The sequence below is a fragment of the Brevundimonas intermedia genome, assembly GCF_027922165.1.
In the GTDB taxonomy this organism is placed as follows: Bacteria; Pseudomonadota; Alphaproteobacteria; order Caulobacterales; family Caulobacteraceae; genus Brevundimonas; species Brevundimonas intermedia.
Genome location: NZ_BSFD01000011.1, coordinates 685,025 through 741,184, shown reverse-complemented (window position 1 = coordinate 741,184; position 56,160 = coordinate 685,025). Strand labels below are relative to the sequence as shown.

Sequence of the window (56,160 nt, the reverse complement as noted above, 5' to 3'; positions counted from 1 at the left end):
GCTGAGCATTCCCGACGAGATGCTGGAGGCCGCCCGCATAGACGGCGCCAGCGAGGGCCAGATCTTCCGCCGCATCGTCCTGCCGACGCTGCAGCCGATCATCGTCACCCTGGGTCTGTTCGTCTTCCTGGGCAGCTGGAACGACTTCCTGTGGCCGCTGATCGTCCTGACGGACCAGTCGAACTACACCCTGCCGGTCGCCCTGGCGGCCCTGTCGCGCGAACATGTGCAGGATGTGGAACTGATGATGGCGGGCGCCGTCGTCACGGTCGCGCCTGTCTTGATCCTCTTCCTGGCCCTGCAACGCTACTACATCCGCGGCATGCTCGCGGGCAGCGTGAAGGGGTAAATTTCTCGTCTCTCAACGCCGTCATCCTCGCCCTTGTGGCGAGGATCCAGACTCCCGGTGCGGCCGCCCTATGCACCCCGTCGAACACCGGGAGTCTGGATCCTCGGGACAAGCCCGAGGATGACGCGGAGAGGGAAAGCTGGAGTAATCCGAATGCGTATCTCGACCTCCGCCCTGACCTCCGCCCTCGCACTTAGCGCCGCCCTCATGGCCGCCCCCGCCGTCGCGCAGGACACGCGCGTTCTCGACGCCATGGACGACGCCTCGCGGTGGCAGGCCAGCGCCTCGACCGACGTTCACGCCGTCGTCTCCGCCATCGCTGGGCATGATGGGCAGGCGGTCCGGCTCGACTACGATTTCGACGGCAAGGCGGGCTATGCGGTGCTCAGCCGTCCGCTGCCGTTCGACCTACCCGACAATTACGAGATCAGCTTCTGGGTGCGCGGCGCCGGGCCGGCCAACACCTTTGAGGTCAAGCTGACCGACGCCTCGGCCGACAATGTCTGGTGGAAGCAGACGGCACGCTACGACTTCCCCGACGGCTGGACGAAGTTCGTGATCAAGCGCCGCCAGGTGTCCAAGGCCTGGGGCCCCAGCCCGGAGACGGTGTTGCGCCGCGCCGAACGGGTCGAGTTTGTCGTGGTGGCGGCCGAGGGCGGCAAGGGGGCGGTCGAGATCGACCAACTGAGCCTTCGCGTCCTGCCGGTCGATCCCGCCGTGCCGCCGCAGCCGGTCGCTGCAGACGAACGGGCGGAGACGACCGCCGCCAACGCCGTCGATCTGGACCCGAAGACGGCCTGGACCTCCCCGGTGGGCGAACCGTCGGCCCTGACCCTGGACCTGGGATACGAGCGCGAGTTCGGCGGTCTGACCCTGCGCTGGGGCGAGCGGGGGGCGGCGGCGGACTATCGGATTTCGGCCTCGACCGTCGGGCGCGACTGGCGGGACCTGGCGACAGTTCAGGGCGGGAACGGCGGCGTCGACTGGCTGCGCACGCCCGAGGCGACGGCGCGCTGGCTGCGGCTTGAGCCGTTGCAGCCCGTTCCGGCGCCCGACGTGGTCGGATCCTCTGGCGCGGGCCAGCGGCTCGGCGCCGCGCCGGCGACGACCTATGCGCTGAACGAGATCGAGGTCGAACCCCTGGCCTTCGGCGAGGACGCCACGGCCTTCGTCGAGGCGGTGGCCAAGGAGAACCGGCGCGGCCTCTATCCACGCGGCTTCTTCGGGGAACAGCCCTACTGGACCCTGGTCGGCGTCGACGGGGGCGGGGAGAGCGGTCTGATCGGCGAGGACGGCGCCATCGAACTGCGCCGGGCGGGCCCGAGTATCGAACCCTTCGTGGTCGACAACGGGCGGCTGGTCACCTGGGCTGACGTCGATATCGAACAGGGGCTGAGGGACGACGACCTGCCCATACCGTCCGTGACCTGGACCGCCGACGACTGGACGTTGAAGATCACCGGCTTCGCCGACGGCGCGCCGGACCAGGCGCGTCTGTGGGGCCGCTATGACCTGACCAACACCTCCAACCGGCCGCGTCGCCTGACCCTGGCCCTGACGGCGCGGCCGTTCCAGGTGAACGGACCGGTGCAGTTCCTGGCCATTCCGGGCGGGGTGGCGCCGGTCGATCGGATCGCCTGGGACGGCGCGAGCCTGACGCTGAACGACGACATCCGGGTCCAGCCCCTGACCGCGCCGGACGCCGTGGCGGCCTCGAGCTTCGACGCAGGGGCTGATCCTCAATCATTGATTTTGCCGACGGCGCGACGCCCCGTGGACGAGCCGGTCGCCGTCTCCGACGCCACGGACCTGCCGGCCGGCGCCCTGCTGTATGAGGTGACGCTTCAGCCCGGCGAGACACGCACCTTCGGCTTCCTGTCGCCGCTGGCGGGCGATCCGCCGCAGCCTCAGGCGGGGCAGGGCGTCGCCGCTCTGGATCAGGCGGAGCAGGCGCTGGCGGCGGAGTGGCGCGAGAAGCTGGACCGGGTGGACCTGATCTTGCCGCCCGCCGCCCAGCGGATCGAGGACGCGCTGAAGTCGTCCCTGGCCCATATGCTGATGTCGCGTCAGGGGCCCATCCTGCAACCCGGCACCCGCAGCTACAACCGCTCCTGGATCCGCGACGGCGCCATGATGGCCGAGGGGCTGAACCGGCTGGGCATGGCCGAGCATTCCGCCGACTATCTGCGCTGGTACGCCCCCTATGTGTTCGACAACGGCAAGGTCCCCTGCTGCGTCGATGCGCGGGGCGCCGATCCGGTGCCCGAGAACGACAGCCACGGCGAGTTCGTCTTCCTGGCCGCCGAGACCTATCGCTACACCGGCGACGAGGCCCTGCTGCGCCAGGTCTGGCCCCAGGTCCAGAAGGCCGTCGCCTATATGGACGAACTGCGCGCCTCCACCCGCACCGCCGCCTTCCAGACTCCCGACCAGAGCCACCTGTACGGGCTGTTGCCGCCGACGATCAGCCACGAGGGCTATTCGGACAAGGCGGCCTATTCCTACTGGGACGATTTCTGGGGCCTGCTGGGCTACAAGGACGCGGTCTTCATCGCCCAGACCCTGGGCGATGCCGAGGCCGCCGCCCGCTATGCTGCGGCGCGGGATCAGTTCTCCGCCGACATCCGCGCCTCCATCGTCGCGACGGCCCAGCATCACGACATCGACTGGATCGCAGGCGCCGCCGACCGGGGCGATTTCGACGCCACCTCGACCACCATCGCCCTGTCGCCGTCGGGCGAGCAGGATAATCTTCCGCCCGAACTGATGGCGCGAACCTTCGACCGCTATTGGGAAAACGTCCAGAACCGGCTGACCAATCACACGGCGTGGAAGGACTATACCCCCTACGAATGGCGGCTGGTCGGCGCCTATGTGCGGCTGGGTCAGAAGGACCGGGCCTTGGCGGTGCTGGACTTCCTGATGGCCGACCGCCGGCCTGAGGCCTGGAACGGCTGGGCCGAGGTGGTGGGGCGCGACAAGCGCGAGCCCCGCTTCATCGGCGACATGCCGCACGCCTGGATCAGTTCCGACTATATCCGCTCGGCCCTGGACCTGTTCGCCTACGAACGCGACCGGGACCACGCCCTGGTGCTGGCGGCGGGCGTGCCTGAGGCCTGGCTGGACACCAAAGAGGGCGTGGGGGTGCGGGACCTGCGCACGGCCTATGGGGCGCTGACCTACGCCTATCGCAAACAGGGTTCGGCCTATGTGCTGACCTTGGGCCAGGGGGCGACGCCGCCGGGCGGGTTTGTGCTGCAATGGCCGGCGGGCGCGGGGCGGCCTGAGCGGATCCGCATCGACGGGCGAGCCGCACAATGGTCCGGCGACGAGCTCGCGATACCCGTGGGGGCAAGGCGGATCACCCTCAACTGATCCCTTCTCCCCTTGCGGGAGAAGGTGGCCCGCAGGGCCGGATAAGGGGTTGCTCCGTCTTCAATGGAAAAGGGCCGGTCATGCACTGACCGACCCCTCATCCGACCTCGCTTCGCTCGGCCACCTTCTCCCGCAAGGGGAGAAGGAAGTCAGTCTTCCGCCTTCGCCTTGGCGCTCTTCTTCGCCGGCGCCTTCTTGGCCGTCGGCTTCTTCGCAGCCGCAGCCTTCTTGGGCGCAGCCGCCTTCTTGGCCGCTGGGGCCTTCTTCTTCGGCGCCGCGCCGGCCTTGGCGGCCAGCAGGGGCAGGGCGTCTTCCAGGGTCAGGTCTTCGGGCGCCGTGCCCTTGGGCAGGGTGGCGTTGATCTTGCCCGACTTGACGTAGGGCCCGAAGCGTCCGGCCATGACGTGGATCGGCTCACCCGTCTCCGGGTGGGCGCCCAGGTCCTTCAGCGGGGCCGTGGCGGCGCCGCGACCCGGACGGCCGGCGCGCTTCTCGGCCAGCAGGGCGACGGCGCGGTTCAGGCCGACCTCGAACACCTCGTCGATGTCCGAGACGTTCGCATAGGTGCCAGCGTGCAGGACGAAGGGTCCGTAACGGCCCAGGCCCGCCGTGATCATCTTGCCGTCCTCGGGGTGAACCCCGACCTCGCGCGGCAGGGCCAGCAGGCGCAGAGCCTGGTCCAGCGTCAGCGAGGCGGGGGACCAGCCCTTGGGCAGGGACGAGCGTTTGGGCTTTTCACCCTCGGGCGGCGTGATTTCGACATAGGGGCCGAAACGACCGATCTTCAACTGCACCGGCTGGCCGGTCTCGGGATCCATGCCCAGTTCGCGGTCGCCGCTTTCCGCCGAACCGTCTTCAGCCGACGGGCTGGCGACGGGCCGGGTATATTTGCAGTCGGGATAGCGGGCGCAGCCGATGAAGGCGCCGAACCGGCTGGTCTTCAGGCTGAGCTGGCCCTGGTGGCATAGCGGGCATTCGCGCGGGTCGGACCCGTCTTCCTTGGCCGGGAAGATATGGGCGCCCAGGGACTCGTTCAGGGCGTCGAGAATGGCCGTGGTGCGCAGTTCGCCGGCGGCCTGGGTCGCGGCGTGGAAGTCTGCCCAGAACTCGCGCAGCAGCACCTTCCAGTCCAGTTGACCGGCCGACACCTCGTCCAGACGGGTCTCCAGCGCGGCGGTGAAATCGTATTCGACCCACTTGGCGAAGAACTGTTCCAGGAAGGCCGTGACCAGCCGTCCTTTGTCCTCGGGATAGAAGCGGTTCTTGTCCACCCGCACATATTCGCGGTCGCGCAGGGTCGACAGGGTCGAGGCGTAGGTCGACGGCCGGCCGATGCCCAGTTCTTCCAGCTTCTTGACCAGGGTGGCTTCCGAATAGCGCGGGGGCGGTTCGGTGAAATGCTGGTCGGTGCGGATGGCGTCGACCTTGGCCTTGGCGCCTTCCTTCAGCGCAGGCAGGCGGCTGGTGTCGTCGCCCTCGTCCTCTTCCGCGCCCTTCTGCTTCTCGTCGCGGCCTTCCTCATAGACGGCCAGGAAGCCGTCGAAGGTCACCACCTGGCCGGTGGCGCGTAAGGCTGTCAGGCCGTCCGGGGTTTCGATATCGACCGTGGTGCGGTCCATGCGGGCCGCCTCCATCTGCGAGGCGACCATCCGCTTCCAGATCAGCTCGTACAGACGCTGAAGATCGGATTCGAGGCGCAGGCTGTCGGGATGGCGGGCGATGTTGGTCGGCCGGATCGCTTCGTGCGCTTCCTGAGCATTCTTGGCCTTGGTCTTGTAATAGCGCGGTTCCTGCGGAACGAAGGCCGGGCCGAATTCCTTGGCGATGACCTCGCGCGCCTGGGCGATGCCCTCGGGCGTGGTCTGGACGCCGTCGGTCCGCATATAGGTGATCAGACCGCCGGTCTCGTCCACGCCCTCATACAGTTTCTGCGCTGCCTGCATGGTGCGCTGGGCGCTGAAGCCCAGCTTGCGCGAGGCTTCCTGTTGCAGGGTCGAGGTGGTGAAGGGCGGGGCCGGGTTGCGGCGCACCGGCTTCTTCTCGACCGAGTTGATGGTGAAGTCGCCGGCGTCGATGGCCGCACGCGCAGCGGCGGCGGTCGCCTCGTCCTTGATGTCCAGACGCTGGACCCGCTTGCCGGCGTGCTTGACCAGCCGGGCGGTGAAGGGCGGGCTGTCGGCGTTCAGGTCGGCCTCGATGGACCAGTATTCCTGCGCCTTGAACTTCTCGATCTCCATCTCGCGATCGACGACGATGCGAAGCGCGACGGATTGAACCCGGCCGGCCGAGCGCGCGCCCGGCAGCTTGCGCCACAGGACGGGCGACAGGGTGAAACCGACCAGATAGTCGAGGGCGCGGCGGGCCAGATAGGCCTCGACCAACTCCATGTCGATCTGACGCGGATTGGCCATGGCTTCCAGCACGGCGGATTTGGTGATGGCGTTGAAGGTCACGCGTTCGACGTGCGTGTCCTTCAGCGCCTTCTTCTTGTTCAGCACTTCCAGCACGTGCCAGCTGATGGCTTCCCCTTCGCGGTCAGGGTCGGTCGCCAGGATGACGCGGTCGGCGCGCTTGGCGGCCTCGGCGATTTCGGACAGCCGCTTGGCGCCCTTGGCGTCGGCCTCCCAGTGCATGGAGAAGTCGTCGTCGGGCAGGACCGACCCATCCTTGGATGGCAGGTCGCGGACGTGGCCGTAAGACGCCAGAACCTCATAGCCGGAGCCGAGGTATTTATTGATGGTCTTGGCCTTTGCGGGGCTCTCGACGATAACGAGGTTCATGCGTGTTCGGTCTCGGGAAGGGGCGCGAACGTGGTTGGAGCGGAGCCATGTGTCAATGCACCGGCCGCCGGACGCCCGTAAACTTGCGGAATATCGGGTGACTATCACGGATCGAAGACGAATCCGGAAGAGACTTCACTATATGGACGCGAGACCGCCCGGCAGCAGCTCGGCGCGCCCCGCGAGGCTCAGCTCCAGCAGGGCGGCGGCCACCTGGCCCATGGGGGCGTTCAGGGCGCGAGCGATCTCGTCGCGCGGCGTCGGGGTGGGGGAGAGCAGGGCGGCGACCCGGTCCAGGAAGGCGTCGTCCACCTCGCCATAGTCCATGGGATCCGACGGCGGCGCGCGCAGGGTGCGCAAGGTGTGGAAGGCGCGCTCGATATCCTCGATCCCCTCGCACAGGATGGCGCCCTGGCGCAGCAACTCGTTGGGGCCCTTGGCGCGCGGGTCCAGCGGCGAGCCGGGCACGGCGAAGACGTCGCGCCCCTGTTCGGCCGCCAGGCGGGCGGTGATCAGCGAGCCGGACTTGATCTCGGCCTCGACCACCACGACGCCGCGCGACAGGCCGGAGATGATGCGGTTGCGCCGGGGGAAGTCGCGCGCCTGGGCGCGGGCGCCGACGGGGCTTTCGGACACCACGCAGCCCTGGTCGACCAGGCGGGCGTAGAGGTCGGCGTGCTCGGGCGGATAGATGTCGTCCACCCCGCCGCCCAGAACGGCGACGGTCCCGCTCGCCAGGGCGCCTTCATGGGCGGCGGCGTCGATGCCGCGCGCCATGCCCGAGACGACGACATGGCCGGCCTGACCCAGTTGCAGCGCCAGGCCGCGCGCGATCCTCTGGCCGCCGGCCGACGCGATGCGTGCGCCGACGATGGCGACACAGGGCGCGTTCAGCAGCTCGACCCGACCCCGGGCCCACAGGACCGGCGGCGGCGGGTCGAGCGCGGCTAGCATCTCGGGATAGTCGGCGTCGCCCAGCACCAGCAGCCGAGCGCCGATCCGCTCGCCGTCGGCCAGTTCGCGCTCAATGCGTGCGACGGGCGGGGGAATGGAGGCCGCGCCGGACTTGCGGACCAGATCGGGCAGGACCTCCAGCACGCGCACGGCCGAGCTGTAGCGGCTCAGCAGCTGGGAAAAGGCGACGGGACCGATGCGGTCGGTGCGGGCGAGCCGCAGCCGGGCGAACCGCTCGTCCGCCGCCAGCCTCACGCCTTCTTGGCCCCGATACGCGGTTCCTCGCCCTTCAGCAGCCGGGCGATGTTCTGGTGGTGGCGGACCCAGATCAGCACGGCGGCAAAGACGGTCAGGCACAGGATCGGCATGCCCACCGGCAGGCCGACGGCGGCGAGCGGCAGCAGGGCCAGCAGCGGCGCGGTCGCCGAGGAGATCAGGGCGGCCAGCGACGAATAGCGGAAGGCGAAGGCGCTGATCAGCCAGACGGCGCCGGCCATCAGGCCCAGGGGCCAGGCGGCGGCCAGCAGCAGACCATAGAAGGTGGCCACGCCCTTGCCGCCTTTGAACTTCAGCCAGACGGGAAACAGGTGGCCCAGGAAGGCCGCGCCGCCGGCGATGGCGCCCGCGACCTCGCTGTCGAACAGGGCGCGCGCGATCAACAGGGCGACCGCCCCCTTGCCGGCGTCCAGCAGCAGGGTGGCCAGGGCCAGGTCCTTGCGCCCGGTGCGCAGCACATTGGTCGCGCCGATATTGCCGGACCCGATATTGCGTACGTCGCCGGCGCCGGCGGCGCGGGTGATCACCACGCCGAACGGAATCGAGCCGAGCAGATAGCCGCCCAGCGCGACCAGCGCCAAGGTCCCGATCGCGGGGCCCACCAGATCCTGCACGTTGATTCTCTCCCCGCGAAATGCTGCGGCAAAATGCGTCGGCAAGCGTTGCGGAGCAAGGGCGATCCGACCTCTTGACCCGATGATTGACGCGGGGTCAGGTCCGCCCGCCCTGCCGGAGAGTCTGATGACCCGAATCCCCACCGCCGCCGCCCTGATTTTGCTGATTTCCACCTCGGCCTGCGTCGGCGCGGCGCCGTCTCGCCCGACGCCGACGGGCGGACCGGCCCTGGCCGCCTATTTCGACTGTGTCCGCGACGGCGGCGTGGCCATTTCGGCGCACCGGGCGGTATCGGCCATGGACCAGCCCGAGAATTCCGTCGCCGCCATCCTGGCGACAGGCCGCGCCATTCCGGGCGCCATCCTCGAACTGGACGCGGTCCTGACCAAGGACGGCCATCTGGTCCTGATGCACGACGAGACCATGGACCGGACCACGACCGGCCAGGGCCGCGTCGCCGACCTGACCCTGGCCCAGGTCAAGGCCGCCCGCTTGAAGGCCTCGAACGGCGCCTTGACCGACGCCGCGCCACCGACCTTGGCCGAGGCTCTGGACGCCGCCGGACGCGTCGGCGCCATCGCCAGCCTGGACCTGAAACCGGCCGACGGCGGAACCACGGTCGATCTGGCGCGCGCCGTGATCGACCAGGTGCGCCGCTCGGGCGCCGCCAACCGGGTCATTCTGATCACCTATAATGACGCCGACGCCCGCGCCGTGGCGGCCCTGGCGCCGGAGATGATGATCTCGGCCGGTCTGGACGGCGTCGAAGATCTGGACGGGCTGAACGCGTCGCAGATCCTGGCCTGGACCGGCACCCGCGAGGAAAGGCCCGCCCTGTGGTCGGCCCTGCGTCAGGCGGGGATCGAGGTCCAGTTCGTCACCCTGGGCGCCGAGGGCCGCCGCCGCGACGACCGCTACGCCGCCGACAGCGACGTCTCGGAATATCGCGACCTGTATCGCCAGGGCGTCACCGTGATCGCCACCGACACGCCTCTGGCGGTCCAGTCGGTGCTGGGCGCCGAGGTCGCCAAGGCCGCGACCTGCCGCCGCCCGCGCTGACGCGACGATTTGCGCTCGATCAAGGAGCGGACGAACCGGCTAGGGCAGGAGGAGGATCAGGAGTTCAGCATGCACGATGATCTGATGTTCGACGTGGCCGTGGTCGGGGCCGGACCCGCAGGCCTGGCCTTTACCCGGTCGCTGGCCGGGGCCGGGCTGACGGTCGTCTTGATCGAGGGACAGGACGAGGCCGCCCTGCGAGATCCCGCCTTCGACGGCCGCGAAATCGCCCTGACCCACAACTCGATCCGCCTGTTGAAGTCCCTCGACGCCTGGGACCGGATTCCGGCGCAAGACATCTCGGATCTGCGCGAGGCGCGGGTGCTGGACGGCGGCTCGCCCTTCGCCCTGACCTTCGACGCCGGCGGCGCCGACCGGCTGGGCGTGCTGATCCCCAACCACCTGATCCGCCGCGCCCTGTTCGAGGTCGTGGAAGGCCAGCCGGGCGTGACCCTGATGGCCGGGCGGCGAGTGGCGACCTGCGTCGTCCAGGGCGCCGCCCCGCGCGGCCGGGTCGTGCTGGACGACGGCGCGACGATCCGGGCGAAGCTGATCGTGGCGGCCGACTCGCGCTTCTCCGGCGTGCGCGACCAACTGGGCGTCGGCGTCGAGATGAACCGGCTGGGTCGCTCGATGATGGTCTGCCGGATGCGCCACGACCAGGCGCACGGCCATGTCGCCACCGAATGGTTCGACCATCGTCAGACCGTCGCCCTTCTGCCGGTCGCGGACTCGCAGGAACGGGTCTCCTCGGTTGTGATCACCTTGGCCGCCCCCGCCATCGCCGACCTGATGCGCCTGTCGCCCCAGGCCTTTGCGGTCGAGATGGAACGGCGGCTGAAGGGACGGCTGACCGGCCTCGAACTGATCGGAACCCGCCACGCCTATCCCCTGGCCACGACCTGGAGCCGCCGGTTCGCGGGCGAGGGCTTCGCCCTCATCGGCGACGCCGCCGTCGGCATGCACCCGGTCACGGCCCACGGCTTCAACCTGGGTCTGCGCGGACAGGAGACCCTGGCCAAGGTGTTGAAGTCGGCGCGGGGCGGGGACATCGGGTCGGAACGGGTTCTGGCCCGCTATGAACGCGACCACCGTCTGGCCAGCTGGCCGCTCTACCAGGGCACCAACGCCCTTGTCCGCCTGTTCACCGAGGAAACGCCCCCGGCCCGTCTGGCGCGCGGCGCCGCCCTGCGCGCCGGCCAGGCGACGGCGCCGTTCAAACGGGTGGTGAAGCGGATGCTGACGGCGTGACCTGAGCTTTCGTCATCCTCCGGCGCGCAGCGACCGGGGGAGCCAGCGGCGCGCGCGAGCGCGAACCTGTCGCGGACGAAGGACTTCGACATGGTGCGGCGGACGCATCGCCTTCGGCGCCGCTGGGTCCCCCGGTCTGCGCCGCGAAGGGGCGGCTTGCCGGAGGATGACGAAAGCAAGGTCAGAAAACCTTCCGGCCGCCCACCCAGGTCCCGATCACCTTGCCCTGCAGCCGTCGCCCGTCGAACGGCGAGTTCTTCGACTTCGACCGCAGCTTGTCCGCATCGACGATGATCGGCGCGCCGGGATCGAACAGCACCAGATCGGCCGGCGCGCCTTCCGCCAGCACCCCGGCGTCGAGGCCCAGCAGCGCCGCCGGACCCTGGGTCAGGGGCCGCAACACGTCCAGCAGGTCCAGCCCGTCCTCGTGGTGCAGGGTCAGGGCGGCGGGCAGCAGGGTCTCCAGGCCGACGGCGCCGGGCGCGGCCTCGGCGAACGGGCGGCGCTTGTCCTCGGCGGGGGCCGGGGCGTGGGCCGAGGTGATGACGTCGATCAGACCCTCGCGCACGGCCTCTATCAGCGCTTGGCGATCCGCCTCGGACCGCAGCGGCGGGTCCAGCCGGTAGAAGGTGCGATAGTCGCCGATGTCCACCTCATTGAAGCACAGGTGGTTGATCGAGACGCTGACCGCGACCTCAAGCCCCTTGGCGCGGGCCCGCGCCAGGGTCTCCAGCGCGCCTTCGGTCGAGATCTGATCCACCAGGAACCGGGCGCCCGTCTGTTCGACCAGGGCCAGGTCCCGCTCCAGCCCGATGCGCTCGGCGATGGCCGGGCTGCCGGACAGGCCCAGGCGGGTGGCCAGTTCGCCCGAGGCGGCGACCGAACCTTCGGTCAGCCAGGGGTCGGACGGGCGACAGGCGATCAAGGCGTTGAAGGCGGCGGCGTAGCTCATCACCCGCTGCAGGGTGCGGCTGTTGACGATGACCTTGTCGCCGTCGGTGAAATACAGGGCGCCGGCTTCGTCCATCAGGCCGATCTCGGCCATCCGCTGGCCGTCCAGGGCCTTGGTCGCCGCGCCGGCCGCCCGGACATTGACCAGGTTCAGGGCCGCGCCGCGCCGCTGGATGAAGTCGATCATCGCCGGGTCGTCGACGGCGGGGTCGGTGTCGGGCTGGACCACGATGGTGGTCACGCCCCCGGCCGCGGCGGCCAGGCTGGCGGACTTCAGCGTCTCCTTGGGCTCGGCGCCCGGTTCGCCGGTCTTGACCCGGATGTCGATCAGGCCGGGCGCCAGGCACAGGCCGTCCGCGTCGATGACCTGATCGGCGTCGATGGGCGATGCGCCGTGAGCGACGCGCACGATGCGGCCATTCTCGATCAGCACGCCGCCGGGACCGTCATAGTCGGTGGCGGGATCCAGCAGGCGGGCGTTGACGATTGCGATCGTACTCATTCCCGTCACCCTCGGGCTTGTCCCGAGGGCCCACGGCGGAGGCGGCTCGGCTGTTGGATGGCGGAGACTGAGCGGCGGGCGCTCGTGTGGCGGACAGGTGGGCCCTCGGGACAAACCCGAGGGTGACGGATGTTTTTGCGGTCCATCACTTGTCCCCCCAACGGGCGGAGAGGGAGGCCAGCACGGCCATACGGGCGGCGACGCCCATCTCGACCTGATCCTGGATCAAGGAGACGTCAAGGTCGTCGGCCACGTCGGAATCGATCTCGACGCCCCGGTTCATCGGCCCGGGGTGCATGACCCGGGCCCCCGGCTTGGCCCAGGCCAGCTTCTCGCGGTCCAGACCCCAGAAGCGGAAATACTCGCGGGTCGAGGGCACCAGGGCGCCGGCCATCCGCTCCAGCTGAAGCCGCAGCATCATCACCACGTCGCAGCCCGCCAGCCCTTCGCGCATGTCGTGGAAGACCTCGCAGCCCCAGCGGTCGGCGTCGCCGGGCACCAGGGTCGGCGGCCCGATCAGCCGCACCCGCGCCCCCATCATCTGCAACAGGGCGACGTTCGAGCGCGCCACCCGGCTGTGGGTGATGTCGCCGCAGATGGCGACCGTCAGGCTGGTCACATCCCCGAAGGCGCGGCGCATCGACAGCAGATCCAGCAGGGCCTGGGTCGGGTGTTCGTGGCGACCGTCACCGGCGTTGACGACGGCGCACCCGACCTTCTGGCTCAGCAGCTCCGCCGCGCCCGAGGCCGAGTGGCGGATGACCAGAATGTCCGGCTTCATCGCATTCAGCGTCACCGCCGTATCGATCAGGGTCTCGCCCTTCTTCACCGAGGACGAGCCGACCGGCATGGTCACGACATCGGCGCCCAGCCGCTTGGCGGCGATCTCGAACGAGGAACTGGTGCGGGTCGAGTTCTCGAAGAACAGGTTCACGACCGTGCGCCCGTGCAGCAGGTCCAGGGCCTTGGACGACTGGCGATTGAAATCCACGAAGGCGTCGCCGAGATCCAGCAACTGCTGGGTGACGAAGGGATTCAGGTCCGAGGCGGCCAGGAAGTGGGCCTTGGGGAACGGAACCAGCCGCTCGCGAATGGTCTGGTCGGTGACGTCTTGGGGCTGGGTCATCGAGACGCGCCTATAGGCGGGAGTCGGCGCAAACGCCAGTGTCGGGCGCGGGTCAGGTGAAGTGGAACAGCATCAGAAGGATCGGAATGACCACGGCGCTGCCGACGGTGGTCAGGGCGATGACCCCCGCGATCAGGGGCGCATCCCCGCCCATCTGGCGCGCCAATATATAGGAGGCGGCCGATCCCGGCGCCGCTCCGCAGATCAGGGCGATCCCCTGGGCCAGGCTGTCGCCGCCCAACGCCCAGGCGATGACCCACATCAGGGGCGGCATGACCCCCAGCTTGACCAGGGTCACCGCGGCGATGGTGGTGCGGCTTCGCTTAACCTCGGCAAACGAAAGCCCCGCCCCGGCGACGATCAGGCCCAGCGGCAGGGCGGCGGCGCCCAGCAGATCCAGCGCGTCCGACAGGCCGGGGATCAGGGGCACGCCCAACAGGTTCAGCGCCAGGCCGATCAGACAGGCCAGCAGGATCGGATTGGCGAGCATCGACTTCGCCAGCCCCAGAGCCGACGGTTCGCGCCGCAACGACCCCCATTTGGCCAGCACCGCCACGCAGGCGATATTGGTGACGGGAATGATGAAGGCGATGGCGACGGCGGCGAGCGCGGTGCCTTCGGAGCCATAGACCGACTGGATCACCGGCACGAAGACGAAGCTGTTCCAGCGGATCACCCCCTGAAAGACGCTGGTGTAGGCCGGGCCGTCCAGGGTGATCAGGGGCTTGGCCGCCAGGGTCGCCGCCGCCACGATCAGGGTCGCCCCCACCGCCGCCGCGCCCGCCACGGTCGCCCCGCCGCCGGCCAGGTCCGCGTGCCAGATCGCGGGGATCAGGAAGCTGGGATAGAAGATGTTGATCGACAGCTTCTCGATCGGCCGCCACGCCTCGTCGGGCAGGAAGCCGGATTTTCGCAGCCCATAGCCCAGGGCGATCATCAGAAAGACCGGCAGGACGCCGGCGATCAGGGCCGTCAAACCCAAGTCGCCTGATCCCGCACCCGATCCAGCGCCCCCTGCAGGATCCAGGCAGCGGCGGTGCGGTCCACCACCTCGGCCCGGCGCTTGCGGTTCAGGTCCAGGTCCTCGATCAAGAACCGCTCGACCGCGCTGGTGGACAGCCGCTCGTCCCAGAAGGCGACATTGATCGGCCGCAGCCGCTCCAGATTGCGGGCGAAGGCGCGGCACGACTGGGCGCGCGGCCCCTCGGTCCCGTCCATATTGGCGGGCAGGCCGATCACCAGGGCCGAGACCTTGCGATGCGCCATCAGCTTGAACAGCTGCTCGGCCTCCAGCGTGAACTTGGATTTGCGGATCAGCTGGAGCGGAGAGGCGATCAGGCGGGTGGAGTCCGACACCGCCACCCCAATGGTCTTCTCGCCCAGATCCAGCCCCATCCACGGCGTGTCGGGCGGGCAGGCGGCGGGCAGGTCGAGGAGATCGAGAACGGGCACGGCCTGCGGTTAGGGCTGGCGGGCGGGGAAGTCAAAGGCGATGAGTTGAGGAAGCGACGTCAGTCGGGCCCCAGGATTGGCAGTCGCCACGCGCAAGATGCGTACGACGATCATCACCACTCGCCGTGTTGGAACTGCGTACTTGGGCCCTCAAAATTATTCGTCGCCCACTCCACACTACGTCTGCGCAAGGGTTTGGAGCCTTTTTCGCGCCCCCAACCCATCGGTCTCCCAGGCGGGGTTATAGTGTCGGGTCGTAAACGCGGGAGGCGACCATGAGGGGGATTTGGCACGTTTGGCACGTTTGGCGCCTTGTCACCCTGTTTTTGCGCCAGCGGCCTAGTGCCACCAGGAACACCGTCTCGTTCTTGTGAATCCCCGCCTGTGCCGCTAATCCCGCCCCCTAGACCCCTTTATCGACGTGCATTGGAGGGCCGCATGGCCATCGACGCTGCGACGGTGCGCAAGGTTGCGCATCTCGCCCGCATCAAGACCCCCGAGGATCGGCTGGAGCCGCTGGCCCAGGAGCTGAACGGCATCCTGCAGTGGATCGAACAGCTGAACGAGGTCGATGTCGACGGCGTCGAGCCCATGACCTCGAACGTCGCCCAGCCCCTGCGCCTGCGCGAAGACGTGGTCACCGACGGCGGCAAGATCGACGCCGTCCTGTCCAACGCCCCGAAGTCGGCCGACGGCTTCTTCGTCGTGCCCAAGGTGGTCGAATAGTCATGAGCGACCTGACCAAACTGACCCTGAAGGGCGCCGTCGACGGCCTGAAGGCCAAGGACTTCACCTCGGCCGAAATCACCCAGGCCTTCCTGACCAAGATCGAGGCCGCCAATCCGACCCTGAACGCCTATGTCGAGGTGACGGCGGACAAGGCCATGGACATGGCCCGCGCCTCCGACGCCCGCATCGCGACCGGCGAGGGCGGGGTGCTGGAAGGCGCGCCGCTGGGCATCAAGGATCTGTTCTGCACCGAGGGCGTCCAGACCACGGCCGGCTCCAACATGCTGCGCGGCTTCGTGCCGCCGTATGAATCGACCGTCACCGCCAATCTGTGGCGCGACGGGGCGGTCATGCTGGGCAAGCTGAACATGGACGAATTCGCCATGGGCTCGTCGAACGAGACCTCGGCCTTCGGTCCGGTCAAGAACCCGTGGAAGTCGACCGGCTCCAACGCCGATCTGACGCCGGGCGGCTCGTCGGGCGGTTCCGCCTCGGCCGTCGCCGCCGACCTGTGCCTGGCCGCAACCGCGTCCGATACCGGCGGCTCGATCCGCCAGCCCGCCGCCTTCACCGGCACGGTCGGGATCAAGCCTACCTATGGCCGCGCCAGCCGCTTCGGCATGGTGGCCTTCGCCAGTTCGCTGGACCAGGCCGGCCCGATCACCAAGACGGTCGAGGATGCGGCCCTGCTGCTGCAATCCATGTGCTCGTTCGACGCCAAGGACTCCACCAGTCTGGACATCCCGACGCCCGACTGGACCCAGTCGGTCGGCAAGTCGGTCAAGGGGCTGCGCATCGGCGTGCCGCGCGAATATGTCGTGGACGGCATGCCTGCCGAGATCCAGTCCCTGTGGGACCAGGGCGTGGCCTGGCTGAAGGACGCCGGCTGCGAGATCGTCGAGATCAGCCTGCCGCACACCAAATACGCCCTGCCGACCTATTATATCGTGGCGCCGGCCGAGGCCTCGTCCAACCTGGCCCGTTATGACGGCATGCGGTTCGGCCATCGGGCGGATCAGTTCAGCTCGCTGGACGACCTCTACGCCACCTCGCGCGCCGAGGGCTTCGGCAAGGAGGTCCAGCGTCGCCTGACCATCGGCGCCTATGTGCTGTCGGCCGGCTTCTACGACGCCTATTACGTCCGCGCCCTGAAGGTCCGTCGCCGCATCGCCGAGGACTTCGACAATGTCTGGGGCCAGGTGGACGCCATCCTGACCCCCTCGACCCCGTCGGCCGCCTTTGCTCTGGGGGACAAGCAGATCGACCCCCTGACCATGTATCTGAACGACGTCTTCACGGTCACGACCAACTTGGCCGGCCTGCCGGGCATCTCGGTCCCCGCCGGCGTCGATTCCGGCGGCCTCCCGCTCGGCCTCCAGGTCATCGGCAAGGCCCTGGACGAAGCCACCGTCTTCCAGGTCGGGGCCGCCTTGGAACGGGCGGCGGGCTTCACGGCCAAGCCCGGCCAGTGGTGGTGAATTGAAAAAATGGGCCGGCGAGATCGCCGGCCCTTCTTCTTCATCAAGCCGCCGGAAGCGCCTTCAGATCCGCGTCGATGGCCGCGATCTTCTCGTCGGTGATGGCGCCCTGGGAGTAGGGCGCGACCTGCCGAAGGGTCATGGCTTTGAACTGGCCATAGGCGGGATGCTTGTCCATGCCGGGCAGGTGCTTCTCCAGCACCGCCTTGGTCGCCGGATCGTTCACCAGGGCCTCGATCGGGCTCTCGATGGTGGGACGGGCGTGGTGCTCGTCATGGGCAGGGGCTTGGGCCGGAGCCGGCGCGGTCTGGGCCGAGGCGGCGCCGACCAGAAGCAGGGAGGCCGCAGCAGCGGCGAACAGGGTCTTGGACATGGGATTCTCCATTGAGGCGACCGATGTTGAGCGCGATTTCGCGACACCCTCAAGACAGCCTCTTTCTCGCCGCCGCCGAGGGCGCTAGGACGACCTCATGACCGACACTGTTCCGAACTCGAAAACGATCAAGGGCCGCACCGGCGATTGGGAAATCGTCATGGGGCTGGAGATCCACGCCCAGGTGGCCTCTAAGGCCAAGCTCTTCTCCGGCGCCGCCGTCGGCTTCGGCGCGGGGCCGAATGAACAGGTCTCGCTGGTGGACGCCGGCTTCCCCGGCATGCTGCCGACCCTGAACAAGCATTGCGTCGAACAGGCGGTGAAGACGGGCCTGGGCCTGCGCGCGCAGATCAACAAGCGCAGCCAGTTCGACCGCAAGAACTACTTCTATCCCGATCTGCCGACCGGCTATCAGATCAGCCAGCTCTATTATCCGATCGTCGGCGAAGGCGTGGTCGAGGTGGAGGCCGAGGACGGCAGCTTCTTCAACGTCGGCATCGAGCGACTGCACCTGGAGCAGGATGCGGGCAAGCTGATCCACGACCTGTCGCCGACCGAAAGCTACGTCGACCTGAACCGGGCCGGCACGGCGCTGATGGAGATCGTCTCACGTCCCGACCTGCGCACGCCGGACGAGGCGGTGGCGTATGTGAAGAAGATCCGGACCATCCTGATCTATCTGGGCACCTGCGACGGGGACATGGAGAAGGGCAATCTGCGGGCCGACGTGAACGTGTCGGTGTGCCGGGCCGGGAACTACGACAAGTTCAAGCAGACGGGCGACTTCGGCTATCTGGGGACGCGTTGCGAGATCAAGAACGTCAATAGCTTCCGCTTCATTTCTCAGGCGATTCAGTATGAGGCGCGCCGCCAGATCGAGATACTGGAGGACGGCGGTTCGATCACCCAGGAGACGCGTCTGTACGATCCGACGGCCGGCGAGACGCGCTCGATGCGGTCCAAGGAAGAGGCGCAGGACTATCGCTACTTCCCCGATCCCGACCTGCTGCCCCTGGATCTGGAAGAGGCCTGGATCGCCGAAATCAAGGCGTCGCTGCCCGAACTGCCGGACGACAAGCGCAAGCGCCTGATGGCCGACTATGGCCTGTCGCAATACGACGCCATCGTGCTGATCTCAGAACAGGCCAAGGCCGATTATTTCGAAGCCGCCGCCAAGGGCCGTGACGCCAAGCTGGTCGCCAACTGGGTGACGAACGAGGTCTCCGCGCGTCTGGCGGCCGACGGCAAGGACTTCAGCGAGAACCCGCTGCCGGCCGCCCATGTGGCCCAGCTGGTCGAACTGATCGAGACCAACGTCATCTCGTCCAAGATCGCCAAGGAGGTGTTCGACCACGTCTGGAACGGCGAGGGCTCTCCGGCCGAGGTGGTCGAGAAGCACGGCCTGAAACAGGTCACCGACACCGGCGCGATCGAGAAGGCGGTGGACGAGATCATAGCCGCCAATCCGGACAAGGCGGCTGCGGTCGCCGAGAAGCCGCAGGCCCTGGGCTGGTTCGTCGGTCAGGTGATGAAGGCCACGGGCGGCAAGGCCAATCCCGCGGCGGTCAACGACATCCTGAAGGCCAAGCTGGGACTGTAAGCCACTGAAAAGAATGAAGGCCCGGAGATCGCTCTCCGGGCCTTCTTGCTCGAGACTACCAGCGCCAGGCGTCCCGGATGACGTCGATGATGTAGCCGTCGTACTCGTCGATCAGATAGATCGTATTGTCGACCAGCACCCAGCGCGTGCCCTCGGGCGGATAGCCCAGGCCATAGGTGCGCCAGTCGTCCAGCCGGTAGCGCCAGAAGACGTCCGGAAGATACTCGCCGACCGACCAGTAGCGACCCCAGTAGGAGCGTGGGACGCTGTAATAGCCCCAGCCCGGCGCGAAATAGAAGCCGACGCGCACACCGCTGTAGCCATGGAAGCGCCGGTCGTTGCGCCACCAATCTGACCGGTGATTGCGATAGAAGTCGCGCCGCCACTGCTCACTGTTGAACCGACGCCGGAAGTCCTCATGCCGGTCGCGGTCCCGATTCCAGCCCGAGCCGGGACGATCTGGGCGACCCGGGCGGTTCCAGTTGTCGTTCGGTCGATCCGGGCGGTTCCAGCCGCCGCCGGGCCGATCAGGGCGTCCCGAGTCGCCACCTGGTCTGTCGGGCCTGCCGCCATTGCCTGGCCGATCGGGTCGGTCGGGGCGGCCGGCATTGTCGCCCGGGCGATCTGGTCGGCCGCCGTTCGAGGGACGGTCTGGCCTATCCGGACGGCCGGCGCCGTTTCCGGGCCTGTCAGGCCGGTTCCAACCGCCTTCAGGGCGGTCCGGACGGGAAGGACGGTCGCCTCCCGTGGGACGATCAGGCCTTCCTTCCCCGTTGGACGGTCGATCTGGGCGGCCGCCCGTGCTGGGCCGATCTGGCCGTGAGGGGCGGTCTTCCGTCCTTGGCCGCTCGGGTCGGGGGGCGCTGTTCTGCGGACGCTCGGGCGGTGAGGTTTCCGGTCTGGACGCGTTCGGCCGGTTTGGAGCCGGGCGTTCTCCGCGCGAGATCTGCGGGCGTTGGGGGCGGTCGGCGTCGCGTTGTTCGCGACGGGGCTGATCGTCCTGAGCCAGAGCTTGGATTGGGGCGGCGAGCGGCCCCGCTACGGCGGCGACGGCGGTGAAAGCCATCAGGAGGCGTTTCATGGTCTTTTTGTTCCTGCACGCCGGTTCTCCGGCGGCTTAAGAGGATAATCGCGCCGCGTCGATGAACCCGGACTGAAAAAGGTTTCGTATCGAAACCCGCCTTTGGAAAGCCCCGCGAGCGGATGTCGCGGGGCTTTCCGGTTCAGCGACCCAGCGTCCTCAATAGACGTTGGACAGGACGCTCGCGATCAGGCCGGTGGCGACCGCGATCAGCACGATGTCGCTGCCGGCGTGGACATAGCGGTAGCCGCGCGGAGCCGGCCGCAGATTGTAGAAGTAGGGATCACGGACATAATAGCTGCGGTACTGGGCCGGCAGATACCCGCCCGTTCTCCAGCGATAACCGGAGTAGCGCGGTTCGACCCGGTAGTAACCGTAGCTGGGCGCGTACCAGTAGCCTGAGCGCGGTCCGTTATAGCCGCGGAAGTCGGACCGGCCGCGCCACCAGTCGCGATTGTTCCGGTCCCAACGGTCGTTGCGATAGTCGCGGCGGTCGTCCCGGCGCTCGTCACGATAGTCGCGGCGGTCGTCACGGCGGTCCTGACGATAGTCTTGGCGATTGTTGTAGTCGCCCTGACGCCAGTCGCGACGGTCGTCGCGACGTTCGTCACGATAGTCACGCCGGTCGTCGCGGCGGTCTTCACGGTATTCCCGGCGGTCGCGGTTCTGCGCCTCGGCCAGCATGGGGACGGCCGTGGTGGACAGGGCGATGGCGACGACGGCGGCCTTGGTGAGGCGGTTCATCTGCTTGCTCCATTCTGGGCCGCCGACGGAAACGACGAACTGGCCCGTTAATGGCGCTGAAAGTCGGATTGCGCGCCTGAACGCCTCCTGAACGACCGTGTCAGGATTGAAACCTGCGTTGCGGCAGCGCGTGCACAGGCCCAAATGTCACCTGCATCTCCCGGAGGCCTATGAAATGACCGCACCGATCCAGCTCTGGTACTGGCCGACGCCGAACGGATGGAAGGTCTCCATCGCCCTTGAGGAGATGGGGCTGCCCTATGAGGTTAAGCCTGTGAACATCGGCGTCGGGGAGCAGTTCGAGCCGGCCTTTCAGGCCATCAGTCCCAATGGCCGCATGCCGGCCATCGTGGATCCTGACGGACCCGACGGCGAGCCGATCTCGATCTTCGAGTCCGGCGCGATCCTTCAGTATCTGGGGAACAAGTCGGGGAGTTTCTATCCGACAGAAGTGCGCGCGCGCGTCGAGGTCGATCAGTGGCTGTTCTGGCAGGTCGGCGGGTTGGGGCCTATGGCGGGTCAGACGCACCACTTCCGCCAGTATGCGCCGGCCATGATCCGCGACCAGCGTCAGATCGCCTACGGCGTGCGACGCTACACGAACGAGACCCATCGTCTGTATGGAGTCCTGGATCGCCGCCTGCGGGACCGTGAGTATCTGGCCGGCGACTACTCCATCGCCGACATGGCGGCCTGGCCCTGGATATTGCCGGCGCTACAAGGGCAGAGCCTGGCCGAGTTCCCGAATGTTGCGGCCTGGATTGACCGAGTCGGGGCGCGGCCGGCGGTCAAGATCGGGCGGGCTCTGCTGGAAGACCGACGTGGAAATGCGGGCGGGTCGGGCAAGGAAGCCGAGGCGGCGCGGGCGGTTTTGTTCGGCCAGAGGGCGCCCAAGCCGTAAACAAGAGATTTCCAACAGATTTCAGACTTCTGAATCGCTCGAGGAGTATTCATTTCTGCTTTACTGAAAAGTTTGGCCACAGCTTTCGCCGTTAACTTTAACTTCAAACCGGCGGTATTTGATGCGGTATCAGAGACGGGCCCAGAACGGCGTCCGTTCAGGAGATACGGTGATGAACGCGCAAGAAATGGCGCAAGACCCGCAGGCCGCTTCGGAAACAGAAGGCCTGCCTCTGCCGACGACCGACATGTCGGGCGACGACCTGTTCAAGCTGGGCATGATGTATTCGGCCGGATCGGGCGGTTGCCCGATGGACCGGGTCTCGGCCCACATGATCTTCAACCTTGCGGCCATGAAGGGTTCGATTGAAGCGCGCGTCTATCGCCGCGAGATGAGCCTGGAAATGGAACGCGAAGAGATCGCCGAGGCGCAGAAGGCGGCGCGCCGGTACATCGACATGGGCGTGGTGCGGCTGGCCGCCTGATCCCTAGAAGGTGGCGTAGCCGTTGCCGTTCGATCCGTTGATCGAATAGCTGAAGCCGATGGGCATGGCGGCGCGCACCTGGGTGAAGAAGGCGGCGAGTTCACCGAGCGTCGAACGCGGCACGAAGAGGATGTCGCCACGACGCAAGGCCACGACCTCGCCGCGACGCGGGCGCAGATCGACCACCCGCATCATGCGCGAGCCTCCGGGACCGCGCCGGATCAGGGCGACGCGATCCGGCTTGCCCGAAGGCAGGAAGCCGCCCGCCTGGACGACGGCCTGATAGGCGTCCAGGTCGCCGGTCATCTCGATCACGCCCGGGGTTCGCACTTCGCCGTCGATCCAGACGCGAATCGGGCCGGCCTGTCTCAAGGTCACTTCCACGACCGGGCGCACCAGTTGCGAGGCGTAGGCCGAGGACGCCTCGCGCTCCAGCTCCGGCAGGGTTCTGTCCGCAGCCATGATCTGACCGATCAGGGGCAGGGCTACGCGCCCATCAGGACCGACCTTTAACGTGCGGGTCAGTTCCGCGGCGGTGGGCATGGCCACCTCGATCTCATCGCCAGGGTAGAGCAGGTATTCCGGCTCCTCGTCGGTCCAGTCCGCGAACGGGATGGCGGGGAACGCGTCACGAGACGGCGTCTGAACCCTCTGCGTCGCGGAGCCGGGGCGTGGCATGCGGGCGGCGTTACCTGCACCGCAAGCGGCCAGGGTCGCGGCGGCCGATCCGAGGGCCAGCAGGAACAGTCGGCGATCTGGCGTCATGGAATCGGTTTGGTCCGGCGAGAACAGGTTGATTGCAGCCTCGCGCCTTATGGGTAACCGATGGTTAACGCCGCTGGGTGAAGGGTGAATCCCAACGAGAGTTTCCTGGATTCGCCCGCCCATGCGTTCGACGGCCTATGTCACGACCCGACCGCGTTACGGCGTGCTGGATGTCGTCGGCCTTCTGTTCCGCGAACTGGTGCTGATGATCGTCGTCTTCCTGGTCATCTTCGCCCTGGGGGCGGCGGCGGTGTTGACGCTGAAGAAGACCTATACGGCCCAGGGCGCGGTGTTTGCGGGCGTGGGCCAGGAGTATGTCTATCAGCCGCGTGTCGGCACGGCGGAGCGGGGGCAGGCGCCGCAGGGGGACGAGGTCGCGAACTCCGAGGCGGCGATACTCAGTTCGGGACAGGTGCGTCAGCGCGTGGTGGAGGCGCTGGGGCCGGCGGCCATCCTGGGCAAGACGCCGACGGGATCCAAGGCCCAGGCCGAGGCGGCGGCGCGCAAGCTGGTCGGCGGAAGCCTGGGCGTCGGCACGGCGCCGGGCAGCGCGGTCATCCGCCTGAGCTATGAGGCCGACGATCCCGAGCGGGCGGCGCGGGTGCTGAACACGGTGATCGAGCAATACCTCGCCTATCGCCGCGAGGTGTTCCAGGACAAGACCCCGGCTATCGCCACCCAGAGGCTGGCGTTCGAGGGCGATCTGAGCGCGGCGGATCAGGCCTATGAGCAGTTCCTGACCAGCAACGACATCGGCGACTTCACCGCCGCCAAGACGACCCTGGCCGCAGTCTACCAGACGGTCTTCACCGACCGGATGTCGACCCAGAGCCAGCTGAACCAGACCAGCCAGAGGCTGAACACCCTGGTGGCGCAGCAGGCGGCGACGCCGGCGGAGGTGGCCCTTCAGCAGGACCTGAACATCTCGGCCCAGGACCAGGTGCTGCAGCTGCGGACCGAGCGGGAACAGCTGCTGTCCCGTTACCAGCCCGACGCCCAGCCGGTGAGGGACATCGAGGCGCGGATCGCCCAGTTGCAGGCCTATGTGGGCACGGGCACCGCGGTCGGGCCCAAGGAGGTTCGCACCGGGCCGAACCCGGTCTGGACCGAGCTGGAGACCAACCGGATCAACACCCAGGCCGACAGGGACGCCCTGGCCGCGCGTCTGGGCGCGCTGGACCGCCAGCTGGCCGACATCCGGTCGCGGCAGGCGCGGCTGACGGCGCTGGAGTCCGAGAACGCGACCTTGGCGGGCAACCGCGAGGTCCTGACCGCCAACATCCGCGAGTTCCAGCAGCGCGAGAGCCAGAGTCGGGCGGACAACGCCCTGGTCGCCGCCGGCGCCGACAATGTCACCGTGATCGAGCGGGCGCAGCCGCCGGCGACCGGCAAGAGCCTCAAGGTTCCGGCCCTGGCCGCCGTCCTCCTGTTCGCCGCCTTCACGGCCCTGTGCCTGGGCTTGCTGCGGATCTTTACGCGGCGGGGCTTCTCGACGCCGGATTCGGTGCGGCGGACCCTGGACATGCCGGTCCTGGCGGTGGCGCCGGCCAAGGCGCACTAGGCGCGTGGCCGTGATAGGCTGCGGCCTGATGGAGCGCGCATAGCGATTCGATGGTCGATCTGACGTCCGAAATGGCCGGTCTGTGGGCGGCGCTGGGGCCTGCTCCGGCGCATCGCGCCCGCGTGATCCAGTTCGCCGCCGCCACGACGGGCGAAGGGGTCTCGACTGTGGCGCGAGAGTTTGCGCGGCTGGCCGCCGTTCGGGCGCGCAAGCCGGTATGGCTGGTGGACGGAGACCTGGCCCAGCAGGGCCAGCTGGACGCCATCGCCGCCGAACCGGACCGGTTCGGCCAACTGGGCAAGCCGGCCCAGGCCTCGCCCGACGGGTCCAGCTTTTTCGCCGTCACCCCGGCGCCGACGGGGCGGGACGGCAAGCCGGTTCCACCTGCGCGCCTGTTGACCGCACGCCCTTGCCTAGGCGGGCGTCTGTGGACGACCCGGTTCCACATGGAGTCGCTGCGCTCGGGCCACCGCGTCGAGGCGGTGGGCGAGCCGCGCTATTGGGACGCCTTGAGGCCGCACGCCGACACCATCGTCATCGACAGCCCGGCGGCGGACCGCAACGACATGGCGATCATCCTGGCGCCCTTCGTCGACATGACGGTGCTGGTGGTGGCGGCCGGCGGGGCGACCGCGAGCGGACCGGTGATCCTGCGCGACGAGATCGAGGCGGTCGGCGGCCGCATCGCCGGGGTGGTCATGAACCGTTCGACCTACAAGCCGCCCAAGTTCCTGAGCCGGCTGGCGGGCTGAGGCCCGAGCGAAATAGACTCAATCGACTCGAAAAAAAATGAGTCTATTTTCGTCTATTCTGCGGCGCGAGGGCTCGGCCCTTCAGCTCTTCTGGATCGCGATGTCAAAGACCAGCGCCAGATCATAACTCCGATCCGCAGGGCGTTGGTTTGATCGCCCTTTTAATATTCAACCGCTTGATAATACGACGGTTCGTCTTCGGAATTGTGCGCGCGGGCCCATCGTCCCGGCTCAGGTGGTGCTCCGCCTCATCATCGCCGCGCCATAGAGTTTCGGCTCGAACCCTTTGGTCCAGAAGATCTTGCCCAATCCCCGCGCGGTGCGGTCCAGGGTTTCGGCGCGGGCGGGGCGGCGAAGCAGGGTCAGGGCGAGGGAGGCGAGGGCCCAGACGGCGGCCTGGGCGGCGCCGATCAGCATCCAGCGGGCGACGCCGGGCCAGTCGCGGCGGGCGGCGGCCATCTGGCTGGGGCTCTGGCCATAGGCGAAGGCGCGCAGCAGGGCGTAGTTCAGGGTGGCGCGGTCGGGGGGCGCGAACTCGTCCACCCAGGCGTCTGCGGCCCAGCCGAACCGGCCGCCGCGCGCTTGCAGGGCGGTGAACAGGCGGTCGTCCTCGCCCCCGGTCTGGTCCATGGCGGCATCGAAGGGGGCGGGGCCGGGCAGGGCGGTGGCGCGGACCATCAGGCTGTTGCCGCAGCCGTGGATCTGGTCGGTCAGGCCGGTCTGGGTCGGGCCGTCGCGGCCGAAGAACCGCTCCAGATAGGGGGTGGTCCAGCCGGTTCCGTCGGGCACACGACCGCGGATGGGGCCGAACAGGACGTCGGCGCCGGTCTGAGACTGGGCCTGCAACAGGGCGGCCAGCCAGCCGGGGGAGGCGGCCTCGTCGTCGTCGAGGAAGGCGATCAGGGGAGCGTCCGTAGCGGCCAAGCCGATGTTGCGGGCCGTGGCGACGCCGGGGACGGGGGCGTGGGCGTAGGTCAAGGGAACCGGCGTCTCGGCCCGCAGGCGGTCGATCAGGGCGGCGGCCGAACCGTCGGGGTCATTGTCGGCGACGACCACGGCGGCGATCCGGTCCAGCGACCCGACCTGGGCGAAGACCGAACGCAGGGCCCGCTCCAGCATGGCCGGGCGACGCAGGGTGGGAATGACGACGGCGACATTCTGCATCAGATCGCGTCCGCATAGACGGCGGCGCGATACAGGCGCAGGGCGAAGGCGCGGGTGCGGGTCGGCAACAGGGGCGACAGGGCCGCACCCCGGGCCATGCGACGGATCAGGGGCAGGGAAGGCAGCCGTTTCAGGGCGCGGGCGGCCTTGTAGCTGGGGTAGGTCTGGACGATGGCCGGGTGCAGGGCGACGACGCGGGCGAAGTTGGCGGCGCCCTGGTCAAACTTGCGCGCCAGGTCCGCCACCGTGTCCAGGCCCATGTGCGTGGCCGGGTTGTCGATGTGAACCACCTGGAACCGGCGGGCGACCCGCATGGCCCATTCGACATCCTCCCAGCCCCAGCCTGTGAAGCCGGGGTCGAAGGATTCGACGGCGAAGACATCGCGCCGGACCAGCAGGTTGGAGGTGTAGACGTATTTCTCGGGCGTCTTGGCGCGCTGGGCGGCGCGGACGCACTCGCTGGCGCCGGACAGGGCGCGGTGGACGGCGAAGCGGCGGTCGCGCGGCGCCTGTTTCAGCGAGAAACCGCCGAAGGCTACAGCCGGGTCGTCGCGCGTGATCAGATCGACCCAGGTCTGGAGGAAGCGCGGGCTGTCCGGCTTCATGTCGCTGTCGAGGAATAGCCAGGACCCGGCGCGGGCGGCGATGGTCAGCCGGTTGCGACCGCGCGCCCGGCCTTCGTTGGCGGACAGGGTGACGAGCCGGGCGGGCAGGGCCAGGGCGTCCAGCGCCGCCTTCAGCCGGGCGGTCAGGGCGGCGTCGCCGGTGCCGTCGTCCAGCAGGATCAGCTCGACCCGGCCGGCCAGGGCGGAGCCTTCGGTATCCAGCCGACGCAGCAGGGGTTCGGGATCGTCGCGCAGGAAGGGGATCAGGACCGACAGGACGGGCCGGGCGGCGGCCCAGCCGGGGTTGTCGTGGATGTCGGCGCGGGAGCCGCTCATGCCGTCGCCCCCCGTCGGGACTGGATCAGTCGGTTCAGCACGTCGCGCACCCCGGCGGCGTTCAGGGTGAGCGCCAGGGCCGCATAGACCAGTCCGCCGACGCTCGCGTCCAGCACCAGTTCAACAAAACCGCCCAGCGGCGGAAGGCGCCAGACCACCAGGGCCATGCCGGTCGAAGCGACGCCGCAACGGATCAGGGCTTCCCACGGAACGGGCAGGGCGATGGCGCGGCGGCTGATCAGCAGACAGGCGACCAGGCCTATGGCGAAGCTGAGGGCTGTGGCGACGGCGGCGCCCAGCACGCCCAGCCGGGGGATCAGCACCAGGTTCAGGACGATGTTGGCCAGCGCCGGAACAGCCATGGTGACCAGCAGCAGGCCGGTCTTCTTGCCCAGGGTGAAGCCGAAACCGAAATAATAGGCGATCAGGCCGGACATGAAGGCCGAGGCCGCGATCCAGGGCGTCACCAGGGCGGCGGCGACGCGCAGCTCGGGGCCGATCATCAGCTCGGCGAGGGGGCGAGCGACCAGGGACAGGCCGACGGCGGCGGGCAGGCCGATCAGGATCAGGGTCGAGCCCTGTTCCAGGGCCGTCTGGCGCAGAGCCTCGCGACCGCCGCGCTCCAGCGCCATGACCATGGCCGGGGCGCCGGCTGCGCCCAGCCAGATGAACATCACGTCCAGGGTGCGGTTCGCCAGGCTGTAGCTGGCGTGATAGGCGCCGACCGCCGCCGCATCCATGAAGGCCGCCAGCAGGAAACGGTCGGTCGAGGCCAGGACCAGGGCCAGGGTCAGCGACGCCGCGATCGGATAGCCGTAGGCGGCGTAGGCCTTCAGCCGCGCGCGATCCACGGTTCCGCCGGCCGACTGGCGCAGTTCGCCCGGCAGGATGAAGGGCAGGGCGAACAGCGGGGCGATCATCAGTCCCAGCAGGGGCGAGGCCGCACCGGCGCCGGCCAGGGCGAAACCGGCCCCGACCAGGAAGCCCAGGACGGCGACGGCCATATCGACCGTGGCGGCCTTGGACACCTCGCCGGCCGCGCGATAACGCTCCTGCGCGAGCTTGGCCAGGTTGCGGATCGGCGCCCCGGCCAGGCCGAATCCGACCGCCAGCTTGAAGGCCGGGGTCAGGGGCAGAAGCCAGACCACCAGGGCGGCCAGCGGCACGAAGACGGCGATCACGGCGAAAGACGTCCGGTACAGGCTGGCGAAATGGGTGGCCAAGCCGCCCGGCGTGCGCTCGGCCGCCCAGAAGCGGGCCATAGCGGCCTCCAGCCAGCTGAAGCTGACCGTATGGGCCAGGCTGGTGACCGAGAAGGCCAGGGCGTAACGGCCGAAATCCTCGGGGCTGAGCAGGCGGGTGAAGACGACGATGGTCAGGAAACCGACCACGCCCTGGACGATCTGGGCCGGCAGATAGCCCCAGACGCCGCGCCAGAACATGCGCGTCTCGCTCACCTGACGGCGGCCCGGTCGCCCAGCAGGACGGGCACGGTGATCAGAATGATCCACAAGTCCAGCCAGAAGGACTGGCGCTGGATATAGTCGACGTCCAGCTCAACCCGGCGGCGCACCTCGGCCTCGGTGTTGACCGGGCCGCGCGAGCCCTTGATGGCGGCCCAGCCGGTCATGCCGGGCTTGATGCGGTGGCGGTGGGCGTATTCGGCGACCAGCAGAGCGGATTCGGTCTCGCCGGTCTTCATGCCGATGGCGTGGGGGCGGGGACCGACCAGGGACATCTCGCCGGTCAGGACGTTGAAGATCTGGGGCAGCTCGTCCAGGCTGGTGGCGCGGATGAAGCGGCCGACACGGGTGACACGGTCGTCATTGGCGGTGATCTGGCGGCTGGCGGTGGCGTCGGCGGCGGCGTGGCGCATCGAGCGGAATTTCCACACCACAATGGCTTCCTGGTTGAAGCCGTGGCGGCGCTGGCGGAAGAAGATCGGGCCGGGGCTGTCCAGGCGGATGGCCAGGGCGATCACCGCCATGACCGGGGCGGCGGCGATCAGGGCCAGGGCGCCGATGACCAGATCTTGCAGCCGTTTGACGAAGGCGCGGGCGTCGGGGCTGCCGCCGCCGATCTGGGCCAGGGGGGCGCCGGCCAGCCGGGTCAGGACCGCGTCCCGCCCGGTCTCGGAATCGACGAGGATGGTCAGCGGATTGGGCAGGGTCTCGAGCCGGCGCGTCAGGTCGCGCACGCGCGGCCCGGCCTCGGCGTCGATGGCCAGGATGATGCGGTCGACATAGGGCAGCATCCGGTGGCTCAGCAGGGCGTCGGCGGCCCCGAGCACGGGCACCCCGGCCAGGCTGTCGGGCGAACGGGCCAGTCGGTCGTCGAACACGCCCAGCACATTGAGGTCGCGCCGCTCAAGAGCCCGCTCGATCAGGGCCTCGGCGTTACGGGTGGCGCCCACGATGACGATGTTGGGCGACAGGGCGCCTTGGCGACGCCAACGCGCCACCAGCGTCAGCCACAGGCCGTGCAGGGCGATCAGGACCAGGGTCGTCCCCACGCCCCAGGGAATCACCGGGCCCAGACCCTGGCCCAGCGCGAGACCCAGGCCCAGCGCCGCCCCGGTCGCCAGCCCGCCGGCCAGGACCACGCAGGCCAGATGGATCAGGGGCGCCGGGTTCGGCCCGAATCGATACAGGCCCAGGCCGCGCAGAAGGGCCAGGATCGCGACCGCGCCCACGGCCAGGGGGATGACGGCGCCCAGGGTGAGGGTCCGGGGATCCAGATCCCCCAGCGCCCACAGGGCCGCGAGGGCCAGGCCGGCGGCGACCGCGACATCGGCGGCGCGGAAATAATAGACAGCCAGGCGCACGCTGGACCTCTGGCGCGCATTCAGCCAGACCTCCGGCCGAAACGGACCCCGCCCGGCCCGTCCGGACGCCGCCCCGTCGATCATGGTCGCGGGGGCGAGGGAAGAGGCGCAGTCAGGCATGGCGATCCGTGGGTCTGGAAGAGCCTCCAGAGAGCACGGTTCGCCTCTATGTCGCGTTAACAACAAGTCTTTGCTTCGAACCGGATTGCACGACGCATCATGCTCGGCTATCGAGCCCTTCGCTGGAGACGTGGCCGAGTGGCTGAAGGCAACGGTTTGCTAAATCGTCGTACCCCGTAAGGGGTACCGAGGGTTCGAATCCCTCCGTCTCCGCCACCCCCTCAAATCCCTAAACCAACTCCTTGGCCGATCCGTAGCAGCGCGATCGTCACGCCTGCGCCTCGCGGCAGCTGGCCGTAAGGTCGGCTGAGGCGCGTACCGAGACGATGATCGGCGTGCCGCGTTATGGACGCGTTTGGAGCGCCCGCCGGAGGCTGGCGAATTCGCGTTAATACCGTTGCCGCTCGGCGTCGTCCGCGCGACATAGGTGGGGCGAGGGGGAGACGGCGATGTCCGAGATTTTGGAACTGCTGACGGCGCGAGAGCGCGAATGTCTGCGGCTGGTCCACGCGCACCATAATTCCAAGCAGATCGCGCGGACTCTGGGGATCAAGCCCGGGACCGTGGACAAGCATTGCGAGAACGCCGCGCGTAAGCTTGCGGTCGAGAACCGGGTGGCGGCGGCATTGGTGTTGGCGGCGGTCGAGGGCCCTCCGAACGATTCCCAATACGAAGGGGTCGCAATGGCGGCGACGTTGGGGATCGGGCCAGTTGGAGCGGCTGAAAGGACGCCCCATGACCCATCTCGACGATACCATCCCGCCCATCAGCTGGCGCGAAATGGAAGCCATCCTAGCGACGATGGCGACCACGGAAACGAAGCGCCTCATGATCCGGCATTTGGTGGAGGGCACGCGCAAGCAAGCCCACTTCCTAACGCCTGGCGGGGTGATGACCGAACTGTTCTACATCGCTTCCGCGATGCTGGACGCGAAGTTCAGTCCCTCGACCTCGGACACAGGCGGCTCGGAAGCATCCTCATCGTTTTCGGCGTCGCAGCCGTAGCGGTCTGGATCGTCACAGCCCTCGCCGGGGCCGAACAGTTCGCCTTCCTGCTGCAGAGACTGCGCTACGGCGGCTGACTGGCGGCTCTTGCTCTTTTCCAACGGACCCCAAATGAAACGCGCCGAACAGGCGGCGGCTATCGCTGCACGCCTCCACCATGCCCTACACCTGGCTGAAGCCGGACAGGATCAATCAATCAACCGTCTGGGCAAACTCGCCCAGGCGCTTACCCGAAGCCGCAAGGAGGCTGGGCTGTCCCCCACCGTCGGCCAGCCGGCCTTCAACGCCCTGGCCCGCGCCATGGCGGCCCAGATCGAGGCGCAAGAGGCGATGGTGCAGTTGCACAACGCCCTTGCCGAGGTGAAGGAACAAACCAAATTCCGCAGCGTCCGGCTGGGGGGGCTGGAGAAGGCGGAGACTCAAGTGCCTCGGGAGACGCGTCTGATGGTGGTTACAGAGGCCGCCTGAATCAGTGCGATGGTGATACGGTGCGTCCATGTCGCCGATCTATCTGTTCACCCTGTGCCTTTTCCTTCTGACCGCCGCGCTCGCGTTTTGGCGAGGCGGTCTTTGGGAGAAGGCGGCTGCGGTCGTGCTTGGTCTCGCGTGGGCGGTGACTGAGCTCGGCTCGTTCGATTATCGAAACGCGCCTTGGGCCGCCATTGCGGCTGATTCGGCGGTCTTCCTGTTTCTGCTCTATGCGGCGTTGCAATCGGGTCGGCGCTGGACACAGGCTGCGGCTGGGTTTCAATTTCTGGTGCTGGCGACGCACTATGTGTTCGCCACCAATAGGGCGCTGGAGCAATGGGCCTATGTCACCGCCTATTATGTTTGGAATATCGCCCTTATTGCCTCGCTTCTCGGGGGTGTCCTCTGGCGTCCAAGGCAACCGACGCTATAACGGGGTCGTCTGACTAAAGAGAGAAGCCCGATGGCTGTACAGCATGATGCCCTCGACCCCATAGACGTCCACGTGGGGGCGCAGCTGAGGGCGTTGCGCCAACGCGAGCGCTTGACGCAGGCCAAGTTGGCCCAGTCGCTGGGGGTTACATTTCAGCAGGTGCAGAAGTACGAACGCGGCGTGAACCGCATGGCCGCCTCGACACTGGCCAAGGCGTCCGCAGCTTTGGGCTGTTCGGTTATGGATTTCTATCCGAAGGTGGACGGATCCGGGGAGCCGTCACGCGGCGAGGTGTTGGACGAACTGGCCAGCCTCTACGATAGCATGGGCGGCCGGCAGCGCGCCGCCTTGCTGGGTACGGCGCGGGCTTTGGCGACTGTGCGCTGAAACAAGAGTCCTTTGCGGGTGCGTTGTCATGCGAGAGGGGAAGCCTGACCGTCGGGGATTGCTGACGGTTTCTTCCGCTCTTTCTAAACTGGCTTGCCAAAAAGGCCTGAGTGCCGGCTTCCGCTAGGCGCTTTGCGCTCCCCGTGTGTGGCTACGCAGGAATAGGGCTGCGGCGACTGCAACGAGGGTCATGCCTACGGCGCTGGTGGCGTAGGCGGCGGTGATGAAGAAGGGGAGCCAGGGCAGGTCGATGGCGGCGATGTTGCGGACCAGCAGCAGGACGACGCTGCCCATATAGCCCGAGGCGTCGGCGACATAAATCAGGAAGCCGGCGGTGGCGACCGTGCCTGTATAGGCGATCATCCGGTCGAACAGCATGGCGTTGAACGGGGTGTAGGCCAGATAAAGGCCGGCGCCGCTGGCGATCATCCAGGCGATGGGGGACAGCAGGTGCTGCTGGAAGGCCAAGGTCGACAGGCCCATCAAGGCGAAGCCTGCCAGGATCACCCCGTGAATCAGCAGCAGGGCCCGGCCGTTGTTCTTGACCAGAATCAGCAGTCCCATGGTCACCAGGGACAGGGCCGCGACGGGGCCCTCGCTGGCGGTGAAGACGTCGGCGGCGTCGCCGTAGCCCAGGGCGCGCCAGATCTCGGCGGCGAAATTGTCGCGCAGGTCGCGGAAGGCGGTCAGGGCCACATAGGCAGAGACGAGCAGCAGCAGGGCCGGCCAGTGGGCCGCCAGGAAGGCGGTGCGCTCCTTGGCCATCATCGGGCGGCGGGCGACCCGTTCGGCCTCGTCGGCGGGGCTGGGCGGGGGCAGGGCGGCCAGCGCCAGGACCGAGATCGCCAGCAGGGGCATGAAGACGACGCCGGTCGCCGCCGGCATCCAGAAGGGGCTGACGCTGGCGGTGTCCATCAGGGCCTTGCCCACAGACTTCACCACGCCGGACGACAGAATGAAGCTGGCGCAGAGAATGGCGCCCAGGACTTCGCTGGTGCGTCGGCCCTCCATGAAGCCGAACACCAGACCCCAGATCAGGCCCAGCGGCAGGCCGTTCAGGAACAGGGCGGCGACGTTCCAGGGCGCGGGGACGACGGCGAACAGCACCAGGGCCAGCCACGAAATTCCGATCAGGACCAGGATGGCGATCGCCCGTCGCTCGGGTCGCATCTCCGCGATCAGCTTGACCCCCGCCAGCTTGGACAGGGCGTAGCCCGCGACCTGAGCGATGACCAGGGCCACCTTGTAATCCAGGGCGAAGTCCCAGCCCGCGACGACGTCGAAGGTGGCCGCCGTGAAGGGTTTGCGGAAGGCGTACATCGAGAAGTAGGCGCAGAAGCCCGCCAGACCCGCGAACAGGACGAAGGCGACGGGATGCGCCCGCGCCAGCCAGAGCCGTAGCCGATCCATCACGTGTCTTGCCCCTGTTGCATACGCGTGGTCTAGACCAGACGTACGACGGCTGGATGACGGAGCGGCGAGGCATGAAGACCGGTTACGACGTCGCCGTGGTGGGGGCGGGGATCGTGGGCCTGGCCGCCGCCCTGGCCGCCGCGCGGCGCGGGCTGTCGGTCGTGGTGATCGACCGCGACGCCCAGGCGAACGGGGCCTCGATCCGCAATTTCGGCTTCGTAACCGTGACCGGTCAGCCGCGTGGCGCGATCTGGGAACGGGCGGTGCGTAGTCGCGACGTCTGGGACGAGGTCGTGGGGGAGGCCGGGATCGCCGTGGTTCAGCGGGGCCTGTGGATGTCGGTGCGACGGCCTGAATCCCTGGCGGTCCTGGAGGCTTTCCTCGAGACGGAGATGGGCGAGGGATGCCGGCTGCTGACGCCGCAGGCGGCGCGCGAGCGAGCGCCGACGGTCGTTGGCGATCAGACCGTCGGGGTGTTGTGGAGCCCGCATGAGCGGCGGGTGGATTCTCGGACCGCCATTCCGAAGCTGGCCGACTGGCTGGCTGCGCGCTTCGGCGTGGTCTTCATGCGCCAGACGGCGGTCCATGCGGTCGAGCCGCCGCGCATCATCACCGCGCGGGGCGTGGTCGAGGCGGAGGCGGTGGTGGTCTGTCCTGGCGACGATCTGGTCAGCCTGTATCCCGAATATCTGGCGGATACCGGACTGGAACGGTGCAAGTTGCAGATGGTGCGGCTGGCCTCGCCGGGGTTCGTCCTGCCGGCGCCGGTGATGTCGGATCTGGGGCTGGTGCGCTACGGCGGTTATGCGGACCTGCCGCAGGCCGCCGCCCTGCGAGCGCGGCTGGAGGCGGAGCAGGGCGAGGCCCTGGCCAACGGCGTCCATCTGATCGCGGTCCAGGACGCCGACGGCGCCCTGGTGGTCGGCGACAGCCACCATGACGCCGACACGCCCGATCCCTTCGCCAGCGAGGCGGTCGAGCGGCTGATCCTGGACGAATGGCGCGCCGCCACGGGTCAGGCCGCGCCGCCGGTGGTGGATCGCTGGGTCGGCACCTATGCGAAGGGCGCGACCGGCAGCCTGATCGCCGCCCCCCATCCCCGCGTCCGTCTGGCGGTGGTCACCGCCGGCAACGGCGCCTCCACCGCCTTCGCCTTCGCCGAGGAGGCGATCGCCGATCTTTTCGAGGAGACCGCCCGGTCATGACCCGTATTCGCGACTGTTTCGACATGGTGGTGTTCGACTGGGCCGGCACCATGGTCGATTTCGGCAGCCGGGCCCCGGTCCTGGCCCTGATCGAGGCCTTCGCCGGCCTGGGCGTGACGGTCGAGGAGGCGGAGGCGCGCAAGGACATGGGGCGGGCCAAGGCGGACCATGTGCGCGCTCTGTTCGAACAGGCCGAGGTCGCTCAGGCCTGGCGCACGGCCCAGGGCGGCGAGCCGGATGCGGCGGCGGTCGATAAAGTCATGGCCGCGCTGGAGGCGCCGATGATCCGCCTGGCGCACGAGACCGCCGCCCTGATCCCGGGGGCGGCGGACACGGTGGCATGGCTGCGCGTCGAGGGACTGAAGATCGGGTCCTGCACCGGCTATACGCGGGCGATGATGCAGGCCGTTCTGTCGCGCGCGGCGCAGCAGGGATACGCGCCGGACACGGTGGTTTGCGCGCACGAGACGCCGCAAGGACGCCCGTCGCCGCAGATGATCTACAAGGCCTGTCTGGATCTGGACGTCTGGCCCCTGTCGCGGGTGGTTAAGGTCGACGACGCGGAGGTGGGCATGGCCGAGGGCCGCAACGCCGGCTGTTTCACCGTCGGGGTGGCCGTCTCGGGCAATATGGTCGGGCTGACCGAACAGGCGCTGGCGGCGTTGCCGCCGGAGGCGCGCGCGTCGTTGCGGGCCGAGGCGTCCGAGCGGCTCTATGCGGCGGGCGCCGATCTGGTGATCGATACGGTCGCGGATCTGGTCCCGGCGCTGGAGGCCGAGGCGGCCCGCCGCGCGGCCTAGGCTGACTGCACGGCCAGCGCCGTCAGCATGTCCTTGTAGGCGGAGAGGGGGGCGATGACGGCCCCTTCGGTCTTGCCCATCTCGTCATAGCGACGCAGGCGGATGGACGTGTCGAAATGGGGATGGGTGCGGAAGACGGCGGCCTCGTCTTCGTTCATCGGGCCGCCCTGGAGATGCAGGCTTTGGAGCGAGGCGGGGCTGAGGGCGTCGGCATAGCCGGGCTCTGCGGTCGCCAGATAGCGTTTGGCCTCGACGTGGAGTCGGACCGGTTCCGAAACCTCGGGCGCGAAGGCCTGAGCCAGCCAGGCGGCGCCGATCCGTTCGTGCACGGCGTCTATGCCGCGATCCGCCGCATCCTGTCCGTGTTTCTGCAGCAGGTGGCCGATGTCGTGCAGGAGGGCGGCGGCGACGAGGGTGTCCGTTTCCCCGGCTTCGCGGGCGTGGTGCGCCGTCTGAAGGGCGTGATCCAGCTGGGTCACGGCCTCGCCGTAGTGGTCGCCGCCCATCCGCTCGAACAGGTCGAAGATGACAGCGATGAAGTCTTCAGGTGAAGCAGGGCGGGGCATGGGTGCTCAGTAGGTGTTTTCTGGTCTATACCAGAAACGCCGGAATGTGGGTAGGCGGGGGTGATCGAGCGGCCGCCGCCGGATCATCCCCAGCCAGCCTCTTCAGCGCGGGGTCAACCGGTTCGGGTCGATGAACTGGCGCGGAACGCCCGGACCCTCGAAATAGGCGCCTAGCCAGGCGCCGCCGCCGCCGTTGAACCATTCGACGCGAATGGCGTGCTTGCCGGGTTCTAGGCGGATCGTGCCGGCGGCGGTTATCACGCCGTGGTCGCCGTCATTGTCGACGACCGTCTTGCCGTCGATGTAGAGCTTGCTGCCGTCGTCCGAGGCGGTCGAGAAGCCGTATTCGCCGGCGGTGTCGATCTGGATCTGGCCTTCGAACACCACGGCGACGGCGTCCTCGCGCGGCAGGGGCAGGCCGTCGATCGTGATCTCATGCGCCTTGCCGGACGCGACCGGCGTCAGGCGGGAGAAGTCGGGCAGCCGCACCGGGGCTTCGGGCAGCAGATAGACGCTGTAGGTCACGCCCCTGCTCGCGGCGATGCGCGGGTCCAGGACGCGGAAATAGCCGACCGACGGGACGCTGGCCGGCTTTCCATCGACGAACAGGCCGGCCCGAACAATGGTGTTGCGGGTGATCTCGACCGGCTCCGCATAGAGGGGGGAGGCGGGCGTCGGCGTCGAGTTGTCGAGCGTGTAGCGCAACTCGCCGACGGCGTTCGGGTTTTGCAGGCTCATTTGGGCCGGGCCATCAACGAACAGGCCGCCGGGAGGGGTGTTGCCCATGCCGGCCGGCAGGATGGCCGGAGAGGCGTAGAAGCTGCTGGTGCGATAGGCCTGGACCGGCATGGCCTCGCCCTGAAGGATCGGCCGGACCGGGCGGCCCAACCAGGCGTAGGGGATGTCGGCGCCCAGCAGCCAGGCGACCGTCGCGCCGGTGTCGAAGGTGTTGATGGGCAGGTCCAGTTCGACGCCCGGTTTGACGCCTTCGCCATATACGATCCAGGGGATTTCCAGCTCGGCCAGGCTTTCTCCGCCATGGCCCTTGCCGACGCCGCCGTGATCGGACGTCACCAGAATGACCGTGTCCTCTGCGATGCCGGCCTCGACCGTCGCCTGGCGGATGCGACCGATCAGGGCGTCGGCCTTGGTCACCGCTTCATAGTAGTGGGGCGTGCCGTGGCCGTCGGCGTGTCCGGCGTGATCGACATGGTCCAGGTGGATGAAGAGGAAGTCCGGGCGCCGGGCCTTGATATAGTCGACGGCCAGGTCGGTGGTTCTGTCCTCGTCCGCGCCATGGGCGTCATAGTCGACGAAGCGGTGATCGTAGAGCCGGCCGAAGCCGTCCCAGTTGTAGATGGAGCCTATTTCCAGACCGGGGTTCTGATCGGTCAGGACCTGGAAAATCGAGGGGAAGAAGCCGCCTGAGCCGGTGACCGAGGTCGGGAAGTTGAACTCGCCCACCTGCCAGTCGTTGCTGGTGACGCCATGTTGCTCGGGGCCGGCGCCGGTGATCATTGAAGCCCAGTTCGCGCCGCTGGTGGTCGGCAGGACGCCGCGGGCGTGCAGGCTCCAGCTGCCCTTGGCCATCATGTCGTCGAGGACCGGGGTGTCGGCCTTGTTCACGCCGTCGGGGCTGAGGCCGTCGACGCCGATGACGATGACATGGCCGGCGCGGCGGGGTTCGGCGTCTGCGGGTGGGGCGGCGACGAGGGCGGTCGCCAGCAGGGGGAGGCAGAGGAAGGGCGTGCGCATGGAAGAGCTCCTGAAGACAGGGCGGGCCAGGCCGGGGAGGGTCGCCATGATCTTCCCGACCGTCCGCGCCGCATTTGCGATGAGGGCGTGACTGGTCCATACCAGATGGAAGGCCGGCGTTTGGCGAAGCTTTCGTGAAATGGCGGCCTTCAAGAGTGCGCTTAGTGGTAATCGTCTGTTGTCGGATAATCGGCTCGACCAGTCAGGGACCTGTATGACGAACACCGCGCCAGACCAGAGGTCGGACGGCCTTCATTACATCGACATGCGGGACCGCGTGGCGGGGCGGATCGCGTCGGGCGAGTTGAAGCCCACCGACAAGCTGCCGTCCGAGCGACAGTTGCAGGAGGAGATGGGGCTGGCGCGCGGCACGGTGCGCGAGGGCCTGTTCCAGTTGGAGGCCGAGGGGCTGATCTATCGGCGGGACCGCAGCGGCTGGTATGTGTCGCCGCCGCCGGTGGTCTATGATCCGACGCGCTGGGAAGGCTTCATCTCCTACGTGGAGGCGCAGGGGCGGGTTCCGGCGACGGAGACCATGTCCGCCGAGACCATTGTGGCTGATCCTCTGCTCGCCGAGGTGTTTGGGCGTCGGGCGGGTGCGCCGCTGTACATGATCCGGCGTCGGCGGCATGTGGATGGTCGCGCGGTCCTGGTCGAGCAGATCGTGGTCGATGCGGCGCTGACGCCCGACCTGTTGCGCTTTTCGTTCGACCAGTCGCTGACCGAAATATTGAAGAGCGCCTATGGGCTGTCGGTCGCGCGCAATGTCGTCAGCATGCAGCCGTGCGCCCTGACCGGCTATGAGGCTGAGGTCCTGGGGGCGAAGTCCGGCCTGCCGGGGCTGGCGGTGCAACGCACCAGCTATGACGCCCAGGGGCGGGTGGTGGAGTTTGATCGCGAGCACTGGCGCCACGACGCCGTGCGGATCAGCGTCGATACGCGGGTGCGCTGACTAGGTCGGATCGGCGACGTGCAGGCGGGTGTCCCACTGGGCCGCGACACGGGAGAGGGCGCTGGACGGGGGCAGGTCGGTCACCAGATCCTGAACGTCGCGGAAGGACGCGACCTGGATGAAACCGGACTTGGCGAACTTGGTGTGGTCGGCCAGGACGACGATGCGGCGCGCCTGTTCCAGCAGGCTCTGTTTGAACGAGGCCTCGTCCGCGTCAAAGTCGAGGAAGCCCCGGTCCGCGTCCACGGCGCCCATCGACAGGACGGTCAGATCGGGCGCGAAGCGCCGGCAGAAGGACTTGGCTTCCGGGCCGAAGGCGGCGTTGTGGACCGGATTGACCTGGCCGCCCGCCAGCAGCAGGCGCTGGCCGGGATTGCCTAGGACCTCGTGTGCGATCTCGACGCTGTTGGTGACGATGGTGAGGTTGCGCACCGACGCCAGGGCGCGGGCGAGCCAGTGGCAGGTGGTGCCTGAATCGAGCAGCAGGGTCATGCCCTCGGTGACGAGGCTGGCGGCCTTCTGGGCGATCTTTTGCTTGGCCTCGGCGTTTTCGCGCAGGCGGATCCGATAGGGCGCTTCGATCAGGTTGTTGGTCGAGGACAGGCCGCCGTGCACCTTTTGCACGACGCCGCTGCGCTCCAGCTGCCTGGCGTCGCGGCGGATCGTCTCCTCCGACACCTCAAACCGCTCGGCGAGCTCGGAGACCGTCCAGAAGACCTTCTCCTCTAACAGCTGGAGAATCTCGGCCAGCCGGGCGCCCGGGCTGAGATGTTTTGAATCTTTGAGGGCGGGACGGCTCATGGTCGGCCATCTCTAACAACCCCAAATCTCACACACAACCACATAATTTGACGTAAGCCTCTCATATAAATGGCGATATGACGTCTCAGCTGTTTCGTTCCGGGTACGGTGTAAAAGGTCCAGGCCTTATGGGTCGCGAACCAATGTATTGATAAGTAATAGGTTTTTTAGTCGATGGGATGGGTAGGGCAGGCGTGCGGAATTCCCACACGTAACCACATAATTCAACATAATTCCCTCAAACCGTCACACGACTGAAACGCCGTGATCCTAATGAAGCCCCACTTGGCGGCGGCGGTCAGATTGGCCGTGCGTCGGACCGAGCCGCTTGGTTCACACCAGTTTGTCGGGGGACACGATTATGTCGAAGCAATATCCCGTTCGGGGCATGGGCCCGAACCTCAAGAAGGTGCTGTTGGCGACGGTGTCGGCGGCGGTCGCCGGCGTCAGCGCCTCCGCAGCCTTCGCCCAGGAGGCGCCGGCCGCCGAGGTGGACGAAATCATCGTCACCGGCTTCCGTAAGTCGCTGAGCGACGCGCGCGCGATCAAGCAGGACTCCGTCATCCAGGTCGACGCCATCGTGGCCGAGGATATGGCCAAGTTCCCGGACCTCAATCTGGCGGAGTCGCTGCAACGCCTGCCCGGCGTGCAGATCAACCGTGAAGCGGGCGAGGGCCGTCGGATCTCGCTGCGGGGCCTCGGTCCGGACTTCGCCCGGGTGCAGCTGAACGGCATGGAAGTGCTGGGCAATGTCGACTCGGCGCAAGACAGCCGCGGCCAGCGCTCGCGCGACCGCGCGTTCGATTTCAACATCTTCGCCTCGGAACTGTTCTCGCGGGTCGAGGTCGAAAAGACATTTGAGGCGGCTCAGAAAGAGGGCGGCATGGCCGGCACCGTCGGCCTGTTCACCGGCAAGCCGTTCGACTACGGCGTCGGCGCTGACGGCGCCCTGTCGCTGAAGGTCGGCACCAACGAATATACCGAAGACACCCAGCCGCGCATCGCCGCCCTGTTCACCCAGAACTGGGACAATGTGTTCGGCGTCTCCTTCTCCGCCGCCTACAGCAAGCGCGAGACGACTGAGCAGGGGCACAACACCTACAACTACTCCAAGCCCAGCGCCGCGACGATGCAGAGCCTGGTCACGCGCGGCTTGAACATCTCCAACCTGTCCGCTGCGGAACAGGCGAAGTTCCTGTCCGGCGACCTGTATTTCGCGGACGGGAACCGCATCTCGTCCTGGAACGCCGAGCAGGAGCGGCTGGGCCTGACGGCGGCGGTTCAGTGGCGTCCGATGGACGGCATGGAACTGACCCTGGACGTCCTGCACGGCGAGTTCACCACGCGTCGTGACGAGTATCACCTGGCGACGCGCCCGCTGTCTTCCACCGGCTCGGTCGCCTTCGATACGGCGGCAGGCGGCGTCTGGCCGTCGATCTTCCAGTCGCCCTCGGTCATCAACGACCTGACCTGGGACAGCGACAACTACGTCACCATGACTGACGTCACGGGCACGACCTTCGGCAGCGAGCACCGCCGGTCGCTGAACGAGAACGAGTTCAACCAGGTCGCGCTGACCGGCGAGTGGGAGATGTCGGACCGCCTGAAGTTCGACGGTCACGTGGGTTGGGAAAAGTCGACCTATGACACGCCGTACGACGACAAGCTTTACATGCGCGCCAAGGGCAATCTGATCGCAAACTATGGCTCGAACGGCCAGTCGGCCTCGTTTGAATATCCGAACTGGGATCCGACCAATCCGGCCAACTATGCGATGGACTCGTTCTACTACCGCGCCTTCAGCAATGAATCGGAACTGCACGAGGGCGAGCTGAACGCGCGGTACGAACTGAACGATACCTGGACGCTGCGCGCCGGCGTCGCCTATCACAAATTCCGTCAGGAAGGCATCGACATCTTCTACGACGACAACGTCAACGGCACGCGCTCGAAGATGCGCGGCACGGCCGTCAACGACGTCACCTCGGTGTTCACCAACGCCTTCGGATCGTGGCTGGTCGGCGACTACGACAAGGCCTTCGCCAAGTACAACGAGTACCACCGTCTGGAGCAGAACAAGGACGGCACCGGCGGCGCCTTGCAGGACATCGAGAACGTCTATGAGACGACCGAAGAGACCGTGTCGGGCTTCGTTCAGGCCGACTGGGACAGTGAGCTGTTCGGACGTCGGTTCCGGGGCAATATCGGCCTGCGCGGCTACAGCACCGACACCCACAGCACCGGCTGGATCCAGGGCGACAGTTACGCCTATCTGGGCACGACCGACGTCGAGGGCGGTTATGACGGCGTTCTGCCGGCCATGAACTCGGTGCTGGAAGTGACGCCGGAGGTGCTGGTCCGTTTCTCTGCGACCCAGAACCTGAACCGTCCGGGCCTCAGCTCGATGGCGGCCGAAGGCAGCGCCTTCCAGGACCCGGACACCGGCGAGATCACCGCGTCGCGCGGCAATCCGAACCTGGAGCCGTACAAGGACACCACCCTGGACTTCGCCGTCGAATATTATTTCGGCGATGTGGGCCTGATGTCAGCCAGCGTCTTCCACAAGGACATCAAGAACTTCATCGGATCGGTGACGCTCGAGAACGTCCCGTTCAGCGAGACGGGCGTGCCCTTCTCGACGATCCCCGGCGCAACGGCCGCGACGATCGTCACCGAGTTTTCGATGCCGGTGAACGTGGAAGGCAACAAGCAGCTGACGGGTCTGGAACTGGCGGCGCAAAGCCAGCTGTTCTTCTTGCCGGCGCCGTTCGACAATCTGGGCGTGGTCGCGAACTACACCTATGTGGACGCCGACGACGCGCTGACGGGCATCTCCAAGACCAGCTACAACGCCACGGTCTATTACGAGACCGATCAATGGGGCGCCCGAGCCTCGCTGAACCACCGTTCCAAGTGGTTCAGCGGACGGGACCCCAGCGTCATGAGCGCCAGCACGCGCGGCTTTGAGGGCGGCACCTATGTCGACGCGGCGGCCTTCTTCAACATCACCGACGCGCTGCAGCTGACGCTGGACGCGGTCAATCTGACGAACGAGAAGGACACCCAGTTCTGGGGTCAGAACGAATATCTGTACAATCAGAACCAGAGCGGAACGACCTATACGGCCGGCCTGACCTACAAGTTCTGATCCGAGGCTTAGACTAGGCTGGGCGCTCCGCTCCCTTCGGGGGGAGGGGCGCCCTTTTCTGGATGTCCAGAAGCATGATCGTTTCCCACCGCCACCGGTTCATCTTCGCCGCCGTGCCCAAGACCGGCACTCATGCGGTGCGGCGCGCCCTGCGCGAGCAGATGGGCGAGGAGGACCTGGAACAGGTGGGACTGTTCATCGACAAACGCTTCCCGTGGGAAGACCTGGCGGCCATCCGCCATGGGCATCTGTCGTTGCGGCAGGTCCGTCCCTACGTCGGCAAAGAGGCGTTCGCCGACTATTTCAAGTTCGCCTTCGTGCGCAATCCGTTCGACCGGTTCGTCTCCTACTGCGCCTTCATGTTGCGGGACGGGGACGTCTTTCAGCGCCGTCCGCGCGACGTGATGCGCCATTTTCTGTTCCAGCAGCCGCCGGAGCAGCACATCCTGTTTCAGTCCCAGTCCTCCCTGCTGGTGGACGAGGACGGCAAGACGCTGCTGACCGATCAGTTCGGGCGGGTGGAGGAGATGCAGGCGTCGTATGACAGCCTGTGCGCGCGCATCGGCATTCCGTCGCGGCCGCTGGACCGCGTCAACGGGACCAAGCGTGAGGATTACCGGATCTATTATGATCAGGAACTGATCGACGGCGTCGCGGCCCGCTATGCCCAGGACATCGACCTGTTCGGCTATTCGTTCGAAGGATTGCGGTGATCGCCATGCTAGCCGCGCCCGCCGCCAATCCGCGAAAGACCGCAGCGATCCGTAAGCTGGGGCCAGTCGATATCGCCGCCCTGCACGCCTCTGTGCTCGAGATTCCGGAAGCCGTCTGGGATGCGGAAAACCACAGCAAGCCGAACAAGTTCGAGGTGCTGGATCAGACCCGGCATATCGTGTTCCGGTTTGTCGACAGCCCGCGCGATTGGCGGCGTTCGCACGATCGTCCACTCTGGGGCGAGTGGCGCGGTCTGCTGGAGCCGGTGCTGGGTCAGGCGGTTCAGGCCTATGGCTATGGGCGCGGCGTCTTTCCTCGCGTGATGCTGGCCCGGATGCCTGCAGGCGGCGTGATCCATCCGCATATCGACGCCAATCCGGCCGCCAAATGGCCGCACAAGATTCATGTGCCGATCACGACCAATCCTGAAGTCGTCTCCTTCTTCGGCGGCCAGGAGCACCGGTTCCCGGTCGGCGAGGCGGTGGAGGTCAATAATCTGGGCCCACACTGGGTGCGCAACGGCGGCGCCACGGACCGAATTCATCTGATCTTCGAATACTATGACGCGGACCAGCCTGATCCGGACTGGCTGGCGCCGCTGCTGGCGGCCGAGGCGGCGCGATGACAGCGGCGGCTGAGGTCGACGGCGGGCAGATGGACCGCGACGACCTGTTGCGTCAGGCTAGAGATTTGCGCGCGGCGCGACGCGCGCCCGAAGCGCTGGCGGTGCTGGAGCAACTGCAGGCCCTTTATCCGAGGTTCAGCCGGGGCTTTCAGGAACGCGGCCATTGTCATGTCGTCATGGGCGATGCGGCGGCGGCGCTGGAGGCGTTGCGGGAGGCGGTTCGGCTGAACCCCAGCCTACCGGCCAGCTGGGACATGCTGGAGCAGCTGCACCGTATGCGGGGCGAGGCCGGGCCGGCGGACGGCGCGGCGCAGAGGTTGGCGATGCTGAGGCGGTTGCCGCCGGAGATCGTCGCGGCTGACAGCCTGTTGGCCGACGGCGATCTGGTGGAAGCCGAGACGGTCATCCGTGATGTTCTGGATCGCCAGGGGCCGTCGGCCGGGACCTTGCGTCTGCTGGCGCGTATTCGTCAGGCCTGTGGCGCGGGGGAGGAAGCGGAGGGCCTGCTGGAAGCGGTTCTGGAGACCGCACCCGACTATGAGGCCGCGCGGTTCGACTACGCCATGATGCTGTTGCAGCGGCAGAAGCCGCAGGCGGCGCGGCGCGAGGCGGAGCGGCTGCTGGGGCGCGAACCGGAGCGGCGAGACTATCTGAAACTGTTCGCCGCGGCCTGCGTCGCCTTGGGCGACTATGAGCCGGTGATCGAGATTTATGGGCGGCTGCTGGAAGGGACCGCCGCTGTCGGAGGCGAGCGGGCGGAGCTTTGCCTGTGGCGGGCGAACGCCCTGAAGGTCACGGGGCGGCTGGAGGAGGCGGTGGCCGACTATCGCGCCGCCTTGGTCGCAAGGCCCGACTATGGCGTGGCCTGGTTCAGCCTGGCCAATCTGAAGATCCACAGCTTCTCCGACGCGGACATTGGGCGGTTGCAGGCCGCGGCGGCGCGGCCGGACTTGCAGGAGATGGACCGGGTCTATCTGGCCTTCGCCCTGGGCAAGGCGCTGGAGGATCGCGCCGACTATGCCGGTTCGTGGCGGTGGTATGCCGAGGGCAACGGGGTCCGGCGTTCGCTGGGCCGGTACAGGCCTGAGGTGGCCGAGGCCTGCGCCGTCCGCACCGTCCAAGCGTTTACGGCCGAGGTGTTCGCCGACCGCGCCGACTGGGGCGCGCCTGACGCCGATCCCATCTTCGTTCTGGGCTTGCCGCGTTCGGGATCGACTCTGATCGAACAGATCCTGGCTTCGCATTCCCAGGTCGAGGGGACGCAAGAACTGACGGAGATCGGTCGCTACGCCGGCGAACTGTCCGGGCGTGATCCGGATGGCGGTCTGCCGGTGCGGCCGGAGGCTGTGCTTCAGATGTCGGCGGATCAGGCGCGTGCTCTGGGCGAACGCTTCCTGGCCGAGACGCAGGCCTATCGGCGCGATGGCCGGCCCTTCTTCATCGACAAAATGCCGAATAATTTCTGGCATATCGGCCTGATCCATCTGATCCTGCCAAAGGCGAAGATCATCGATGTGCGGCGTGAGCCTATGGCCTGTTGCTTCAGCAATCTGAAACAGCTGTTCGGCACGACCAACCAGGAATTCACCTACGATATCGACCACATCGCCCGCTATTACCGCAGCTATCTGGACCTGATGCGGCACTGGGACGAGGTGCTGCCGGGACGCGTGCTGAGGGTTCAGTACGAGGATCTGGTCGAGGATCTGGACGGCGGGGTGCGGCGTATGCTGGCCCATTGCGGGCTGGCGTTCGAACCGGCCTGTCTGGACTTCCACCACACCCGGCGCAGCGTGCGCACGCCCAGTTCAGAACAGGTGCGGCGACCGATCAGTCGCGACGGCCTGGCGCAATGGCGCAACTACGAACCCTGGCTCGCGCCGCTTCGGGCCGCGCTGGGCGACGCCTTGATCCGTTACAGGGACTGAGCCCATGCGACTGTCGCAGCCCTTTTTTCAGCTTCCGATCCTGTTCGATGTCGAGCGTCTTCAGGCCGAGATTGCGGCCCTGCCGGACGAGGCGTGGGGGCCGCATCCGGATCGCGTGCACGGCAACAGCGCGGCGCGTCTGATCAGCGCCGGCGGAACGGAATCGGATTCGGTCCATGGGCAGATGGCGCCGACGCGCTGGCTGGAGCAGACGCCCTATCTGCGCCAGGTCCTGGCGGGCTTCGGCGTGGTGTGGAGCCGGTCGCGACTGATGCGACTGGCGGCCGGCGCAGGCGTGCCGGAACATGCCGACATCAATTATCACTGGCATACGCGGGTGCGGCTGCACATTCCGGTCTTCACCCGTCCCGAGGTGCGGTTCCACTGCGACGGCGAGGCCGTGCACATGGGGGCGGGCGAGGCCTGGATCTTCGACAATTGGCGGCGGCACCATGTGGAGAACCGGTCCGACGCCGAGCGGATCCACCTGGTCGCCGACACCACAGGCACGGCGTCGTTCTGGCAATTCGCCTGCGGTCAGACCCCGCCGCGTGATCAGTGGCGGACGGTGGCCTGGGACCCCGCCGCACGGTCTCAACTGCTGACCGAGGCCGGCCAGAGGTTCGCCGTCATGCCGGCGGCGGAGGTGCAGTGGCTGGTGGACGATCTGTGCCAAGAACTGACGCCCGCCGTCGACAGCGCCGAAGCTCAGGCGCGCGCCGAGCGGTTCCGGGCGGTGCTGGCGGGCTTCGTCCAGGATTGGCGTCAGCTGTGCGCGCTGCACGGCGTCAGCGGGCGGGCGCGGCCCGATTTCGTGCGTCTGGCGGGGGCGGTGCATCAGGCGGTCAGGCCGCTGGCGGCGGGGCTGGTGATGCGCACCAATGGCGCCGGCGCCCTGCTGGTGCTGGAGAAGCGGGTGCTGCAGCATCTGGTCGCGGAACAGGGCGTCGGCTGATGGCGCGCTTGCCGCCTTAAGGACGGCGACCTAGGCTGGCTGGGTGTCGCCGCAAGGCGGCGTTTCCGGAGCCTTCGCATGTCCGACGCCTCGCTGATCCTGTCCCGGCGCGATCTGGATTTCATTCTGTACGAATGGCTGGACGTCGAGCGGCTGACGCAGCGGGCGCGGTTCGCCGATCATGATCGGGTGTCGTTCGACGGGGTGCTGGATACCTGCGCCCAGATCGCCGCCGACGCGTTCGCGCCGCATAACCGCAAGGCCGATCAGAACGAACCGACCTTCGATGGCGAGCGGGTGACGATGATCCCCGAGGTGGCTCAGGCCCTGGCGGCGTTTCGCGAGGCGGGGCTGTTCTCGGCGTCGCAGGATTATGAGCTGGGCGGGCTGCAACTGCCCAATGTTATCGAGCGCGCCGGCTTCGCCTGGTTCCAGGCGGCCAATGTCGGCACGGCGGCCTATCCGTTCCTGACCATCGGGGCGGCCAATCTGCTGAAGACCCATGGCACGGCCGCGCAGATCGACGCCTATGTGCGGCCAATGCTGGAGGGGCGGTTCTTCGGCACCATGTGCTTGTCGGAGCCACAGGCGGGGTCGTCGTTGGGCGACATCCGCACCCGCGCGGTTGCGCAGGCCGACGGCAGCTATCGGCTGTTCGGATCGAAGATGTGGATCTCCGGCGGCGACCACGACCTGTCGGAGACCATCGTCCATATGGTGCTGGCGCGGATGGAGGGGGCGCCGGCGGGCGTGAAGGGGATCTCGCTGTTCGTGGTTCCCAAACAACTGCTGGACGAGAGCGGCGCGCCGGGCGAACGCAATGACGTCGTCCTGGCGGGGCTGAACCACAAGATGGGTTATCGCGGCACGACCAACACCCTGCTGAACTTCGGCGAAGGCCGGCATGCGCCGGGCAGACAGGGGGGCGCGGTCGGCTGGCTGGTGGGGGCGCCGCACCAGGGGTTGGCCGCCATGTTCCACATGATGAACGAGGCGCGGATCGGCGTTGGGGCGGGGGCGGCGGCCCTGGGCTATACCGGCTATCTGCACGCCCTGGACTATGCGCGGGGCCGGCCGCAGGGACGGCCCCTGTCGGCCAAGGATCCCGCCAGTCCGCCCGTGCCGATCATCCAGCACGCCGACGTGCGCCGCATGCTGCTGGCGCAGAAATCCTATGCCGAGGGGGCGCTGGCGCTGAACCTGTATTGCGCGCGGCTGACCGACGACCAGACGACGGCCGAGGACGCGGCTGAGCGGGAGCGGGCCGGGCGGCTGCTGGACATGCTGACGCCCATCGCCAAGAGCTGGCCGTCGCAATGGTGCCTGGAGGGGAACAGCCTGGCGATCCAAGTGCTGGGCGGATACGGCTATACCCGCGACTATCAGGTCGAGCAGTTCTATCGCGACAACCGGCTGAACCCGATCCACGAGGGGACACACGGGATTCAGGGGCTGGACCTGCTGGGCCGCAAGGCGATCATGGACGGCGGTGCGGGCCTGAAACTGCTGGGCGAGACGGTGATGGCCACCGTGGCGCGGGCGTCGGGCGATCCCGAGCTGACCCCCTATGGCGAGGCGCTGGCCCAGGCCATGGGTCGAATCGGGGCGACGACGGCGACGGTGTGGCAGGACGGCGATCCGGAGCGGGCTCTGGCTAACGCCTCGACCTATCTGGAGGCCGTGGGCCATGCGGTCCTGGCCTGGATTTGGCTGGAGCAGGCGCTGGCGGCGGCGGGCAAGCGCGGCGACTTCTATGACGGCAAGCGCCAGGCCGCGCGCTATTTCTTCCGCTGGGAACTGCCCAAGATCGCCCCGATGCTGGACCTGCTGGTCAGCAAGGACGACACCAATCTGGCGATGCAGGACGCCTGGTTCTGATCAGGCGGCGGCGGTTCCGGGCCAGAAGGTCCGGTCGACCAGGCTGCGAACGCGGCTGAAGGCGGCGGAGGCGCCGGCCATGACCCGGGCCTCCTCGTCGGCCGTCAGGTCGAGAGAGTCGAGGGCGGCGGTGAAGCTGCGCCAGTGGTTGGCTCGACCCTCGGGCGAGGCGGCCAGATGCCGGGCGCCGAACTCGGCCGACAGGCCCAGGCCGGCGGCGGCCTTCAGGAGAAAGGCGGCGCCCAGATTCGATCCCTCGGCCACATAGAGCCAGCCCAGGGCTGTGGGCGCGTCCACCGGTTCGCCCGCTCCAAAGCGGGGCTGGTCGTCTTCCGGCGCAGGGGCGGCGCCCAGGTCGGCCAGATCCTTGCAGACCTGCTGGTAACGGCTGCGGTCGGCCAGATCGGGAATTGTGTTCGCCAACTCGGGCGCGTCGTAGAGGGCGACGATATCGAGGTGGAACAGCTGCTGAACCCGCAGGAAGCCCGCATAGGCGTCCCGGCTGGCGAAGGGTTCCGCCTTCATGATCGCCTGATCCAGACCATCGTGAACGCCGTGGGTGGCGGCCTTCAGGCGCCTGGCGCGGCTCGTATCGACTTCGGTCATCAAACGCCTCGGGTTACTGAGGCTGGAGCTAACCTACCTGCGAATAAATCGCAAGTAGGTCTGAGGGCATTATGGGCGGATGAAATGCGGCACGAAGCGCGAGGTGTTGCGAGTGATGCGGCCCGTGTCCTCGCGCAGGCTGATGCCGGCGGGCTCGGTTCCCACGACCCACGACCCGACGATGACATGGTTGCCGTCGAACAGGGGTGGATCGCACAGCGCCTGTCGGATATAGCGCCCCTCGCCATAGCCGCCGTCCACGACCTCGGCCGCGCTGTGGCCCTGGTCGATCAGTTCGACATTGTCGCCCTCGCGCGAGAACAGGGGCTTGCGGACATAGGATGAGCCCAGCGCCGCTTCGGCTGGATCGCCTTCGAAATAGGATTCCAAAAGGTTGGGGTGGCCTTTGTGCCGTTCCCACAGCAGGGGCAGGATGGCCTTGTTGGACAGGATGCTCTTCCACGCCGGTTCCAGCACGGTGACGTCGGCGGTCGGCAGGGGGGCGGCGTATTCGTCGCGCAGCATCTGCTCCCACGGGTAGAGCTTGAACATCGCCTGTATGATCCAATTCTCGTGGTCCACGAACCGGCCGTCGGCGTTGAGGCCGATCTGGTCGATGGCGACGAACTGGGGCTCCAGCCCGGCTTGACGCGCCAGGTCTTCGAGGAAGCGGACCGTCTGGCGGTCCTCGACGAACTCGGCGTCCGAGGCGAAGTGGACGAAGCCGCCGTTGGGGAAGATGGCGCGGAAGCGGTCGACCAGCTTCTCGTGCAGGCTGTTGAACTGGTCGGCGTCGGCGGGCAGGGCGCCGGCCGCGATCTGATCCTCCAGCCACAGCCACTGGAACACCGCCGTCTCATAGATGCTGGTCGGGGTGTCGGCGTTGTACTCGTACAGCTTGGCCGGACCCTGGCCGTCATAGGCGAAGTCGAACCGGCCATAGAGGGACGGGTCGCCCCGTTTCCAGCTGGCGGCGACATAGTCCCGCATGGGCTCGGGAATATCCAGCTGCTCCATCAGTCGCTCGGACTGAACGGCCTCGTTGACTAGCTCCAGACACAGGCCGTGCAGTTCCTCGGTCGGCGCCTCGATCCCGTCCTCGATCTCGGCCAGCGAGAAGGCGTAGGCCGCCGTCTCGTCCCAGTAGGGTTTACCGTCGGTATGGCGCCAGGTGAAGCCGAGTTCCTCGGCCTTGGCGTCCCAGTCGGTGCGGGGATCGAAGCGCAGACGCTCCATGGTCAGGCCGGGTCTTTGTCGGGCGTAGATTGGCCGATGCGCGGCGTGACCACCGTCACCGTCGGCTGGCTGAGGCGGGCGAGGACGTCGTCGGCCGACGAATGACCGGGCAGGATTCCGGCCTCGCGCAGCTTGGCGTCCAGGTCGGCGCCGGTGCGGCGGTCTTCCAGGGCCTGGCTGGCGTTGAGCTTTTCTTCCTGGATGGCCTGGCGCTGTTTGATGCGTTGCAGGCTGTCGGCGGCCGAGCCGATGCGCGACTGGGCGCCGGCCGAGTTCAGGGCGACTGAGGTCTGGGCGCGCTGGACGGAGTCATTGACCTTGACGATGTCGATCTCGCGACGGAGCGTCTCGATCTTCTGGTCGGTGGAGGCGATGGCGGTCCGCAGGCGCGTCTCGGCCGTCTTCATGTCCTCGATCAGCGGGCCGCGGCTGGTGATCTCGACCTCCAGCTCGGCGATGCGGCTGGCGACCTCGCGGGCCAGGTCGGTCTTGCCCTGACCCAGGGCCGAGCGGGCCGAGCTTTCGTATTTGGCGATCTGGTCGCGGAAGCTGGCCATTTCGTTTTCGGCCATGCGGCGGCGCGCCACGAGACCGGCGAGGTCGTCGCGGGCCTTGCCCTGAGCGTTGTCGGCGTCGCGGATTTCCTGGTCGAGAATCTTCAGCGCATTGGCGTCGACGACGCCCTGGGCCGCATCATGGGCCGAGCCGCGGAACAGGGCGGAGAGTTTTCTGAGCATGGACATGGTCGGGTCTCCGGATCAGGCGGCTTCGGCGCCGAAGGTTTCACGCAGTTCAGTGGCGTCGATCGCATTCTCGGCCAGGGTGCGCAGTTCGATGAGGATGGTCTGTAGCGTCGTCTTGCACGACAGTTCGCCCATCAGCTCATACACGTCTTCGCCGCCGACGTTGGTAATGGCGAAGTTGGACAAGGGCACCACGCGCTGGGCCTTCAGCAGGAACTCGTTGAAGGCGTGGCGGTCGGCCTGTTCGGAGACGGGCCACAGCAGGACCGAGCAGACGATCTGTGCGCCGCCGACGCTGAGATAGATCGGCAGGTCGCCGTATTCGTGCATGGTCGCGAGCAGCACAGGCTCGGCGCCCTCCAGCACGCGCAAGGTCATCTCGCCCTCGCGCAGCAGGGGGGATTCGTCCATCGCCGCCTTGATGGCGGGCACGGTCCAGGGGGTTTCGATCACGGCGTCCATCTGATGGTCGTCTCCAGGGGTGAAGGAATCGGAAGTGGGGCGGCGCGGCCGGCCCGCAAGGCGGGGGCCACGCGTGGAATCGGTGACGATGGCCCGGACAGCGGCCTTGACGTCGTCGCGGGCGGATTCGGGCACCCAGAGCTCCAGCTTGACCAATCCCGCCTCGCGACGCGCCTGCCGCCACGCACGGATGCGGTCATTGGTGGCGGACGAGGGCGGGCTGGCGCTGGGCATGTTTCATGAAACGCGTAACATGAACGCTTGACTTCGCCTAGGGGTCTGCGATCAATTGGGTCGGAGCAAGGGGATGCCATGCTGCTGCCGAGGATGAAACTGGCGCTGATCTTCGACCGGGCGTTTCACGCCATGGCCGATATGCACTGGCGGATGCTGGCCGGGCTGATCCTATTCCATGCGGTTTCGTCCTGGCTCCTGCTGGCCTTGTCGGGAGAGGCCGAGCTTCATCCGCCTGTGACTTTCATCTACTGGTACGCGACGACCGCCTATACCGTAGGTTACGGGGATCTCAGCCCACAAGGCGCAGCCGGACGGTTGATCACCGCGATCTGGATCTTTCCCGGCGCCATCGCCGCCTTCACGACCGTGGTGGCCAAGGTTCTGGGCGCTATCGGCGATATCTGGCGCGCGCGACGGGCCGGAAAGGGAGACTATTCCAAGATGACCGACACGATCATTCTCATCGGCTATCACCCGGCCCGAACACCCAAGATGATCAGCGAATTGTGCGCTGAACTGAACACGAGCCAGACCCTGGTCCTGGTGACGCGTCAGGTCATCGCCGATCTGGATTCGCGCATCCGTTATGTTCAGAGCGAAAGCCTGACCTCAGCGGACGGGCTCGCGAGGGCCGGCGCGGCGAGCGCGAGCCGGATTCTGGTGTACGCCGACAATGATTCCGACACCCTGACCGCGACCTTGGCCGCGTCTGCGGCAGCGCCTGTGACGGCGCACATCGTTTGTTTCTTTGAAGACGCCGACAGCGCGCGATTGCTGGCCCAGCACTGCCCGAAGGTCGAAATCGTGCTGTCGTCCGGTCCGGAGATGCTGGCGCGCTCGGCGCGTGATCCGGGCTCCAGTCAGGTCATCAGCGCTCTGACCAGTCAACTGGATGAAAGCGCCACCCTGTTCAGCCTTAAGTGGCAGGGCGCGGCGCAATCGGTCGGCAAGCTGACGCAGGGGCTGCTCGACCATCGCGCGACCCTGCTGGCGCACCAGCCGCACGGCGCCGATACGCCTCGTTTCAACCCGGCGGCGGAAACGGCCGTGGAGGCCGGCGACCGGTTGTTCTATGTTTCGTCCGCCCGGCTGGATCAGGCCCGCCTGGCCGGAAACGCGTAAGATGTTCAAGAAGCTTTTTGGATCTTCGGACAAGGTCGAGCCCGCCTCCAAACTGGCGACGGTGCGCAACATCACCGTGGGGCGCACCGTATCGCTGGACCCGCTGGCCTGGCGCCGGCTGGGCAACGAGACTCATTTCGCCCTGGATCGCGATGTGCTGGATATTTCGGCCCAGGGGCTGGTAAGCTTGGACGGCGGGCAGTTCGTGCATCGCTTCTATACCGACGACCACGTCATGCTTCAGGCCATGAGCGACGATGAGGCGGGCGCCGAAAGCTATGACTTCAGCCTGTTCATCCCCTGGACCTCGGCCTATCCGCCGGGCGAGCGGGAGCGTCGGGTCTGGCGCGACCGGCTGTCGGCGCCGATCTTCCACGGCGCGGCTGAGGAACTGCCCGACTATCCGCGTTTCTGGTTCGCCGAGAGTGATGCAATCCAGCCGCCGGTCACCTTGTGGGAAACCATCTGGGACGACCGGGCCGCGACCACGCCCTATGCCAAGATCTTCCAGACCTGCATGTTGTACGCGCGGGAACTGGCGGACGGGCGCGAACTGATGATCGCCCTGGAGCAGCAGCCCGAGGGCGGCGAGACGACGCACGAAATCATGATCGGCATTCCGTTGGAAATGGCCGAATTCCGCGCCTGAGGGCGCACTTCGAGGGGCAAGACAGAATGTTCGACTGGTTCGTATTTCAGCAGGGGGCGATCGCCTTCATCATCGCCTTTGCGGCGGCCGGCGCCTTCACCGTGGCGTTCAAGCTGGTCTACCAGTGGGTCACGCCGTATCACGAGCATACGCTGATCCGCGAAGGCAATACGGCCGCCGCCATCGCTCTGGGCGGGGCCTTGATCGGCTATGTCCTGCCCTTGGCCTCGGCTCTGTCGCACACCGTCAGCCTGATGGAGTTCGTCGCCTGGGCCCTGCTGGCCGGGATAATTCAGATCGTCGTCTTCGTCGCCATCAGCCGTATGGCCTTTCGTAATCTGGTGGTGCGCATTGAGGCGGGGGAGATCGCGGCGGCTGTCTATCTGGCGTCCATCTCCATCTGCGTCGGCCTGTTGAACGCCGCCTGCATGACGTCGTGACCGCCATGACCGACCCCAAAAAGGAATCGGGCGACCTGCCCCAAACCACCACCATGCGGCGGCTGAAGAGGTCGCGCGTGCTGCACGTCAGCAGTCTGATGGCCACCGCCAGCTTCTCGCTGGCCGCCTGCGGCGCCCCCGACGTTCCGGCGCCTCAAGCTGAGCCTGTGCCGGCGTTGGCCTATGCCTCCCTGGAGGAATGCCGCACCGCCAATGACATCCCAGACGACCAGTGCGACGCCGCCCTCGCCAAGGCCCAGGAAGAGGCGGCCAAGACAGCGCCTCGATACGCCACGCGCGAGGAGTGCGAAGGCCAGTGGGGGCCGTCGCAGTGCCAGCCGAACAATCAGGGCGGCGGCTCATTCTTCACACCGCTGCTGGCCGGTTTCGTCGTCGGCCAGCTGCTGAACGGCGGCGGCTATCGCGGCGGCGGGCCGCTGTATCGCGATCGTGAGGATCGCTACTCCAACGGTTATGGCGGCGGCTACACCTACCGCGACTATCGCACCGGTCGAACCATCACCAATGCCCGCGAACACGGCGACGTTGCGCGTCAGGCGCCGACGCGGGTTCAGAGCCGCACGACGGTCGTCTCGCGCGGCGGGTTCGGCGGCGGCGGGCGCAGCTACGGCGGCTGAGTCCCTGAACATTGAGTCGCCTGATCGGCGGCCCGCAGGATGCGCCTGCGGGCCGTTTTTTCGTGCCTAAATCGGCCGAACAAGACAGGGCCGTGAAGTTTGAATGAAAAGCCCTGTCACACATTGAGGGGGGCTGAGAGCCCGTCGTTGAAGCGCCTAGAACTCACTGGGGGCTACTCAAATGAAGAACCGAATTCTTGGCACGACGGCGTTCGCCGTGGTCGCCGCAACGCCGTTCGTCGCCTTGGCGCAATCCGCCGCACCGGCTGGCGACAGCGCTGTCGTCGCCGCGTCCAGCCGGGCCGATGCGGCCACGCTCGACGAGATCGTCGTCACCGGCTCATACCGCCGCAGCCTTGAAGAGGCGGTGGACATCAAGCGCAAGACGGTCGGCTTCTCGGACTCGATCGTCGCCACCGACGTCGCCAACTTCCCCGAGCAGAACCTGGCCGAAGCGCTGCAGCGCATTCCCGGCGTGACCATCGAACGCAACAAGGGCCTGGGCCAGCGCGTGTCCGTGCGCGGCCTGCCCAGCGAGTTCACCTTCGTCAGCATCAACGGCCTGGCGACCGCCTCGGGCAGCGGCGGCCGGGACGTCGAGTTCGACATCTTCGCCTCAGAGATCATCCAGCAGGTGACGGTCCAGAAGTCCCCGCGCGCCGCCGATGAAGAGGGCGGCATCGCCGGCTCGGTCAATATCTCGACGGCCCGTCCTTTCGACTATGACGGTCGCCGGATTGTGGGCTCGGTCGAGGGCGCCTACAACTCGATCTCTGAAGAAGTCGAT

52 protein-coding genes, 1 tRNA gene and 1 pseudogene (2 of these 54 only partly in view) are annotated in these 56,160 nt (G+C 67.5%); 31 read left to right on the top strand and 23 right to left on the bottom strand.

Features of this window, described 5'->3' with window-relative positions:
- Together PKE72_RS17025 and PKE72_RS17020 are read left to right on the top strand one after the other, a co-directional pair.
- Window positions 1–349 carry the end of a carbohydrate ABC transporter permease gene (locus PKE72_RS17025; protein WP_271166544.1) on the top strand. The gene continues 467 nt to the left of window position 1, outside the view, so the window shows 349 of its 816 coding nt (coding positions 468–816); its start codon lies beyond the left edge, outside the window; the stop codon is at window positions 347–349.
- A 153-nt stretch (window positions 350–502) separates the two neighbouring features.
- Complete coding sequence (locus PKE72_RS17020) at window positions 503–3,724, top strand: discoidin domain-containing protein (protein WP_271166543.1); 3,222 nt, start codon at window positions 503–505, stop codon at window positions 3,722–3,724.
- Between the two features lie 149 nt (window positions 3,725–3,873).
- Here PKE72_RS17020 and topA read toward each other — a convergent pair whose 3' ends face one another.
- From topA to plsY, 3 genes are all read right to left on the bottom strand, one after another.
- Window positions 3,874–6,504 (bottom strand): type I DNA topoisomerase, encoded by a 2,631-nt coding sequence (topA, locus tag PKE72_RS17015; RefSeq protein ID WP_271166542.1) that lies wholly within the window; start codon window positions 6,502–6,504, stop codon window positions 3,874–3,876.
- A gap of 138 nt (window positions 6,505–6,642) precedes the next feature.
- Window positions 6,643–7,713: a DNA-processing protein DprA gene (dprA, locus tag PKE72_RS17010; protein WP_271166541.1), complete on the bottom strand. Its 1,071-nt coding sequence runs from the start codon at window positions 7,711–7,713 to the stop codon at window positions 6,643–6,645.
- Complete coding sequence (gene plsY, locus PKE72_RS17005) at window positions 7,710–8,348, bottom strand: glycerol-3-phosphate 1-O-acyltransferase PlsY (RefSeq protein ID WP_271166540.1); 639 nt, start codon at window positions 8,346–8,348, stop codon at window positions 7,710–7,712. Before plsY ends, dprA begins: the two co-directional genes overlap by 4 nt.
- A 127-nt stretch (window positions 8,349–8,475) precedes the next feature.
- Here plsY and PKE72_RS17000 point away from each other — a divergent pair, with 127 nt between their 5' ends.
- Together PKE72_RS17000 and ubiM are read left to right on the top strand one after the other, a co-directional pair.
- On the top strand, window positions 8,476–9,408 hold the full coding sequence (locus PKE72_RS17000; protein ID WP_271166539.1) for a glycerophosphodiester phosphodiesterase family protein: 933 nt from the start codon (window positions 8,476–8,478) through the stop codon (window positions 9,406–9,408).
- Window positions 9,409–9,477: 69 nt separating this feature from the next.
- Complete coding sequence (ubiM, locus tag PKE72_RS16995) at window positions 9,478–10,659, top strand: 5-demethoxyubiquinol-8 5-hydroxylase UbiM (RefSeq protein WP_271166538.1); 1,182 nt, start codon at window positions 9,478–9,480, stop codon at window positions 10,657–10,659.
- Window positions 10,660–10,840: 181 nt separating this feature from the next.
- On the opposite strand, the gene pyrC is transcribed toward ubiM, so the two are convergent.
- From pyrC to ruvX, 4 genes are all read right to left on the bottom strand, one after another.
- Window positions 10,841–12,112 (bottom strand): dihydroorotase, encoded by a 1,272-nt coding sequence (gene pyrC / locus PKE72_RS16990; protein ID WP_271166537.1) that lies wholly within the window; start codon window positions 12,110–12,112, stop codon window positions 10,841–10,843.
- A gap of 145 nt (window positions 12,113–12,257) precedes the next feature.
- Window positions 12,258–13,238 carry an aspartate carbamoyltransferase catalytic subunit gene (locus tag PKE72_RS16985; RefSeq protein ID WP_271166536.1) on the bottom strand — a complete coding sequence of 327 codons (981 nt, stop codon included), beginning with the start codon at window positions 13,236–13,238 and terminating at the stop codon, window positions 12,258–12,260.
- Between the two features lie 52 nt (window positions 13,239–13,290).
- Window positions 13,291–14,220, bottom strand: coding sequence for an AEC family transporter (locus tag PKE72_RS16980; protein ID WP_309298351.1), 930 nt, complete (start codon window positions 14,218–14,220; stop codon window positions 13,291–13,293).
- Window positions 14,211–14,690: a Holliday junction resolvase RuvX gene (gene ruvX / locus PKE72_RS16975; RefSeq protein ID WP_271166535.1), complete on the bottom strand. Its 480-nt coding sequence runs from the start codon at window positions 14,688–14,690 to the stop codon at window positions 14,211–14,213. Before ruvX ends, PKE72_RS16980 begins: the two co-directional genes overlap by 10 nt.
- A gap of 438 nt (window positions 14,691–15,128) precedes the next feature.
- Between ruvX and gatC the strand changes: the two genes are divergently transcribed.
- Window positions 15,129–15,416: an Asp-tRNA(Asn)/Glu-tRNA(Gln) amidotransferase subunit GatC gene (gatC, locus tag PKE72_RS16970; RefSeq protein ID WP_008261275.1), complete on the top strand. Its 288-nt coding sequence runs from the start codon at window positions 15,129–15,131 to the stop codon at window positions 15,414–15,416.
- A 2-nt stretch (window positions 15,417–15,418) separates the two neighbouring features.
- Complete coding sequence (gene gatA, locus PKE72_RS16965; protein ID WP_271166534.1) at window positions 15,419–16,897, top strand: Asp-tRNA(Asn)/Glu-tRNA(Gln) amidotransferase subunit GatA; 1,479 nt, start codon at window positions 15,419–15,421, stop codon at window positions 16,895–16,897.
- A 43-nt stretch (window positions 16,898–16,940) separates the two neighbouring features.
- On the opposite strand, the gene PKE72_RS16960 is transcribed toward gatA, so the two are convergent.
- A complete protein-coding gene (locus PKE72_RS16960; protein ID WP_271166533.1) occupies window positions 16,941–17,270 on the bottom strand; it encodes a hypothetical protein in 330 nt (109 codons plus the stop codon).
- A 97-nt stretch (window positions 17,271–17,367) separates the two neighbouring features.
- Here PKE72_RS16960 and gatB point away from each other — a divergent pair, with 97 nt between their 5' ends.
- Window positions 17,368–18,870 carry an Asp-tRNA(Asn)/Glu-tRNA(Gln) amidotransferase subunit GatB gene (gatB, locus tag PKE72_RS16955; RefSeq protein ID WP_271166532.1) on the top strand — a complete coding sequence of 501 codons (1,503 nt, stop codon included), beginning with the start codon at window positions 17,368–17,370 and terminating at the stop codon, window positions 18,868–18,870.
- 55 nt (window positions 18,871–18,925) lie between these two features.
- Here gatB and PKE72_RS16950 read toward each other — a convergent pair whose 3' ends face one another.
- Window positions 18,926–19,180 (bottom strand): RcnB family protein, encoded by a 255-nt coding sequence (locus PKE72_RS16950; RefSeq protein WP_271166531.1) that lies wholly within the window; start codon window positions 19,178–19,180, stop codon window positions 18,926–18,928.
- 930 nt (window positions 19,181–20,110) lie between these two features.
- Complete coding sequence (locus PKE72_RS16945; protein WP_271166530.1) at window positions 20,111–20,695, bottom strand: RcnB family protein; 585 nt, start codon at window positions 20,693–20,695, stop codon at window positions 20,111–20,113.
- A 175-nt stretch (window positions 20,696–20,870) separates the two neighbouring features.
- Here PKE72_RS16945 and PKE72_RS16940 point away from each other — a divergent pair, with 175 nt between their 5' ends.
- Together PKE72_RS16940 and PKE72_RS16935 are read left to right on the top strand one after the other, a co-directional pair.
- Complete coding sequence (locus PKE72_RS16940) at window positions 20,871–21,596, top strand: glutathione S-transferase N-terminal domain-containing protein (RefSeq protein ID WP_271166529.1); 726 nt, start codon at window positions 20,871–20,873, stop codon at window positions 21,594–21,596.
- A gap of 172 nt (window positions 21,597–21,768) precedes the next feature.
- Complete coding sequence (locus PKE72_RS16935) at window positions 21,769–22,080, top strand: sel1 repeat family protein (RefSeq protein WP_271166528.1); 312 nt, start codon at window positions 21,769–21,771, stop codon at window positions 22,078–22,080.
- 3 nt (window positions 22,081–22,083) lie between these two features.
- Here the strand turns inward: PKE72_RS16935 and PKE72_RS16930 are convergent, their stop codons facing one another.
- Window positions 22,084–22,845 carry a polysaccharide biosynthesis/export family protein gene (locus tag PKE72_RS16930; RefSeq protein ID WP_271166527.1) on the bottom strand — a complete coding sequence of 254 codons (762 nt, stop codon included), beginning with the start codon at window positions 22,843–22,845 and terminating at the stop codon, window positions 22,084–22,086.
- A gap of 121 nt (window positions 22,846–22,966) precedes the next feature.
- Between PKE72_RS16930 and PKE72_RS16925 the strand changes: the two genes are divergently transcribed.
- On the top strand, window positions 22,967–24,406 hold the full coding sequence (locus PKE72_RS16925) for a GumC family protein (protein WP_271166526.1): 1,440 nt from the start codon (window positions 22,967–22,969) through the stop codon (window positions 24,404–24,406).
- Between the two features lie 50 nt (window positions 24,407–24,456).
- A complete protein-coding gene (locus PKE72_RS16920) occupies window positions 24,457–25,158 on the top strand; it encodes a P-loop NTPase family protein (protein ID WP_271166525.1) in 702 nt (233 codons plus the stop codon).
- A 231-nt stretch (window positions 25,159–25,389) separates the two neighbouring features.
- Here PKE72_RS16920 and PKE72_RS16915 read toward each other — a convergent pair whose 3' ends face one another.
- The 4 genes from PKE72_RS16915 to PKE72_RS16900 are packed head-to-tail and all read right to left on the bottom strand — an operon-like array spanning window position 25,390 to window position 30,207.
- Window positions 25,390–26,322 carry a glycosyltransferase family 2 protein gene (locus PKE72_RS16915; protein ID WP_271166524.1) on the bottom strand — a complete coding sequence of 311 codons (933 nt, stop codon included), beginning with the start codon at window positions 26,320–26,322 and terminating at the stop codon, window positions 25,390–25,392.
- Window positions 26,322–27,263, bottom strand: coding sequence for a glycosyltransferase (locus tag PKE72_RS16910; protein ID WP_271166523.1), 942 nt, complete (start codon window positions 27,261–27,263; stop codon window positions 26,322–26,324). The genes PKE72_RS16915 and PKE72_RS16910 overlap by 1 nt, the downstream gene beginning before the upstream one ends.
- Complete coding sequence (locus PKE72_RS16905; protein ID WP_271166631.1) at window positions 27,260–28,705, bottom strand: lipopolysaccharide biosynthesis protein; 1,446 nt, start codon at window positions 28,703–28,705, stop codon at window positions 27,260–27,262. The genes PKE72_RS16910 and PKE72_RS16905 overlap by 4 nt, the downstream gene beginning before the upstream one ends.
- 11 nt (window positions 28,706–28,716) lie before the next feature.
- Window positions 28,717–30,207 (bottom strand): exopolysaccharide biosynthesis polyprenyl glycosylphosphotransferase, encoded by a 1,491-nt coding sequence (locus PKE72_RS16900; protein ID WP_271166522.1) that lies wholly within the window; start codon window positions 30,205–30,207, stop codon window positions 28,717–28,719.
- Window positions 30,208–30,331: 124 nt separating this feature from the next.
- Here PKE72_RS16900 and PKE72_RS16895 point away from each other — a divergent pair.
- From PKE72_RS16895 to PKE72_RS16875, 6 genes and pseudogenes are all read left to right on the top strand, one after another.
- Window positions 30,332–30,423, top strand: a tRNA-Ser gene (locus tag PKE72_RS16895).
- A gap of 233 nt (window positions 30,424–30,656) precedes the next feature.
- Window positions 30,657–30,827, top strand: a pseudogene (locus PKE72_RS17545) (response regulator transcription factor); the annotation flags it as partial.
- Window positions 30,828–30,942: 115 nt separating this feature from the next.
- Entirely contained in the window at window positions 30,943–31,212 is a 270-nt protein-coding gene (locus PKE72_RS16890; protein ID WP_271166521.1) for a hypothetical protein, read from the top strand.
- A 111-nt stretch (window positions 31,213–31,323) separates the two neighbouring features.
- Window positions 31,324–31,680: a hypothetical protein gene (locus PKE72_RS16885; protein WP_271166520.1), complete on the top strand. Its 357-nt coding sequence runs from the start codon at window positions 31,324–31,326 to the stop codon at window positions 31,678–31,680.
- A gap of 28 nt (window positions 31,681–31,708) precedes the next feature.
- Complete coding sequence (locus PKE72_RS16880; RefSeq protein WP_271166519.1) at window positions 31,709–32,113, top strand: hypothetical protein; 405 nt, start codon at window positions 31,709–31,711, stop codon at window positions 32,111–32,113.
- 30 nt (window positions 32,114–32,143) lie between these two features.
- On the top strand, window positions 32,144–32,500 hold the full coding sequence (locus PKE72_RS16875; RefSeq protein WP_271166518.1) for a helix-turn-helix domain-containing protein: 357 nt from the start codon (window positions 32,144–32,146) through the stop codon (window positions 32,498–32,500).
- Window positions 32,501–32,623: 123 nt separating this feature from the next.
- Here the strand turns inward: PKE72_RS16875 and PKE72_RS16870 are convergent, their stop codons facing one another.
- Complete coding sequence (locus PKE72_RS16870; RefSeq protein WP_271166517.1) at window positions 32,624–33,910, bottom strand: DUF5690 family protein; 1,287 nt, start codon at window positions 33,908–33,910, stop codon at window positions 32,624–32,626.
- 74 nt (window positions 33,911–33,984) lie between these two features.
- Here PKE72_RS16870 and PKE72_RS16865 point away from each other — a divergent pair, with 74 nt between their 5' ends.
- Entirely contained in the window at window positions 33,985–35,118 is a 1,134-nt protein-coding gene (locus PKE72_RS16865; protein WP_271166516.1) for a TIGR03364 family FAD-dependent oxidoreductase, read from the top strand.
- A complete protein-coding gene (gene phnX, locus PKE72_RS16860; protein ID WP_271166515.1) occupies window positions 35,115–35,918 on the top strand; it encodes a phosphonoacetaldehyde hydrolase in 804 nt (267 codons plus the stop codon). Before PKE72_RS16865 ends, phnX begins: the two co-directional genes overlap by 4 nt.
- On the opposite strand, the gene PKE72_RS16855 is transcribed toward phnX, so the two are convergent.
- Complete coding sequence (locus PKE72_RS16855; RefSeq protein WP_271166514.1) at window positions 35,915–36,484, bottom strand: phosphonate degradation HD-domain oxygenase; 570 nt, start codon at window positions 36,482–36,484, stop codon at window positions 35,915–35,917. The genes phnX and PKE72_RS16855 overlap by 4 nt on opposite strands.
- Before the next feature lie 102 nt (window positions 36,485–36,586).
- The gene (locus tag PKE72_RS16850; RefSeq protein WP_271166513.1) at window positions 36,587–38,239 is read right to left on the bottom strand and encodes an alkaline phosphatase family protein; all 1,653 of its coding nucleotides are present in this window, start codon (window positions 38,237–38,239) and stop codon (window positions 36,587–36,589) included.
- 214 nt (window positions 38,240–38,453) lie between these two features.
- On the opposite strand from PKE72_RS16850, the gene PKE72_RS16845 reads away from it, so the two are divergent.
- Window positions 38,454–39,191, top strand: coding sequence for a UTRA domain-containing protein (locus PKE72_RS16845; protein WP_271166512.1), 738 nt, complete (start codon window positions 38,454–38,456; stop codon window positions 39,189–39,191).
- Here the strand turns inward: PKE72_RS16845 and PKE72_RS16840 are convergent, their stop codons facing one another.
- Window positions 39,192–39,992 (bottom strand): DeoR/GlpR family DNA-binding transcription regulator, encoded by an 801-nt coding sequence (locus PKE72_RS16840; RefSeq protein WP_271166511.1) that lies wholly within the window; start codon window positions 39,990–39,992, stop codon window positions 39,192–39,194.
- Window positions 39,993–40,353: 361 nt separating this feature from the next.
- Between PKE72_RS16840 and PKE72_RS16835 the strand changes: the two genes are divergently transcribed.
- The 6 genes from PKE72_RS16835 (at window position 40,354) to PKE72_RS16810 (ending at window position 49,240) form a co-directional block, all read left to right on the top strand.
- Window positions 40,354–43,140 (top strand): TonB-dependent receptor, encoded by a 2,787-nt coding sequence (locus PKE72_RS16835; RefSeq protein ID WP_271166510.1) that lies wholly within the window; start codon window positions 40,354–40,356, stop codon window positions 43,138–43,140.
- 74 nt (window positions 43,141–43,214) lie between these two features.
- Complete coding sequence (locus PKE72_RS16830) at window positions 43,215–43,853, top strand: sulfotransferase family 2 domain-containing protein (protein ID WP_271166509.1); 639 nt, start codon at window positions 43,215–43,217, stop codon at window positions 43,851–43,853.
- 5 nt (window positions 43,854–43,858) lie between these two features.
- Entirely contained in the window at window positions 43,859–44,479 is a 621-nt protein-coding gene (locus PKE72_RS16825; protein WP_271166630.1) for an aspartyl/asparaginyl beta-hydroxylase domain-containing protein, read from the top strand.
- Window positions 44,476–46,407: a tetratricopeptide repeat-containing sulfotransferase family protein gene (locus PKE72_RS16820; protein WP_271166508.1), complete on the top strand. Its 1,932-nt coding sequence runs from the start codon at window positions 44,476–44,478 to the stop codon at window positions 46,405–46,407. The genes PKE72_RS16825 and PKE72_RS16820 overlap by 4 nt, the downstream gene beginning before the upstream one ends.
- 4 nt (window positions 46,408–46,411) lie before the next feature.
- Window positions 46,412–47,362, top strand: coding sequence for an aspartyl/asparaginyl beta-hydroxylase domain-containing protein (locus PKE72_RS16815; RefSeq protein ID WP_271166507.1), 951 nt, complete (start codon window positions 46,412–46,414; stop codon window positions 47,360–47,362).
- A 78-nt stretch (window positions 47,363–47,440) separates the two neighbouring features.
- Complete coding sequence (locus PKE72_RS16810; RefSeq protein ID WP_271166506.1) at window positions 47,441–49,240, top strand: acyl-CoA dehydrogenase; 1,800 nt, start codon at window positions 47,441–47,443, stop codon at window positions 49,238–49,240.
- Here PKE72_RS16810 and PKE72_RS16805 read toward each other — a convergent pair whose 3' ends face one another.
- From PKE72_RS16805 to PKE72_RS16790, 4 genes are all read right to left on the bottom strand, one after another.
- Complete coding sequence (locus PKE72_RS16805) at window positions 49,241–49,846, bottom strand: biliverdin-producing heme oxygenase (protein ID WP_271166505.1); 606 nt, start codon at window positions 49,844–49,846, stop codon at window positions 49,241–49,243.
- A 69-nt stretch (window positions 49,847–49,915) separates the two neighbouring features.
- Complete coding sequence (locus PKE72_RS16800) at window positions 49,916–51,082, bottom strand: glutathionylspermidine synthase family protein (protein WP_271166504.1); 1,167 nt, start codon at window positions 51,080–51,082, stop codon at window positions 49,916–49,918.
- Window positions 51,083–51,084: 2 nt separating this feature from the next.
- Window positions 51,085–51,825 (bottom strand): PspA/IM30 family protein, encoded by a 741-nt coding sequence (locus PKE72_RS16795; RefSeq protein WP_271166503.1) that lies wholly within the window; start codon window positions 51,823–51,825, stop codon window positions 51,085–51,087.
- Between the two features lie 15 nt (window positions 51,826–51,840).
- Window positions 51,841–52,521: a YjfI family protein gene (locus PKE72_RS16790; protein WP_271166502.1), complete on the bottom strand. Its 681-nt coding sequence runs from the start codon at window positions 52,519–52,521 to the stop codon at window positions 51,841–51,843.
- 78 nt (window positions 52,522–52,599) lie between these two features.
- Here PKE72_RS16790 and PKE72_RS16785 point away from each other — a divergent pair, with 78 nt between their 5' ends.
- The 5 genes from PKE72_RS16785 to PKE72_RS16765 all read left to right on the top strand — a co-directional run.
- Window positions 52,600–53,646, top strand: a complete 1,047-nt coding sequence (locus PKE72_RS16785) for a potassium channel family protein (RefSeq protein WP_271166501.1) — start codon at window positions 52,600–52,602, stop codon at window positions 53,644–53,646.
- A 1-nt stretch (window position 53,647) separates the two neighbouring features.
- On the top strand, window positions 53,648–54,295 hold the full coding sequence (locus tag PKE72_RS16780) for a DUF2491 family protein (protein WP_271166500.1): 648 nt from the start codon (window positions 53,648–53,650) through the stop codon (window positions 54,293–54,295).
- Between the two features lie 26 nt (window positions 54,296–54,321).
- Complete coding sequence (locus tag PKE72_RS16775) at window positions 54,322–54,735, top strand: DUF350 domain-containing protein (RefSeq protein ID WP_271166499.1); 414 nt, start codon at window positions 54,322–54,324, stop codon at window positions 54,733–54,735.
- A gap of 5 nt (window positions 54,736–54,740) precedes the next feature.
- Entirely contained in the window at window positions 54,741–55,373 is a 633-nt protein-coding gene (locus PKE72_RS16770) for a DUF1190 domain-containing protein (RefSeq protein ID WP_271166498.1), read from the top strand.
- Between the two features lie 181 nt (window positions 55,374–55,554).
- Window positions 55,555–56,160: the 5' portion of a TonB-dependent receptor gene (locus tag PKE72_RS16765; protein ID WP_271166497.1), read on the top strand. The gene runs 2,178 nt beyond the window's last position; the window shows 606 of its 2,784 coding nt (coding positions 1–606); the start codon lies at window positions 55,555–55,557; the stop codon falls past the right edge of the window.

Coding starts and splice junctions, on each gene's coding strand:
- PKE72_RS16780 (WP_271166500.1), top strand. CDS start 53,648: ATGTTCAAGAAGCTTTTTGGATCTTCGGACAAGGTCGAGCCCGCCTCC.
- PKE72_RS16815 (WP_271166507.1), top strand. CDS start 46,412: ATGCGACTGTCGCAGCCCTTTTTTCAGCTTCCGATCCTGTTCGATGTC.
- PKE72_RS17020 (WP_271166543.1), top strand. CDS start 503: ATGCGTATCTCGACCTCCGCCCTGACCTCCGCCCTCGCACTTAGCGCC.
- PKE72_RS16775 (WP_271166499.1), top strand. CDS start 54,322: ATGTTCGACTGGTTCGTATTTCAGCAGGGGGCGATCGCCTTCATCATC.
- PKE72_RS16920 (WP_271166525.1), top strand. CDS start 24,457: ATGGTCGATCTGACGTCCGAAATGGCCGGTCTGTGGGCGGCGCTGGGG.
- PKE72_RS16865 (WP_271166516.1), top strand. CDS start 33,985: ATGAAGACCGGTTACGACGTCGCCGTGGTGGGGGCGGGGATCGTGGGC.
- PKE72_RS16925 (WP_271166526.1), top strand. CDS start 22,967: ATGCGTTCGACGGCCTATGTCACGACCCGACCGCGTTACGGCGTGCTG.
- PKE72_RS16790 (WP_271166502.1), bottom strand. CDS start 52,521: ATGCCCAGCGCCAGCCCGCCCTCGTCCGCCACCAATGACCGCATCCGT.
- PKE72_RS16840 (WP_271166511.1), bottom strand. CDS start 39,992: ATGAGCCGTCCCGCCCTCAAAGATTCAAAACATCTCAGCCCGGGCGCC.
- gatA (WP_271166534.1), top strand. CDS start 15,419: ATGAGCGACCTGACCAAACTGACCCTGAAGGGCGCCGTCGACGGCCTG.
- PKE72_RS16850 (WP_271166513.1), bottom strand. CDS start 38,239: ATGCGCACGCCCTTCCTCTGCCTCCCCCTGCTGGCGACCGCCCTCGTC.
- gatC (WP_008261275.1), top strand. CDS start 15,129: ATGGCCATCGACGCTGCGACGGTGCGCAAGGTTGCGCATCTCGCCCGC.
- pyrC (WP_271166537.1), bottom strand. CDS start 12,112: ATGAGTACGATCGCAATCGTCAACGCCCGCCTGCTGGATCCCGCCACC.
- PKE72_RS16770 (WP_271166498.1), top strand. CDS start 54,741: ATGACCGACCCCAAAAAGGAATCGGGCGACCTGCCCCAAACCACCACC.
- gatB (WP_271166532.1), top strand. CDS start 17,368: ATGACCGACACTGTTCCGAACTCGAAAACGATCAAGGGCCGCACCGGC.
- PKE72_RS16805 (WP_271166505.1), bottom strand. CDS start 49,846: ATGACCGAAGTCGATACGAGCCGCGCCAGGCGCCTGAAGGCCGCCACC.
- PKE72_RS16820 (WP_271166508.1), top strand. CDS start 44,476: ATGACAGCGGCGGCTGAGGTCGACGGCGGGCAGATGGACCGCGACGAC.
- PKE72_RS16795 (WP_271166503.1), bottom strand. CDS start 51,825: ATGTCCATGCTCAGAAAACTCTCCGCCCTGTTCCGCGGCTCGGCCCAT.
- PKE72_RS16800 (WP_271166504.1), bottom strand. CDS start 51,082: ATGGAGCGTCTGCGCTTCGATCCCCGCACCGACTGGGACGCCAAGGCC.
- PKE72_RS16890 (WP_271166521.1), top strand. CDS start 30,943: ATGACCCATCTCGACGATACCATCCCGCCCATCAGCTGGCGCGAAATG.
- PKE72_RS16900 (WP_271166522.1), bottom strand. CDS start 30,207: ATGCCTGACTGCGCCTCTTCCCTCGCCCCCGCGACCATGATCGACGGG.
- PKE72_RS16845 (WP_271166512.1), top strand. CDS start 38,454: ATGACGAACACCGCGCCAGACCAGAGGTCGGACGGCCTTCATTACATC.
- PKE72_RS16940 (WP_271166529.1), top strand. CDS start 20,871: ATGACCGCACCGATCCAGCTCTGGTACTGGCCGACGCCGAACGGATGG.
- PKE72_RS17000 (WP_271166539.1), top strand. CDS start 8,476: ATGACCCGAATCCCCACCGCCGCCGCCCTGATTTTGCTGATTTCCACC.
- topA (WP_271166542.1), bottom strand. CDS start 6,504: ATGAACCTCGTTATCGTCGAGAGCCCCGCAAAGGCCAAGACCATCAAT.
- phnX (WP_271166515.1), top strand. CDS start 35,115: ATGACCCGTATTCGCGACTGTTTCGACATGGTGGTGTTCGACTGGGCC.
- PKE72_RS16810 (WP_271166506.1), top strand. CDS start 47,441: ATGTCCGACGCCTCGCTGATCCTGTCCCGGCGCGATCTGGATTTCATT.
- PKE72_RS16935 (WP_271166528.1), top strand. CDS start 21,769: ATGAACGCGCAAGAAATGGCGCAAGACCCGCAGGCCGCTTCGGAAACA.
- PKE72_RS16835 (WP_271166510.1), top strand. CDS start 40,354: ATGTCGAAGCAATATCCCGTTCGGGGCATGGGCCCGAACCTCAAGAAG.
- PKE72_RS16855 (WP_271166514.1), bottom strand. CDS start 36,484: ATGCCCCGCCCTGCTTCACCTGAAGACTTCATCGCTGTCATCTTCGAC.
- PKE72_RS16905 (WP_271166631.1), bottom strand. CDS start 28,705: ATGTTCTGGCGCGGCGTCTGGGGCTATCTGCCGGCCCAGATCGTCCAG.
- PKE72_RS16885 (WP_271166520.1), top strand. CDS start 31,324: ATGAAACGCGCCGAACAGGCGGCGGCTATCGCTGCACGCCTCCACCAT.
- PKE72_RS16910 (WP_271166523.1), bottom strand. CDS start 27,263: ATGAGCGGCTCCCGCGCCGACATCCACGACAACCCCGGCTGGGCCGCC.
- PKE72_RS16875 (WP_271166518.1), top strand. CDS start 32,144: ATGGCTGTACAGCATGATGCCCTCGACCCCATAGACGTCCACGTGGGG.
- PKE72_RS16785 (WP_271166501.1), top strand. CDS start 52,600: ATGCTGCTGCCGAGGATGAAACTGGCGCTGATCTTCGACCGGGCGTTT.
- PKE72_RS16880 (WP_271166519.1), top strand. CDS start 31,709: ATGTCGCCGATCTATCTGTTCACCCTGTGCCTTTTCCTTCTGACCGCC.
- PKE72_RS16930 (WP_271166527.1), bottom strand. CDS start 22,845: ATGACGCCAGATCGCCGACTGTTCCTGCTGGCCCTCGGATCGGCCGCC.
- PKE72_RS16825 (WP_271166630.1), top strand. CDS start 43,859: ATGCTAGCCGCGCCCGCCGCCAATCCGCGAAAGACCGCAGCGATCCGT.
- ubiM (WP_271166538.1), top strand. CDS start 9,478: ATGCACGATGATCTGATGTTCGACGTGGCCGTGGTCGGGGCCGGACCC.
- PKE72_RS16985 (WP_271166536.1), bottom strand. CDS start 13,238: ATGACCCAGCCCCAAGACGTCACCGACCAGACCATTCGCGAGCGGCTG.
- PKE72_RS16960 (WP_271166533.1), bottom strand. CDS start 17,270: ATGTCCAAGACCCTGTTCGCCGCTGCTGCGGCCTCCCTGCTTCTGGTC.
- PKE72_RS16870 (WP_271166517.1), bottom strand. CDS start 33,910: ATGGATCGGCTACGGCTCTGGCTGGCGCGGGCGCATCCCGTCGCCTTC.
- PKE72_RS16915 (WP_271166524.1), bottom strand. CDS start 26,322: ATGCAGAATGTCGCCGTCGTCATTCCCACCCTGCGTCGCCCGGCCATG.
- PKE72_RS16830 (WP_271166509.1), top strand. CDS start 43,215: ATGATCGTTTCCCACCGCCACCGGTTCATCTTCGCCGCCGTGCCCAAG.
- PKE72_RS16945 (WP_271166530.1), bottom strand. CDS start 20,695: ATGAACCGCCTCACCAAGGCCGCCGTCGTCGCCATCGCCCTGTCCACC.